Here is a 57191-nt window from a genome sequence, read left to right as displayed (position 1 = left end):
GATTCGGTCTTCACCGTAACCGTTGAACCACCGTTCGTATCGATGTCAGTCACTTTCTCTTCAATGAACTTCGCGCCGAATTTCTCCGCTTGCTCCCGGCCGACCTTCAGCAAATCGGGTCCGGAAATGTCCTTCGCACCGTAATGATTCTCGATCCATGCCCGTTTGGTCATACTGGAGTTGCTGTCCAGAACGAGCGTTTCTTTACCTGCCTTCGCCAAGAAAAGTGCTGCACTAGCTCCTGCAGGTCCTGCTCCAATAACAATTACATCAGCCACACGTACACCTACTTTCTATGATATTCCATGCCGCCCGCTCGCCGGTAACGGCATGTTCGTTGTTTATTTAATCCACTCTTCCGCCCAGGACTGCACTTGTTCCATAACGGGACGAAGCGCCCGGCCTTTCTCCGTTAGTTCATATTCAATCCGGACCGGCGTCTCAGGATAGACATGGCGAACCAGGATTCCTTCACATTCCAGATCCTTCATCCGCTCGGATAACATTTTATCGCTCATGGAAGGAATCTGATTCGAAATATCCTTAAATCGCTTGGGACCGTCCATCAGCGTTTTGATGATCAGACCGTTCCAACGTTTGCCTAAAAACGAAAATGCCGATTCAAATCGCGGACACATTGCCTGGGAATGCTCATCCATAAAATTCACCTCGTTATCATCGCCGACCTAAGGGCTGAAAGCTTACAATTTGTTAGTATATTTCATAATAGCATATTTATTAGAGGAAAGTAAGGGGGATGCCCGGTCATTTAAAAAAACGACCGCCTAGGCGGCGGCCGCTAGTATAGTATATTACGCTGGTTGTAACTTATACCCACCACATTTCGCCGGCAGAATCTTCCACCAACACCTGCTGGAGATTGCGTACCGCCTTCGTGAACCCTTCGTCGATCGACATCAGGCCGTCTTCATGCTCGATGCTGACAACATAATCGTAGCCATACAAGCGAAGGGCACTGATAATGTCCGCCCAGGTTTTCAAATCATGGCCATATCCTACTGTACGGAACTGCCAGGCCCGATCCTGCATCATCGTATAAGGCTGCATATCCGTAAGCCCGTAACGGTTCACGTTCACCGGATCAATCGTCGTGTCCTTGGCGTGGAAATGGTGAATCGCCCCAGCCCGGCCAAGGATCGAGATCGCCTGCACCGGATCAATTCCCTGCCACCACATATGGCTGGGGTCCAAATTGGCGCCGATGGCTTCCCCAGCCGCTTCGCGTAGGCGAAGCAGCGTGGCCGGCGTATGCACGGAGAACCCGCCGTGCAGCTCCAGACCGATCTTCACATGATGCTCTGCGGCATAACGGCCCATTTCCGACCAATACGGAATCACCTTCTGGTTCCACTGCCAATCGAGGATCTCCTGGTAATCGTTCGGCCACGGTGCAACCGGCCAGTTCGGATATTTCGCGTCCTCGTGATCGCCGGGACAGCCGGAGAACGTATTTACCACCGGCACCTCCAGTAATTCAGCCAATTGAACGGTCTTGACGAAAGCGTCATGGAACTCTTGCGCCACCGCCTTTTGCGGGTGCAGAGGATTGCCGTGGCAGCTGAGCGCACTGATCGTTAACCCCCGCGATTCCACCGCCCGTTTGAACTCCTCCCGCGCTTGTTTATTTTCCAACAATACATCGGGATTACAATGCGCGTTGCCAGGATAACCTCCAGTCCCGATCTCTACAGCTTTTAGCCCCTGTGCCGCTGCCTTATCCAGCGCCTGCTCCAAGGGGAGCCCTCCGAACAATACGAGAAATACGCCTAATTTCATCTCCGGTCCCTCCCGTGATTAATCAAAATAAACCGTTTTACCCGTTCTCGCCGACTCGTAAATCGCTTCCAAAATTTCCGTGACAACCAACGCTTGCTCCGGTTTCACCAGCGGTTCCTTATCCTCGAGAATCGCTTGTACCCAAGCTCTTGCTTCACGAGTAGCTTCGGTCTCCTGTTTCCCCTCGAAGAAGGCAACACCGCCCGAGCCCAAATCAATCTTCGTTTCATACAGGCGACTCAATTTCTCCCCATTGATCCGTAGTCCGTTGGTCATGTCCGCGCCGCCTTCCGTTCCGCACAGCAGTGTTTTGGCTTCGCCGATATCCACGATGTTCAGCGCCCAGCTTGATTCCAGAATGATTGTCGCGCCATTCTTCATCGTAATGAAGCCAAATGCGGAGTCCTCCACTTTGAACTCCTCCGGATTCCATGGCCCGAATGCATTCGCTGCATTCTCGCGGCTGCCAAGCTTGTGGAAGACAGAACCGGTGACGCTCTTCGGCTCATAGTTGTCCATCAGCCACAAGGTCAGATCCAGAGCGTGCGTACCGATATCAATCAATGGACCGCCGCCTTGCTTCTCCTCATCGAGGAAGACGCCCCAAGTTGGCACGGCCCGGCGGCGAAGCGCCAGCGCCTTCCCCAGATAAATGTCGCCGAGCTCACCTTTTTCGCAAATCTCCTTCAAATACAAGCTGTCGCTGCGGAACCGGTTTTGGTAGGCGATTGTCAGCTTCTTGCCCGTACGCTTCGCTGCATCCAGCATTTGACGAGCCTGCTCTGCCGTCTTAGCCATCGGCTTCTCACACATGACATGGCGACCGGATTCCAACGAATCAATCGTAATTTCGGCGTGGGAATCGTTTGGCGTGCACACATGCACAACTTCAGCATCGCTTTCCTCTAACAGCTGGCGATAATCGGTATACACCTTGGCGTTCTCCCCGCCGTATTGCGCTGCGGCTTTGGCTGCGCGCTCCTCGATAATATCGCAAAATGCGACCATCTCCACCTCAGGCTGCTGGGCCAGGCTTGGCAAATGTTTTCCGTTCGCAATCCCGCCGCAGCCGATAATGGCTACTTTCAACGTTTTAGACATGAAGTTTACCTCCTTTTTGCGCATAGTCACGTACCCATTCCATGCTTGTCTGAATGCTCGTGAGCGAATCTCCGGCGCAATGATCCTGCTCGACGATTAACCATTCCACCCCCGCAGCAATCGCAGCATCGCCGATTTCCGTGATGGCAATCTCCCCGCGGCCAAGCTCAACCGTATCCGGCGAACCGTCCGCCTTCTTGACCACGTCCTTCCAGTGCACCAGCGGAAGCCGCCCCGTATATGTAGCGATATAATCCAGCGGATTCGCTCCAGCAAAGGCGACCCAGCAGGAATCAAGCTCAACCTGCAACAGGTGTTCAGGCACTTGCTCGTAGATGGCGTCAAGCACCGGCTTGCCGTCGTGCTGTAACGTCAGCTCAAAATCATGATTATGATAGCAAAGCACCAAATCTTCCTCTTTGCACTTTTCACCGAATTTTTTCAAATCTTCGATGATTTCCGACCAACGGTTGCGGTCTTCCTCTGCCAAATAAGGAACGATGATATAGCGGCTGCCAATCGCTTTATTAAACGCCAATTCCTCGTCGATCGCTTCCTTCAACCGGGTATATGGGGTATGCGCACCAATCGCCGTTAATCCCGTCTCCCGCAAAATCTCCTGTACTTGCTCTGCCGTGCGCCCGTAAAATCCGGCAAACTCGACCCCTTGATAGCCAAGCTCTGCCACTTTGCGCAAAGTTCCTTCAAAATCCCGTTCCAAATGATCTCTTACCGTATACAACTGCAAACCAAGCTTCGTCATGATTTCATTCTCCTCTTCATCATAGTAAGTCCGATTAGAGCTCTACAGGGCTCAACAGGATATGCCGACCTTCCTTCGAGGACCGGGCAACCGCATGCATCGCCTCCAGGACATGATAAGCCAGTTTGCCGCTGGCTCGATGCTCCCGGCCTTCCTGTATCGCTTGCACCATTTCCTCAATACCGCGTCCCCGCTCGTTATCTCCGCTGGCAAACACCGGCGGCAGCGTCTCCCAAGTCTCTTCCCCGGCCCGACGCAGCTTCACCTCACCGGTAAACCAGTTCGGATCAGGGACTTCCAGCGTACCTTCGGTGCCGTAAATCTCAATCCGCGGCAGCATGCTGCCGCCCCGCACGTCAAAGCTGGTCACCAGCGTACCGATCGCCCCTCCCACAAAATCCAGCGTTGCGCTGTAATGGGTTGGCGTATGAACGGGAATCGGGGTGCCCGCTTTGGGACCGGACCCGATCGTCCGCTCCGGAATCTGGCTTCCCGCCGAACCGCTGATCCGGCGAATCGGTCCAAGTAATTGGACCAGCGCCGTCAGATAGTACGGCCCCATGTCGAACATCGGCCCGCCGCCTTCTGCATAGAAGAACTCCGGATTCGGATGCCAGCTCTCCGGCCCGCCGCTTACCATAAACGCGCTGGCTGCCACCGGACGGCCGATCAGCCCGTCTTGAATCGCCTTGCGGGCCGTTTCCAGTCCGGCGCCAAGGAAGGTATCGGGGGCACAGCCGACGCGAAGATGGCGTGCAGCGGCCAGCTCCAGCATTCGACTGGCATCCTCCAAGTGGATGGCCAGCGGCTTCTCCACGTAGACATGCTTGCCGTGCTCCAGAGCCGCAATGTTAATCGCCGCATGGGACGAAGGCACCGTGAGATTCAGAATCAGGTCGATCTTAGGATGCCGCAACATTTCTTCAACTGTGAATACGTTTTCAATTCCGAATTCCTCGGCCCGCTCGCGCGCCTTCTCCGGAAACTGGTCGGCCAGCGCCACAACCTTCAGCCTGTCGCTCTTCGCCAAATGACGGAGGTAAGCCGGACTGATGTTGCCGCAGCCGATAATGCCAATCTGGATGTCTGTCATTTTGGTCACTCCTGCCAAGCAGATGTTTGTCAATTTGATGCGCTACCCATGTACCATGGTATTTCAAATTGCTCCAATGTAAAATGAATAATATGATTGAAACATGAACAATCTGGTCATTTTTTTCGAGAACCCTGTGGAGGACACCGATGAACAAAGAGGTAAACCTGCAAATTTTACATGCCGGCTATTCGTTGCACCGCAAGCCGTTCCACACGACCCAGCCGAACGGGCACGAAAATTATCTGATCCGCCTGCAGACGTTAGGCAAATGCCGTACGCGGTTAAACGGGCGGCTGGAGTTGCTTGAGCCTGGGGATTTGCTGCTGTTTGCCCCCGGGGACCCTTACGAGCTGAAAATCGAAGCCGAAACGAACGGAACAGGCGAACCGGTGGTTTCCAGCGGAGATTACCATATTTTTTTGTCCGGGGAATGGATCGAGTCCTGGTGGAACCGCCGGCCGCTTCCGCACCGCTTGAAGGTTCCCCTGTCCGAAGGGATGGTTGGGGCCTTCCGGCAGATTATGCTGGAGCAGCGCCGCATCTCCAACCCGATGCCGGAAATCTCCGAGTACTACTTGAAGATTCTGTGCCTGGAGATCGAACGGAATTTGCTCGAGCAGCCGCAGCCCACCTATCCTACCTATCTTGCCCACCGTCTGAAAAATTATATCGAAGAAAACGCCTCCTCCCCATTTAAGCTGGAGGACGCTGCAGCCCACGTCGGCATCAGCGTGTCGCGGGCGGTGCATCTGTTCAAGCAGGCCTTTGGCACCAGCATGATTCAATACACGCTGGAGGTGCGGCTGAACATGGCGCGCGAGCGGATTATTTTCAGCCCTCTGTCGCTGGAGCACGTTGCGGAAAGCTCCGGTTTCCCCAGCTACAACTACTTTCATAAAGTGTTCCGCAAGCGGTTTGGCATGTCGCCTAAGCAGTTTCGTTTATCTGCCCGGGAGAACAACACTTAACTCCGGAGCCAAAAAATCGCAAAAAAACAACGCCGCGACGGGCCAAATGATCAGCCACCTGCGGCGTTGTTTGCATGCGTTTTTCCTTTAACTTCCGTTTGTCTGCGGCATCGCTTTCGCTTGGTGAAGCCGCGCTTTGCGCTTCTTCATGAATTTGCCCAGCAGCACGACAGCGGCGATGATGAGCAGCTCGAAGCCGTATTTAATCCAAGGGCTGACGAACCAGTCATGAATCAGCGGTTCTTCGACGATCATCTTGGATGCTGTCCAAGCCAGCACGGCTGCCCCAATCGTAATGACGATCGGAAAGCGTTCAGTCAGCTTCAAAATCATCGTGCTGCCCCAAACCATAATCGGTACGGATACGGCCAGACCGATAATGACCAGCATGGTGTCCCCGTGCGCCGCGCCAGCTACCGCAAGCACGTTGTCGAGGCCCATCATGGCATCGGCGATGATGATCGTGCGGATGGCCGCCCACATTTGGTTCCCGGCCTTGATCTCATGACTTTTCTCCTCAATCAGCAGTTTATAAGCAATCCAGACTAATGCAAGCCCCCCGGCAAGTCGTAAACCCGGGATGTTGAGCAGCTGCACGACGAGCAGTGTCATGATCACCCGGATCAGAATCGCCCCCAGGGTCCCCCATACGATAACTTTCTTCTGATCCTGTTGCGGCACATTGCGGGCGGCAAGCCCAATGACGATCGCGTTATCCCCGGCTAAGACGAGGTCGATCAGGACGATGGATAATAAGGCCATCCAAAATTCCGGTGACAGTAAGTCCATGTTCTCTCCCCTTTCTAAATGTTCCATGCAACGGATCTATTTTTTCTGGATAACGGCCTCGCCATTCACGTCAATTGCCGCAGGCCTGCAAAGGCTGCGAGACGGTACAATCGGACGTTCGATATGGCTGGGACTACGGGAAGATCCCACCGTTCCAAAAAAATACGCCGTGTCCGTATTGGGCACGACGCATTTACGCATCAAAAAAGACCTTTACCCAATACTCGCTACGGGCAAAGGTCTCGCTAACAACTCTTCGTTGCCAATAAAGCCGGGGTATGTATAACTCCCGTAATGACGACTTTATTGTAACAGCTACTCCCCTTTGGGAACCATGCATGTTTTATTGAGTTATATTATAGCACGCACTTTACGAGAGAACCAGCCTTTTATGCTATCATTTTGGCTTTGTGCCAAAACAAGTTATAATAGTGATGAAATGGAGGGATCCCAAATGAGTCCATCATCAAATTCCAATCTCAAATTAGCCACGTTTGCCGGAGGCTGCTTCTGGTGCATGGTATCACCATTCGAGGAACTGCCCGGCGTTCACGGCATTATTTCTGGATATACCGGCGGTCATACGGTGAACCCTACGTACGAGGAGGTTTGCGCCGGGAATACCGGGCATTACGAAGCCGTGCAAATTACGTACGACCCGGACATCTTTCCTTACCGCAAGCTGCTGGAGTTGTATTGGCAGCAAATTGATCCAACGGACGAAGGCGGCCAATTCCATGACCGCGGCGATTCGTACCGGACCGCGATATTTTATCATGATGAGCAGCAGCGTCTGGAAGCGGAAGCTTCCAAGCAAGAGCTTGCGCAAAGCGGCCGCTTCGATAAACCGATTGTCACCCCGATTCTGCCGGCAGCCCCATTCTATCCTGCCGAGGAGTATCATCAGCAATACCATAAGAAGAATCCGGGACACTACCGGCTGTATCGCAAAGGCTCCGGCCGCGAGGATTTCCTGGAGCGCCACTGGTCCGGCCCTGCCGATCGGGAAGAGCTGAAGCGCAAGCTGACGCCGATCCAATATGAGGTCACGCAAAATAATGCGACCGAGCGTCCATTTACCGGAGAGTATTGGGACCATGAGGAAGAAGGCATTTACGTCGATGTCGTTTCCGGCGAGCCGTTGTTCAGCTCCCGTGACAAATACGATGCCGGCTGCGGTTGGCCGAGCTTTACCCGCCCGATCCGGAGCTACCACATCAAGGAGAGAACCGATACCAGCCATTTTATGATTCGCACTGAAGTGCGCAGCCGGCTGGGTGATTCCCATCTGGGCCACGTCTTCGAGGACGGCCCAGAACCAACGGGACTCCGCTATTGCATCAATTCCGCAGCGCTCCGCTTCGTGCCGAAGGCCGATCTGGAGAAGGAAGGGTACGGCGAATATCTGTATCTGTTTGAAGACGCGCCAAAATCGCAAAAGTAAATACCCCAACAAGAAACAGGCAGCCCCTCTCGGCCGCCTGTTTCTTGTTATTTATAGAAGAATCGCTATTGCTCGCTTTGATCGATTCCAGTCTTCTTCCGGGCGCGAAACCGCCGTACCTTCATCAGGTTGCCGCACGTCTTGTCTTCGCAGTATTTCTTCGTCCGGTTGCGCGTGTCATCGTAAAAAAACCAGCGGCAATCCGGGTTATCACACAGGCGAATTCTTGACGTTTCCCCGTGAAGCAGCGTTTCACCGAAGCTGGCGGCAATCTCTGCCCGCACATGGCGCCAGTCCTCCGTCACTGGAACATATTGCAGCCGGATGTCTCCCGGTTCTCCGGACAACCTGCGGGTAACCAGATCCTGCGCCAAATGTTTATTGAGCACCTGCCAATCCGCCTCCTCCATCTTACCGCCTCCCGCCAGTTTGACCGTTAAGGCATGCAGGCGTTCCCGAAAATGACGCATGGCCAAGACCTCTTCCGCCGGCATCGGCACAGGAGCAGTCAATTGCCATTGATTAAGGAACCACTGCTGCCAGTTCAGCTTTTCCAGCCGATCTTCGCTGCGTCCGCTTCCCCGCCAGTCATGCCACTCGCTGTTCAAAAAATCACTCCATAATGTTTCCACTTCGAAGCCCCCAAATCCGTAACGACCTAATCAATAAATAAATGGTTACATTTCTCATTTCTTCTGCTACAATATCATTGTAACCCTTGAAATCGTAATTAGCCAGTTACAATGATAAGGAGGAAATGGAATGAGCATTACCCCCGTCGATTTACTCGTTGTGCAAAAGGACAATACTTGGGATGTCGAGGAATGGATCGTGCCGTTGTCGACGGCATTGGAAGGTTTGACCGCCGAGCAAGCCGCTTGGGCTCCGCCGGGAGGCGGCAATACGATCTGGCAAACCGTCAATCACATCAATTATTATAACGGGCGGATCCTCAGCCGCTTAAGAGGAATCAATCCGGGCCCGGCCTTAGAAAAAAACGAAGACACCTTCGCCGGAACCGGCGGGACCTCGGATGAAGCGGCATGGGCCGACGTTCTGGCCGAAACGAAACGAATCCAACAGGAATTGCGCGAGGCGATCGCTTCTTTAACCGATGAAGCCCTAGGGGCACCATACGCCAATACGGGCGAATCGTTCGGACGCGAGCTCTCCCGCTGGTTGCTGCATGATGCCTACCACGCCGGACAAATCGTATTGATCCGCCGGCAGCAGGGATCTTGGAGATCCTGATCCATCAAAGAGAAAACGGCCCGAGCCTTAAGCTCGAGCCGTTTTCTCTTTGATTGGATGGTAAGGCAGCCGCATCGGCGTAAGCTGTCCCTGACCGTAATGGACGGTCCAGGTAATCACTTTGCCGGCGATCAGCACTGCCAATATGGTAAACATCGTTTCTTTGAATGGTAAATATAACAATGAGACCGTCAGCACGACCGCATCCATGATAATAAACATCGTACCGATCTTGATGCCGGACCACTGGCTTAGAAGCATGGACAAGATATCGTCCCCGCCGCTCGCTCCGCCGGCCCGCAGCACAAGTCCCGCACCGAAACCGGTGAGAAGACCCGACAGTAATGCGGCCAACGGCAGGTTGCCGTGCAGGTTCATCGACAGCGGCGAAAATTGCTCGCACAACTCGTAAACCAGCGAAAACGTCAATGATGCCACCACCGTATTCAGCACGAACCGATGGCCCTTCAACCACCAGGCAAGCACCACGATCGGCAAATCGAGTGCGATCATGGTCAAGGCCGGAGGCAGGTTAAACAAATATTTGCCAAGCAACGCCAGGCCAACAAATCCGCCTTCCGACAATCCGTTCTGAAAATTGATGTGGTAATACGTAAACGCCAATAAACTAGATCCTGCTAACATCATTAATAACCGAGTACCGTACGTCTGCCATCTTGCTATTGTCCTCATTTGGAATCCCTCTTATCGTAGTTTGGTTGACCATTCGGCAACACCCTACGGAGTGAGTCCATGAGGAATTCATCCTTCGCATGATTTCACGCTTCCTTCGTAGGTTTGTCGCCGAAATACCGACTAGCTACGAAAGGAGCTAAGTGTAAGAGAGATCACAACGTTTCCAAATCGTCCTTTGGGATTTCGTCCTTCGGGGACTCATGGTATCCTGATCCTTTCTGTTAGAATTTCTTCTATTCATATTATACCACAAAACAAATCATGACTCCACGGGACAGGCGACAAGCCAATTTATTTCCTTGGATTGTGTGATAGATGTCATTGCATTTTAGTAACAGTTCACACATTGGCAATTTTCGATGTGACGAAAGTCACCTTTTGACCATTCAAGCCTTCCTATACTGAGGTGGAACGAAAAATCAAGGAAAGAGGGTTCCACCGATGCTTGATTCAAAGACGATCGAAATCATTAAATCTACCGTACCTGTTCTCGAAGTTCATGGACAAACGATTACGAAAACCTTCTATCAGACCATGTTCAAAAATCATCCCGAGCTGCTCAACGTGTTTAACCATGCCAACCAACGCCAAGGCAAACAGCCTACCGCGCTGGCGAATGCGGTGTATGCCGCTGCGGCGCACATTGACCGTCTGGAAGAGATTCTTCCGGTCGTTCGCGGCATTGCCCAGAAGCACCGGGCGTTAGGAATCCAGCCGGAGCAATACCCGATTGTTGGCGAGAACCTGCTCGCCGCCATCAAGACGGTGCTGGGTGACGCCGCCACCGAGGAAATCCTTGATGCTTGGGCTAAGGCATATGGTGTCATTGCGGACGTATTTATCAGCGTAGAAGCGGAGATGTACCGCGAAGCCGAGCAAAAAGAAGGCGGTTGGCGCGGATTCCGCCGCTTCATCGTTGACCGGAAGATTAAGGAGAGCGACGTGATCACCTCCTTTTATCTGAAGCCGGAGGACGGCCAAGCGATTGCCGCCTATGAGCCGGGGCAATACATTACTGTCCGTGTGAAACCGGAAGGCCAGGAGTTTACCCATCTGCGCCATTACAGCCTGTCCACGGCACCGGGCAAGCCGTATTACCGGATTTCGGTGAAACGGGAGGATGCTGCGGAGGACTGCCCGGCGGGCATTGTCTCGACCTATCTGCATACCCAGATCGAAGAAGGCGATGTGCTCGAACTTAGCGCGCCGGCCGGCGATTTCACATTGAATCCATCGTCGAACCTGCCGCTTGTGTTGCTCAGCGGCGGCGTTGGTCTTACGCCGATGGTCAGCATGTTGGAAGCAGCGCTGCAAGGCGAAATCAAACGCGATATCGTCTATGTCCACGCCGCTCGCAACGCGAAGCACCATGCGATGAAGGAGCATATTGCCGAGCTCGCACGGACCAACGACAATCTGCGTACCTACACCGTATATGAAACGTCCGAAGCCGGCGAAGGCTGCGACAAAACCGGCTATATCGATCTGCCTTGGCTGAAGACGATTACGACAGCTGACAGCGACTTTTACTTCTGCGGCCCGGTTCCGTTCATGAAGGCGGTTCGCCGCGCCTTGAAGGAATGGGGCGTACCGGACGAGCGGATTCACTTCGAATTTTTTGGCCCGGCAGACAGCCTGGAAGATACGCTCAACTAACAGAAAATCAGCCTTGAGACATACAAAAAGCGCGGACAGCAGGAGGAACCTCCCGTTATCCGCGCTTTTGTTCGTGAAGACGGTTTACGACCGGTCGTGACCATGGCCGCGCAGCAGCCGGTTCACCGTCTCCCGCCGCACGCCGATCAGCTGGCCGATCTCTTCCTGGGTTAAGTAATCGGTCAAAGGCAGGCCATGGGCATGCTGTCCCAGCCATTTGGTCAGCAGCTCCAGCCGTTCGGCCGGCGTTCCCACCGTCAAATGGTCGAGCCGCTCTTGCATAAATCGAACCTTCTCCTGCAATAACTGCGCGACCTCCAGCGGTTTCTTCGGATCCTCCTGAAGCTCGCGGTACCATACCTGCGCAGGGATCGCTTCAACCTCGCTGCGCATGAGAGCGATCGCCGTCCCGTGCACCTCTTTCGGGGTAATCAAGGAATGATGCGGTACCGTTTCCCCCGGGTACAAAATATTAAACAAAACCATGTTCCCGTTCGGGTGCAGACGCGTTACCTTAAACAGCCCGCTCTTAATATGGTATAGAAAAGAACCATCGTCCCCTTGACGGAACAAGATTTCGCCTTTATGTAGGATCATGCCAATCTCTCCATTTCCACAACTGCCAATTAGTTTTATTATAGCAAAAACAGAGAAGACTGTCCTAACCAAGATCAAAACAAAGGCTGTCCCCGTCTATTTCTATGGGGCAGCCTTCTGTTATTACGGCCCATTGAGTTTACGATGCCAAGCTTCATAGCTGTGAACGGCAATGCCGGCAAACGATCCGTGCCTTTTCCCCAGCTCCTCTAACCTTTCCATTTCCCGGTCCAGCGAAGCAAGCGGCAGATCATGGAAGGAGACGCCGGGCCCTTCCCGGCTCTCGCCCAGCTCGACGCCCACCCAGACCCGTTTCTTTTGCCGATCCGCTTCATTTAGCGTCCGCTGTGAAATTTCATAGATGCGGCCTGCAGCATCCCGATAGGCCATAATCGCCAAGTAATCGAACTGATCAACCATCCAGTCGCCCAGCGGCAGCTGCAAGGCCCCGCTCGGGTGGTCGATCCGATCCAGCCAGAACGGAACGGCCGCACCGATCGCAAGATCGTTATATCTCGCCTCTTCGGTCCAGACGCGGACGCCCTCCATCCACTGCTCTACCACGGCTTCTTGATCCTTCTGCCATCGGTCCAGCAGGTAGGGCTCAACGTCCAGTTGGACGCCGGCAAACCGCTCCTCCGGCTTCCCTTCCCGGTTGAAGTCGATCACCCATTTCAGAAACGCCTCGGCTTCATCCCGGTGCTCCCGCAGCGCCCACTCCGGATGACCGCTTAAGGCATGCACCTGGATGCCTGCTTGGGCGGCAGCACGGATGAAGCTGCGGTAACTGTCCTGCTCCACCCCGCTGCCAATTTGCAAGAAGATCGTGTCCACACCCTGCCCGCGGACAAAGTTCAGCAGCTCACCCGGTTGCTGTTCGATAACCTTCGTCTCCCAAATCCAGGTCGCCTTCGCATGTGAACCCGATGGCCGGATAAAGGCCAATAACATAAGCAAAGCCATCAACAGCATCCCGCCAAGCGCAAGCAGGGCCGGCCGCTTGCTTCCCGACAACGCCCGAAGGCGGACGAAGATCGGTTTTTTGAGCATCAATCCTCGTATCCTTAACCTACGATCAGCGCTGGGGACTCTTCCTTGATATGCGCAACGGAGTGGCCGATCTTATACACATGCGGCAGCGGATAATCGCGGAACGCATTGCGCGTATCCACGATCGGCACGCCGAGGTGAGCGATTCCTTCATAATCGAAGTTGCTGTGATTCGTCACCAAGACGATGCAGTCGTAGGCTTTGAATTTATCGAGATCGTATTCGACGCTGTGCACCACGCCGCCGGATTTTTCACGGAAGCTTGTCGCATACGGGTCGTAATAGTCCACCTTGGCGCCGCTGTCCTTAAACAGCTCGTACACGGACAATCCCGGCGATTCGCGCAGGTCGGCGATGTCTGGCTTGTACGCCATGCCAAGGATCAGGATGCGGGATTTTTTAATCGATTTGGCGTATTCATTCATGATTTTGGACGTTTTATTCACGACATAATAAGGCATGTTGTCGTTGGTCGACTGCGCCAGCTCGATGAATTGGCTGTAGAACCGGAAGCCCTTCGCTTTCCAGCTCAAATACATCGGATCCAGCGGGATGCAGTGACCGCCGATGCCTGGTCCCGGATAGAACGGCATAAAGCCAAACGGCTTGGTCTTCGCCGCGTCAATGACTTCCCAAATATCGATGCCCATGCGGTCGCACATCATAGCCATTTCATTCACAAAAGCGATATTCACGCTGCGGAACGTGTTCTCCAGCAGTTTGGACATTTCCGCCACTTTCGGCGAGGACACAGGAACAACCGTTTGGACATATTGGGAATACAGTGCCGTCCCCAAATCCAAGCAAGCCTTGGTAGTTCCTCCGATGACTTTCGGGGTGTTGTAAGTATTAAATTTCGGATTGGACGGATCGACCCGCTCCGGCGAGAAGCAGAGGAAGAAGTCCTCACCTACTGTATAGCCCAGCTTCTCCAGCTCGCGTTGAATCAGCTCTTCCGTCGTCCCCGGATAAGTTGTGCTTTCCAGCGTAATCAGCATGCCTTTTTTCATATACCGCTTCAACTGATCCACCACGGTGACGATATAGGAGGTATCGGGATCCTGATTTTCGCTCAGCGGCGTCGGCACGCAGATGCTGACCGCGTTAATTTCGGACAGTACCGCGTAATCCGTGGTTGCCTGGAATCGCCCTGTGGCCATCACTTCGGCCAGCGTTTCGGACGGGATATCGTGAATATACGATTCTCCGCGGTGGATTTTCTCGATTTTTGATGTATCCAGATCGATGCCCACCACTCGGAATCCTTGCTTCACCATTTCCACGGCCAGCGGCAAGCCGACATAACCTAAACCCACTACGCCCAGTACGGCGGTTTTCGATTCAATCGCATTCATCAGCTTCTGGTAATGATTGTTCACAGGTTTCTACCTCCATTATGTTCTCTGTATTGGAATCAGATATTATTGGATGCAACGGCGAATTCGCGCGTCGAGTTCAACCGGGGAGAACGGCTTGGTGATATAATCGTCTACCCCGTTTTGGAAGCATAAGCTGATCGTTTTCTCGACCCGCTGCTCCGTTAACACAACGATTTTAGGCATCTGCTCGTTGCCGACCTTCTGAATTTGATGGATATACGGCAGTCCATCGATCCCGTAAAGGTTCAGCTCCGTCAGCACCAGATCCGGCTTCCAATCGGCAATCAAGTCCAGGGCGGTCAAGCCGTTATCGGCTGTCATCGTTTCATAGCCCTGCATATTCAGCCGGATTTGAAGGAATTCGCGTACCGCCGGATCCCCTTCCACGATTAGGACTCGGCTTTTGACAACCAGCATGTCAGCCTTGGTAAAAATATAAATATCATCGGAGTAATTCTGTTTGGCTTTTTCCTCGATTTGACTCAGCACCTGCGGGGTAATCGCTGCCTGCGAAGTGAAGCTGGCCAGCGCCATCCGCGGACGGTAATCGGCAATGCGCTCCTGCAGCTGCTGCTTCAGGCGCAAGCCTTGATAGTGAACGGCATCCAGTGTCAGGCCTGGCAGCAGTACCGCCACGCTTCCTGGCTCATCCCCGCTCCATACATCAAACTGAAGTCCAGGTTCAGACTCCAAAATTCCCCGCACCTGGGATGCCACGTAAGAGGGGCCGCCTGCGGAATAAATGAATACCACCCCGTTTACCTCGCTGGCTGTTTCCCTCACGCGTTGCCCCATGCCGGCGTATAAGCCGGATTGTTCCGTTTGGTTATGCAGTGCTGTCAGGTTTGACATCATTCATTCCCGCCTTTCTTCTTCCGTAAGTTTATCCTTAAGTTTGGTTACTTCTTGGATCCAAGCCTTCCTTTGCCCTATCATCTCCTTTCCGGCAACCGCCGCAAAGCGGGGGAGGGAGCTCCCCGATCCCTAGGCTGACTTGGCCGGCTTGGCTGTTTTGGCAGCCGAATCTCCTTTGTCCTGCCAGCTTTGACGGGTCATCGTCCCCCAGGAGTTGTTATTGCGCATGAACTGGATATGTCCCTGAATGCGCCACAATCCCCCGAGCTGCGCGTAACCGAAAAACTTTAGCGCCGAGAACAACAACAGCTTGCACAAATCCGACAGCTTGTCGAAGCGTTTGAACGCCAGTTCCTCCAGTAAGAGCGCCCCGATACTGAGCACGTAACCGCTGAGGAAGTTGATCAGCCAGAAGATCGCAAGAATCCGCCAGTGCGTCATGTCCATCAGCGTGTACCCAATCAGGGCGAGCAACCCCGTGATTTTAAAATAAGGGTTCAGTGCTTCAAAAATAATGTTGTACGGCATCGTCAGAAGCCCCATCACCTTGTATCTCGGATTAAAGGCCATGTCGTAGTTCTCGATCATGTTCTTCAGGTTCCCGCGGCCCCAGCGCTTGCGCTGGTTCGACAGAATCCGGTACGTGTCCGGCGCTTGTGTCCAGCACACCGCTTCCGGACAGAAGGCGATACGGTACTTCAGCTTGTTCTCCAGCATGTACCGATGAAGTTTAATGATGATGTTCATATCCTCGCCGGGATACCCGCCGCGATAACCGCCGACGGCAATAACGTAATCCTTGCGGAACAGGCCAAACGCTCCCGAGACGATGATCAGCCCATTGATGGAGCTCCAGCCGATCCGGCCGCCGAGGAACGCCTTCAAGTATTCCGTGGCCTGGAACATCGGCCAGATTTTGCGAGGCAGCGAAACCTCTTTCACTGCCCCGTTCTCAATCACGCAGCCGTTGGCAATCCGCACGTCGCCGCCGATGGCCACCGTTTCCTCCGGATTTTCCATATACATCCGGGCCATCCGGATCAACGCGTCCTTCTCCAGCAACGAGTCGGCATCAATCGAAGAAATGAGCGGATAATGCGCCAGGTTGATGCCGGCATTCAGCGAATCGGCTTTACCGCCGTTCGGTTTGTCGATGACGTACAGATGCGGGTACTTCGGATTGTGGTACACCGCCGTAATCGGCTGACAGTCGATCGTGTGACGAACGTCTGGATTCTCTAGCGGCATCAGCTCAAATTCTTCCCGCAGCACGCCCAGCGTGTTGTCCTTCGATCCGTCGTTAATAACGATAACTTCATAAGTCGGATAGTTCAGGGTCATCAAGCATTTCACGTTCTCAATAACCGTGAGTTCCTCATTAAAGGCAGGCACCAGCAGCGAGACCGGCGGTACCAGTTCAGAACCGGACAGCGTGTTGTATTTCGAATAGGCCGCCCGGCGGAAGATCGTCAAAATTTGGCGGAACGAGAACGTCATAATCGAAAAATAAATCAAGTTAACCGACATGACGTAATACGTCGCAAACAGACCATAAATCAGCAAAATATCTCTAAGCAGTGGTCTCCCTCCTCTCAAGCGCAAACGCATAACGCCCCAGCGCCGGGACTTGCCCCGGCATTTCTTGGCCGCGCATCGCAGCCATCGCCACCTTCACCAGATCCGGATTGTCTTCCTTCATCAACTGAAGCAGAAGCCGGCTGGTGTCAAGCCGCGTCTCCATCAGAATGTCAGCGGCGAGATGGTGAATCGGTTTGCCATGACGCAACAGATAGACCAGCATATCTCTGAGCTGCTGCTCATGCTCCGCGCTCTTGGCAATTGAGCGGGCAATGACGATGCTCAGCGGGCTGTATTTCTGATCCTTCAGCATCGTGAGCAGCCGCGGCACCGCCTCCACCGCCCGCATCCCGCCAAGCCGGTAGGCGGCGGCGATCCGCCGGCCGTAGAACAAGCTGTCGAGCAGCTTCAGGTCCTGCTGGACAAAGCCAGCGTTGTAACATAATGCGATCAGCTTCTGCTGCAGATCGCCCTTAAATTGTTCGATCCATTCGGTTACCCGCTGTTGGATCACCCGCCGTTCCAGCTCAGTCAGCTTGCCCGGCGGCAGCGGAAGCTCCTCAGCATCGCCCAAATGAGCCTGAAGGAACATGAAATAGTCTTGGTGCTTCTGCAAGTATTCCTTCGTTTTACGCTGAATGCGCAAATGCCGGATTTTTAAGTAAAACAAGAGCAGTATGCCTATGCCGATCAGCCCCAAGCATACATAAATAAAGGCAATTGCCAGGCCAAGATGCTGACCCGCCATCTTCATTTCCTCCTCTCGGCGCCTGGTTATTCTCCCGTGGTCCTGCGATCTGGCAAGGTGCGGTAGAACGCCTGCAAGGCGTAATAACCGGACTTAAGCCGTTCGGTGTACTGCACGGTTTCCCAAGGCTGCCATACGTATTTGGGGAACGTGTCCAAAGCAACGTTCTCCCCGCTGTCACCGTGATCTGTGCCCGATTCACTTCGCTCCTCAATCCAAGGCACGAAGGTGATGCCGTCGGTCTCGGTCGTCGAGAAAGCGAGGTCCTCCTTCAAAGGCCGGTAGTCGATGACCTGGCGCGAGCTGGGATCCGCGAAGCCCAGCAGCATCCAAGGGATGCGCAGTTCTACCTCATTGCCGCTGTACTGCCAAGAAGCAAGTGAGTTGAAATCACCGCTCCCCGGGTCGGTTGTGCCGCGAATCAGCTGACCGACGGTCATGTCCTGAAACGGATGGGCCGATCGGGTATCAGGAGGCGTCATGGTCAAGCTGACCGCCAGCTTCCAGGGTTGAAACTGCACGGTTTGCTCCTCGGTGGGATCGTCCAGCATCCAATACCCGTACCGCCCATAAAGCCGGCGGTGGAAATCGTAGCTTGGCGCCACCCGCACTTCGGTCTCCTCATCGCTCCCGATATTTACGATCGCCTCGAGGCCGTCGTTTAACCGCAGCCCCGGCATCTCCGACACCGGCTGGTTGCCGCCAGGTTGCGTATTCGCACCCAGCCGGATCAACCGCTTAGCAGGGGCGAACGGCTCGCTGAGCCGCAGCCCGACATAAACGTAAGCTTCATCGTGCGTTACCTGCAGCCGGTCGATTCCAGCCGCTGGTTGATCCCAGGCTTGGACCTCTCCCTCCGGCAGCGCGTCCCAATCGTCCAGCTTGCCATCGATGATGAGGTCGTCTTCTTTCCCGGGGCCCATGGCCAACAGGCCAAATTGTTTTTCGTTGGTGAGCACATTCAGCCAAAAGGCGCGCCGATCCTCTGGGATCTCAAAGCGCATCGTATTCCACGTCTTCTTAAACCATTCGTCCTGCCACATGAACAAGATCGCGCCGGCATACCCGGTATCGTAAATATCCTTCGTCAGGGAGACGTTGATTTCGCCTTGCTCTTGTTCGTTGTGGCCCCCCTGGTTCCGCCCCCCTCGGCCGAGGTGGGAGACGCCCAGCGAAGACGGGACGCCATATTCGGTAATCATAACCGGAATGTCCTTATAGTAAGCTTTGAGCTCCTGTAAGTAAGCTTTATAGGTGTTGTAATCCCCATTTCCGTCCGGAATCGTCTCGAGCGTCTTATCCAGATGGAAAAAGTCGGGATAGTACGGATACGCGTGATAAGCAGCGAAGTATCCTGCTTCCCATTTCACCGGCCGAATATGGGTGGCATCCACACTGGCCAGATCCTCCTCGAACAACGGTTCACCAGGATGCTCCAGCACATCCGTGGTCACCCAATTCGTAAACGTGATCGGATGCTCCCAACCGTAAGCCCGCTCCTTCTGAGCCGTGTCGTCCACCAGCTCCGCGAGCCAGCTCTCAAACGGGGTTGCTTCCTCGGTCGCCGCAAAATACTGTCCTTGATACGGCGTAACATCCGCGTGCTTGCGGTTCGTATTATCCACCATTTCCGGGTCCCATTCGGTGCCGATATGCCAAGCCATGAGATAAGGAGCGGCGTTGGCGGTATATTTGCCGCCCGATGTTCCCGGCTGCTTGGGCACCTTCAAATCGCCGTATACAGCTTTGACCGCTTTTTCAATTTCCTTGTGAAAGGCTTCCTTGATCCCCGGAATATAAGCGTCCTGCTGCTCAATGAGCTGCTCTTCCGGCGACCAGATCCCTTGAATGAAATAGAGGGGATCCTTCCCTTTGTCCCGGTTGTATTTGACGAGCGCCTTGTAGAACACCGGGTTATGCACCGTATAAATACGAATGACGTTTGCGCCCATATCGTCAATTTGTTGGAACCAGCGTAAGTAGTCGTCTTCCGTGATCGGAAATTCCCCAGGAAAATGTCCCGGCACCGTCGCCCCCAGGTTGACGCCTTTGACGAACAGTTCCTCCCAGCGGCTCTCGCCGTCATAGGCGAGAAATTTGTCCCCTTCGGTGCGGAACTTCAGCTCGGTTCCGTCCTCTGCCGCATAGCTGTAATGGGGCGGCGGCCAGTTTAATACGACCAGCACCACGCAGCCTGCGATCAAGAGGCCTGCCAGAACGAGCCCGATCGCTAATCGTTTCTTCGCTAATGTCGTCATCGGATTTACCTCTTAGTTCACCTCGCTGTTCTTCTTCTCGTGCACGTTCCGTTTAAGATCGGTGCCCCTGCTGTGTCTGGCCTCCAATGAGCAATAAGGGCAGCAACCTTACGTACGGCCGCTTTTCTATGCAGCTATGCAGGTGATGATGCAGTATGGCCGATTCGCACCTCCGCTTCTCAAAATCACTTTTAATCATGAACCAACCGGACCTGTCGTGTAACTAGGCTGTTGGGAGTGTTTTACAGTTGGGCCTGTTTTCCGGGGGGATACGGATTTTCGGCACCCTTGTCCGGTTGGTTCATTTCGTGATAATAGACGTGCGAAATTCATCTAGGTTTCGCTCAATTTTTACACCCTTTTCCATAATGGTTACAAAATTGATACCAAAGTCTTGTCCGAAAATCGCGTCATTCTGCGGTTTTTCGCGATTTGCTTCCGTTACAGCCCCTCACAAAAAAAGCTTCCCAGGTCCCAGCTTGGGACTATCGTTTTTTCAGCATCTCGGAAGACGTTTTTGCGTCATGCCATCCTGACTTGATCGGCGACTTCCTTCCTAAAAAATGACGTTTTCCCGCCCACTCCCTTCCGATCCCAGCCCATCCATTTTTCACCTTCCGTTAACAAAAAAAGCTGCTGATCCGCCAGCGGCAGATCAGCAGCTTCATTGGTTTTACTTTAGCTTTGCACAAATTTACTCGTCGTTAATCCGGCGAATCGATGTCGGCTCCAATAATATCCGCAAACGCAATCCCTTCTGGTCCAGACTCGGTCTGAAGGCGCGCCCGTCGTGCCCCGGGATCGACTCTCGGCACAGTTCCTAGGACCTCTCGTCCTTGCCATTCCCCATAGAGACGTTAGGGGAACCGACCTTCCGGTTCACAGCGAGTGCCCGAGAATGCGCGGCCGGAATCGATGAACCTAGGGTCTGACTGCTTTGATGACGGCAGAAACAATGTAGTCTTCTACCTTCGAACCAGGGACCCAATCTTTAATAAACGCTCTAGATTCCTCTTTCGGCTCGACTACGATATCCTTAAATCCGCTTTGCTTAAGCATCGCTTTGAGTTCCTCAACCGATGAAGCCCCAGATACGCACCCCGAATACAAAACATCCAAGTCGTTTTTGATTTCCGCCGGAAGCTCTGCCGTTGTGACAACATCGGAAATGGCCAGACGCCCGCCGGATCGCAGGACACGGAATGCTTCGTCAAAGACTTGCTGTTTATCCGGCGAAAGATTGATGACGCAGTTGGAAATGATCACATCCACCGTTTGATCCGGGACCGGTAAATGCTCGATCTCCCCTAGCCGAAAATCCGTGTTCGTGAATCCTCCTTTGACGGCGTTGCTGCGAGCGCGACTCACCATTTCCGGCGTCATATCGACCCCGATCACATAGCCGGTGTCCCCAACCTGTCGAGACGCCAGAAAACAATCGAAACCGCCGCCGCTGCCAAGATCCAATACGACTTCTCCCGGTTTCAGCTCCGCGATGGCTTGCGGATTGCCGCAACCTAAGCCAAGGTTCGCGCCGGCCGGAACCGCCGTTAATTCTTCAGTAGAATAGCCCAGCTGCGAAGATACGCCATTAGCCGATCCGCAGCAGCTTGAAGCTGGTGAACAGCACGAGCCTGACTCCACTTCTTGCAAGGCGATTTCCTTATACCGGCTGCGTACATTTTGGCGAATTTGATCATTCTTTAATTGATTCATGAATCCTCTCTCCTTCATTTTAAATATTTGCAAATTGCAAGTATTATAGAAAAAAGACACCCTCAAAAAGGGGCTGAACAGCATTGGCTGGATTTCGCCATCGCTTCGTTTAATAGTTTGATCGAGCGTATGACCGTATCTTTTTCAAAATCGTTCATGTGTGAAAAGATTTCGTTGAAATAGTCATTCATTTGCTGGTCAATCGCCCCCGCAACATATTTGCCTTCCGTCGTTAAGGAAAGAAGATGCACCCTCCGGTCGTTTGGATCGGGCGTTTTCTTGACTAAATTCATCTTGATTAACGATTGGACCTGTCTGCTAAATGTCGTGATATCTGTCCCTAATGTCTCTGCTACTTGCTGAATAGAAGGCTTATGCTGACGATCAATTTCGTAAAGGATATGGCTTTGAATGACGGAGATGTCACAGCCGCCGGCAGAACAGCAGTTTTTATTCAGAAAGCCAAAGCGACGAGTCATGATTTGAAATAATTCACGTACATTTTCCACATTTTCCACGGTGCCTCACCTCTCATGAAACAGTTATACCGCATTTATTTGCAATTTGCAAGTATTAACTTTACCTTTATCTCAGGAAATGGGTTATGAGGAGGGCGTAAATTTCGGTATTGACTTTTTTTAATACAAATAACAATATGGTTATATGGTTTTAATATGGGGTGATAATCATGACAATGGAATTTGAAAAGATAGCGGATATTCTGAAAGCTCTAGCCGATCCGACAAGGTTGAAAATCCTCTCTTTGCTCCGTATTCGCGATTGCTGCGTGTGTGAACTGGTTCCCATCTTTAACATTTCCCAGCCAGCCATTTCTAAACATGTAAGCCGTCTAAAAACGGCTGAATTGGTCCGCGAAACGCGAAAGGGGCAATGGGTGTTCTATTCGATCAACGAGAAGCGGTTAGAGGAAATTGGTTATGCTCTGTCCCATTTGCCTGATCTGTCCGAGGAGCTGCGGAAATTGGAGCAACGAGGAATGACAGTTACATGCGAGTAAAGGGAGTGTACAGTAATTGAGTAAACAAAAGAAAAAGCGACTCTCATTTCTGGATCGCTATTTGACGTTATGGATTTTTATTGCGATGGCGATAGGAATTGGCTTGGGTTACGTATTTCCTAACTTTGTCGCCGGTTTGAATGAATTTCAAGTTGGAACCACGTCGATACCGATTGCACTTGGCCTTATTTTAATGATGTATCCGCCGCTGGCGAAAGTACGATACGAAGAAATCGGCCGTGTCTTTCGAAATGGCAAAGTGTTAACCATTTCATTGATTCAAAACTGGCTTATCGGTCCGATCTTAATGTTTTTCTTGGCTATTATTTTTCTCCAAGGCTATCCGGAATATATGGTCGGCCTGATTATGATCGGTTTAGCCCGTTGTATTGCAATGGTTATCGTTTGGAACGATTTGTGCAGAGGGGATGCCGAGTACGCGGCGGGACTCGTTGCTTTCAACTCGATCTTTCAAGTTTTGTTTTACTCTGTCTACACCTATATCTTTGTTACGATTTTGCCGGGATGGTTCGGGTTGGAGGGCGTCGTTGTTGATATTACGATGGCCGAAGTCGCCAAGAGCGTGTTTATTTATTTAGGGATACCGTTTTTGGCCGGGATGATTTCGCGCTATTCGCTTGTGAAGGCAAAAGGGCGATCCTGGTACGAAACGGTCTTTATTCCGAAAATCAGTCCCATTACACTTATCGCATTGCTGTTTACGATTATCGTCATGTTCTCGCTGAAAGGCGAGATGATCATCCAATTGCCTTTGGATGTCGTGAGGATCGCGATTCCGCTATTGATTTACTTTGTCGTTATGTTCCTGATTTCGTTCTTCATGGGCAAAAAAGCCGGAGCTGATTATCCGGTGACTTCTACACTGGCATTTACCGCCTCGGGGAATAACTTTGAGCTGGCAATCGCTGTTGCCGTTGGGGTCTTTGGAATTCATTCCGGCGCTGCATTTGCGGCCGTGATCGGACCTCTTGTAGAAGTCCCTGTGATGATTGCCTTGGTCAACGTCGCGCTCCGATTTCAGCGAAAGTACTTTTCGAAGGAAGCAGCTTAACATAAACAGGAGGAATCATCATGTCAGATAACAAAAAACTCGTTTATTTTCTTTGTACGGGAAACTCTTGCCGCAGCCAAATGGCGGATGGTTGGTTGAAGGCGCTCGGTAATGATAGGTACGAAGTAAAAAGCGCCGGGTTGGAGGCACATGGGCTGAATCCGCGTGCCGTCCAGGTGATGAAGGAAGCTGGCGTCGATATTAGCGGTCATACATCGGATGTTATCGATCCGGAGATTTTGAATCGGGCTGACTATGTGATTACGTTATGTGGCCATGCAGACGAACATTGTCCGGTGATTTCGAATAAAAACGTCGTGAAATGGCATTGGGGCTTCGATGATCCAGCCAAGGCAACCGGCACCGAGGAAGAAATCATGAGCCAATTTCGAGCGGTTCGGGACGCGATTAAGTCGCGTGTCGAAAAGTTTCTTGCCGAAGGTTGCTAAAATTACAGAAAAGGCGTGCAGCGTTATGGCACGCTTTTTTGTTTGGCGATCATCAGCCTTCGGAACGACGAAGCCAAGGCGGAGTCCTCGAAGAGCAGAAAATGATTCCCTTTATATATATCTACTTTGCGGGTAGTATCAACTTCGCTGGTACTACCCCAACCCCTGGGCGGTACTGGTAACTCTATACTTTTTGTAATATAATTTTTCGATACATTCCGTTAAACAATGCTGATGCATCTTCCTCCACTCGAATATGTTTCTCATACGGCATGATGATTTGTTCGAAATGTCGTCCGATGTCCGTACCCATCGTTGCTACGATGGGACGAAGGATTTTTTTATTACCGGCAAATCCTGCGAGGGAGGGGCAAATTTATCGAAAATGATTATTCGCCCCCCAGCTCGCGTAACCCGAATCATTTCTTGAAAACATCGATTCGGCTCGGGGACAACGGATAAGATCAGATTTGCAATAACCATATCGAACGATTCCGGTGAAAAGGTCAATTCTTGCGCATCCATTTCTATGAACTTAAAATTGGGGGAGTCATATTTATTCCTAGCTCGATCAAGCATTTCGGATGATAAGTCAATTGCAGATACAGAAATATTTTTGTCCATAATGAACTGCAAATCTGCTCCTGTCCCGACGCCTACAAACAAAAAGAACTTTTGCTTTTAGGCTTAATGTCGAGGTTCTCAAAGATCTTTTTCCGTGCCTTTAAAAAAGGACCGGAATTGAAAAGAGAATCATAAAAGGGTGCCCATAACCGATAAATCACTTTATTCCAACGGTTATTCATATCCGATTATTACCTCTGACTTTTAACAGACGAAGGCTATTCAATGTAACAATAAGCGTGGCCCCCATATCTGCGAAAATGGCCAACCATAACGTCAACCATCCAGGGACAATTAGAGCCAAAGCTAAGAGCTTAATACCAAGTGAAAACGTAATGTTCTGCTTGATGATTGCAAGGGTTTTTCGGCTTAGTCGAATCGTATAGGGTAATTTGCTTAAATCGTCAGCCATCAAAGCAATATCTGCGGTTTCGAGGGCAGTATCCGTACCCGCGCCGCCCATAGCGATACCAACCGTTGAAGCCGCGAGCGCAGGCGCGTCGTTAACGCCGTCGCCAATCATCGCAACATTACCATAGTCTTTACGAAGCTGCTTGATGTAATCTAATTTATCTTGGGGCATTAGATCAGCTTTAACGTCTGTAACATTCAAACGCCGCCCGATTGCTTCGGCGGTTGCTTGATTATCACCCGTAAGCATAATCGTTTTCTTGATTCCAATTTCGTGTAATTGCTTAATTACGACTGTACTGGAATCACGCACTTCATCAGCGACTGCTATTAAGGCAAGAATCTGTTGTTCTGTGCCTAATACCATAACCGTTTTCCCTTGTTTTTGTAATTCTTCAATGCGCTGATTCGTTTCAACGCTGATGTCGGAATGAAGTTCAGCAAAGAGTTTCGGACTACCGACGTAATACAATTCCCCGTTTACATTGGCTTTAACACCTTTCCCGGTGATCGATTGGAAATCCTCAACGACTAGGGTTAGGTCTTCTCCGAGGTTTTCCGCTTTACGAACAATCGCGGATGCGAGCGGATGTTGCGAACCTTTTTCGATAACTGCCGCGATTGAAAGCAATTCATTTTCGTTTTTCGTTCCGAAAGTAACGACATCTGTTACTTCTGGAACCCCCTTCGTCAGAGTACCTGTTTTATCAAACGCAATTGCGGATAGTCTGCCGGCTTCCTCAAGGTGAATGCCGCCTTTGATAAGAACGCCATTTTTCGCCGCGTTGCCGATGGCTGTAACAATCGAAACAGGTGTCGAAATGACCAATGCGCAAGGACAGCCGACGACGAGCAACGCTAATCCTCGATATACCCAATCGCCCCAATCTGCACCGACGAACAGAGGTGGAACAACCGCAATACCTAATGCCAAAATCATAATCGCAGGTGTATAGTATTTCGCGAATCGGTCAACAAACGCTTGAGATGGCGCTCTTTCAGCTTGAGCTTCTTCAACAAGGTGAATAATTTTAGAAATCGTTGTATCCTCGACGCGCTTCGTTACTTTGACTTCAAGCAAACCTTCTTCGTTCAATGTACCAGCGAACACTTCATCGTCAATTGTTTTCGTCACGGGAACCGATTCGCCAGTAATCGCGGCTTGGTTAATGGTTGATGTTCCTTTAATAACAACACCATCCATTGCAAGTTTTTGACCTGGCTTTACAATCATGACATCGCCAACCTGTATATCATCGACGTTTACCGTAATTTCTTCGGAACCGCGGCGGATCAGAGCTTCCTTCGGTGCAATATCCATCAGGGAACGAATGGATTGACGCGCTTTTTCCATGGAGTAACGTTCCAAAACTTCACTGATCGCAAACAAGATAACGACAGTCGCGCCTTCGCCCCATTCTCCGATCGCCGCGGCACCGATGATGGCGACCGTCATTAGGGTGTTCATATCGAACTGAAGCCGGAAAAGATTTTTGATTCCTTTTTTAAATAATTCATAACCGCCGATAATAATAGAAGCCGCGTAAGAAATAGCGGATAAGATGCTTTCCTCACCGTACTGCTCACCTAATAAGTACCCTGCGACAAGCAAGATAGCCGAAAGCAGTACGTTCCAATGTTCTTTCCAGAAAGGCTTTTTCTTTTCAATAGATCGTTGCTTTTCAGGTGTAACTTTCAGGTTTTCAAACGCGCCGGCCTTTTCCAATTCCTCAACTGTAGTCCTTCCATAAACGGTGATTTTAGATGCTCCAAAATTGACTTGCGCGTCTTTTACGCCCGGCAAATTTTTTACATTTTTCTCGAAAATGCCTGCGCAATTCGTACAGGTAAAGCCTTGAACCCTGTAGACGTTTTTATCTTCGGTGTTTTCAATTTTATTTTCCATTGATGATCAACTCCCTCGAATGAGTAGAAGCTAGCTGCACCAGTTGACGAACATGGTCATCTTCCAGCGAATAAAAAACTAATTTACCATCCTTGCGGTATTTGGCTAGGCCAAGCTGTTTTAAGGTGCGAAGGTGGTGTGAGGCTGTGGCCATTGAAGAGCCGATGATGTTAGCCACATCACAAACACATAATTCATCCTCTTCGCACAGGGCAAAGGCGATTTTCATTCTTGTTTCGTCAGCTAAAACCTTGAACATCTTAATCATGCCTTGAATATTTTGTCTTTCGAGCGCATTTTGTACCTTTCGGACTTTAGGTTCGTCGTAACAGTAAATTTCACATGAATCCTTTTCTTTCCTGTTCATATCCTCACCTCAACAATCAAATCAATATTTGATTATCATCATACAATAAATCCATCGATTATTCAAATACTCATTTGATTATTTCGCAAGGGCATCTAAAATATTCAGGTTCGAGATCCACTAATTGTTCCTCTGTATCTATTGGCTCCTTTCAGACCTTTGCATATTTCAGTAAAAAAGAGCTATACCGGAAGCCATCTGCGATGACTTTTAAGGATAGCTCTTCAAGTTTTCCTTATTACAAATCATTTCCACATACCGTCAATAATGTCCGATACCTTTATCCAGCGAAAATCATTGCCATGGGTGAATTTGATGTTTTTTTGTTGTAGATCAATTTTTGTCACGACTCCTGTTATTTCCGTTACATTAAATTCACCGAATAATACTAAAATTACCTCTTTCCTGAGCTGCATTGATTCAGCAATGAGCATGGATATCCGTTCCATTTCTTGATCATCTAATTGTGGCGGCGGACTCTTTCGCAAGTTCTGCTGGTGCAGGATGTAAGCCTCCTTGTGTTCCGGAAGCATCATTCTGGACGATTCGAATAGACCGTTTCCTTGCAGTTTTTTACTCATTTATAATGTCCTCCAATTTTTTGCGCTCGATCCCGCGCTTGGCCCGAAGCTTTTAAAGAAGAGGCCCTCATGATCGCGGTACTTCCGTATTTCTCTTTAATTCGGTCAGTGGTTCTTTCCAACGCTAACTTTGCCTCGCGGTCATTGAATAAAGTAAGTTGGTATTCCTGATCGCTTACCAATTGACTTAGAGTGACCCCGATTTTTCGAATGGGCAACCCATCCCAATGTCGTTTAAATAGTTTTTTCGCTGCATGGAACACCTCATCCGTGAGGTTCGTCGGGTCGGGTAATTTCATTTGTCTGTAGAAGCCGGAAGGGTGATCAAAATCCGCTCCTTGACACCCTACCGAAACCACCCAGCCCATATAGCCTTTCATTCGAGCTCGTTGACATACTAACTCTGAGAGCTCTAATAGGGGAACCATGATATCGTCAAACTCCCAATAATCGTAGGGAAGGGTCATTTGATGGCCGATGGCTTTTTGCAAATCGTGTGTACTTGGCGTTACCGGGGAATGATCCTTGCCGTTGGCAATGAGCCACAGAACTTCCCCGTTCACTCCCCATTTGGCTCTTAATTTGGTCAGGGGAGTCTGGGCCAGCTGGCCAATGGTATATATCCCCATTTTCATTAAATGCCGGCGCATCCGGGAGCCCACCATAAACATCTGATGAATCGGCAACGGCCAAAGCACTTCTTGCAGATCTTTCACAGGCAAGTGAAAAATCCCCGAAGCATTACGTTTGGCGAAATTATCGCAGGCCATTTTGGAGAGCACCTTATTTTCACTAATTCCAATGCGTACACGAACGCCCGTCTCCTTCATGACTTTATCCTGAATGCTCCTCGCAATCTTATCAGGACCGCCAAAAAGCTGTAAGCTTCCCGTGACATCCAAATACTGTTCATCTATGCTGTACGGCTCTACCAAGTCCGTGTAGGATTGATAAATTTCTGTAATTTGCAAGGATACTCTGATGTATTCCTCCATACGGGGACGAATGACCACAAGATCCGGGCATTTGGCAAGTGCCTCTCCCAGCCTCTCTGCCGTAGTGATCCCATATTGCTTGGCAAGGGGACACGCGGCGAGGATAATCCCGGAACGACGCGCGGGGTCTCCTGCAACCACAACAGGTTTGTCTGCATACTCGGGGTGGGCCGCTTTCTCAACACTTGCGTAAAAGGATTGACAATCCGCCAGCATGATGACTCGACTTTTGTTATCGCTTTTCATAGGCCGTCGCTCCTTAAGTCGACGTTAAGATACTTACTCAAATATTGATTAAGCTCCGCTTTCACCAAGCTCCAAAGCATGGAAAATCTATGTTGATAGCCCCTGCACAAATAACGGGCTTCAATGCCCAATTCAGTACGTTGTTGCTCGAACACTTTTATTCCTCTGTCGCGCATTTTTTTCCGAAGCAACGTCAAGTCTGCAGTGATCAAATCTTGGGCAGTTCGTAAAGCTCTTACGTATACAACGTCCATCTTTAGCTTTACTGTCCCCAATGCTTTCATATCCCTTTCCAACACATTCAAAAGAACAGGGAGTAAAATGTATTCTTTGACCAACTGGAGATCTTCTTCTGTCTCCAAGGGTGCTGGGGGCATACCTTTCATGAGAACATCCCCTCTTTCCTCACATCGATCCCCAGATAGGCGCAAAGCCGGCGGATCAGTTCCGCCTTGACCAATCCCCACAGCATGGAGAACTCGTACGTATACCCCCGGCATAAATAGCGGGCTTCAATCCCAAGCTTCGTCCGCCGCTCTTCGAACACCTTCAGTCCATGCTCACGCATGCCTTGGCGCACCCGGGCCAGGTCGGCGACCGCAGCGTTCTGCAGCAAGCGGATCAGCCCCTTATATACCTGCGGCAGCTTCAACGAAGCGGATGCCAGCGCGCGCTGGTCTCGTTCCAGCACATCAAGCAGCAGAGGAAGCAGCACGTATTGCTTGATCATCTCCGCTTCCTCCTGCGTTTGCCAGGGAATAGGGCTCATGCGGCTCCCTTCTTCATGCTGTCTGTCATATGCTCACCCTCTAACCAGAACGTCTGTTCCTATTATATTCATAATACGAACAAACATTCCCTTTCGCAACAGGTTTATGTTGGATAATTTGGCAGAGCGAAAGCATGCCAAAAAAGGCGGATCCCTTGTCCCTTCGGACTTTGGGCATCCGCCTTCCTTTCCTGCTTGCTGCTTATTGAGCTGTTAAAATCAGCGGTCCGTCCGCCGTCAGCGCGATCGTATGCTCGAATTGGGCCGACAATTTGCCGTCCGCCGTACGCGCCGTCCAGCCGTCATCGTCAATCATGATGCGGAACGTGCCTTCATTGATCATCGGCTCAATCGTAAACACCATGCCTTCCTTAAGCCGAATGCCCTTACCCGCTACGCCGACATGCTCGAAGTTGGGCTCCTCATGCAGGCTACGTCCGATCCCATGACCCAGCAGATCGCGCACAACGGAATACCCGTTCGCTTCCGCATGCTTCTGAATTGCTGAAGTCACATCGCCCAGCCGGTTGCCTGGAATCGCTTGGGCGATCCCCAGCTCCAGACATTCCTTCGTCACCCGCATCAGCTTTTCCGCCTCAGGACTCACCTGACCTACCGCATAACACCAGCACGAATCGCCAAACCAGCCATCCGCCTCCGCCACGATGTCCAGCTTAAGCAGATCGCCGTTCTGCAGCGGCCGATCGGAAGGGAAACCATGGGCTACCACATCGTTTACTGAAGCGCAGGTTTCGGCCGGAAACCCGTTGTATCCTTTCGTAAACTGCTTGCCGCCCAGCTTCGTAATATGCCGGACTACAAAATCATTAATTTCCTTTGTCGTGACCCCGGGTTGAATCATTTTGGCGACCTCCCGGTGACAATCCGCAACAATCTGATTCGCCCGTTTCATCTCTTCAATTTCCCGCGGCGATTTCAATATAATCATTCAGCTCTCACTCCTTCGAGGGTCCATCGGGTTCGCTCCGACAGCCGATACAATAGCAGACGCGCAATGTCTGCCGCTTCGTGGTCCAGCGTGCCTTGGCGCAGCGGAGAGCCGGCGCAGCCGGCCAGCGCAGCCAGCAACAATTCCGCCTGACGGACGCCCTCTCCCCCAGCGCCTTGTCCCGCCGCTAAGCTCGCAGTCGCAGCGGTCTCTCCGGAACCCGGCGGCAAACCGCGCTCCAGCACCGCGGCGAACGGCAGCAACACCTCGCGGCGGAACGTCTCCGCAAGCGGCAGTGCCCGGGCTTCCGGCAGCTGGAAGCCATCCGCCGCCAGCTTATACAACAGATAAACGCCGTGATCCTTGGCCCACAGCTTCAGCAGCCGGGTACCTGCCGCAACAAGGGAATCGGCGGCCGCTTCCTGCTCCTCCGTCCTCAGGTCGATCCATTCCCCGGCCCGGTCCATCGCCGTCCACAGCACGTCATGCAGCAGATCCCCTTTATTACTGTAATAGTGGTAGACCGTGCCGTAACCAAGCCCGGCCTTGGTCGCCACGTCCCGAATCTCTAACGTCAGGCCTTTCTCAAGAAACACATCGGCGGCCGCGACACGAATTTGAGCAAGCCGGCGCAGCCTGATCTCTTCATTTTGTTCCTTCGTACGCGGGGTCATCCGCCACAACCTCCTTTTATTTTTGACCTACTCTCATGTCAATATAAAACAAAACATGGAGATTGGCAAGCAGAAATGACTCCCGGCGCTTTGTGCCCCGCTCATGTATCGTTTAGCTTATCTCGCCTGGCCCCGGATCATCCCTCCGAGAAAATAGCAAAAGGCCGCCGGGGTACCGGTCCCCAGGGCCTTATCACCCGTCCCGCCGCATCTCTGCGCGCTTGCTCTAGCGGAACATTCCCCATAAGCGCAGCAAGTGAAGCGTATTCCGCGGGTCGATTCGCTGATCGATGACGAATTGGACGATTTGCTCTTCCTGAACGCCGCTCAATCTTTCGCCAAGCACAGAAGCGGCCGTTCTAACGAGCCTGCGCACCTTAACGCGATCCTGCAAATCCGCGCGGGTGAGGCCGTCGACGACCTGTTTCATCCGCTCTTTGATCGCCGGATTTTTCATTTTCAACTTCACCCGTTCGACCAGCTGCGGACTGATTCCATACTGATAATAGCTGGGCATCGTGACTAGCACCTCCTGTCCCGTCATTTCCGGACTTCAACCCTAATATATGACGGTAAGGCTGTCCATAGTGCCTGAAAATCCAAAAGCACGCGGGAAAGCCGCTAGTTCTGTTTGAGGAACGCCGTTGCCTCATGGGTTTGACTCAACCTGAGGATCGTCTCTTCGTATTGCGTCGAGGCGTACGCGAAGAACAAAATATCGATCATGACCAATTGTGCCAACCGCGAGCTGGACGCCCCGCTACGCAGGGTCGCTTCCGGCGCCTGCGGCGTGTACAGCATCAAATCGGCCAGCTCGGCTACTTTATGATTGCCGAAACGGGACAAGCCGATGGTGCGCACGCCGTACTTTTGGGCAACCCGGAACAATTGCAGCACTTCCTTGGTGTTCCCGCTGTAAGAGATGCCCATAAACAAGGCCCCCGGCGGAGCGCTGGCCAGCGCGGCCGCAATTAGATGCTCGTCCTGCAGAGCGAACGCTTGCTTCCCCAGGCGCAGCCACTTTTGTGCGGCATCCGCTGCGACGATCGCCGAAGCGCCTACCCCGTACATATGGATGACGGAAGCCTCTCGGAAGCTGTCCACCACCTGCTCGATCAGTTCGGGCTGCAGGTGAAGCATCATATCTTGAATGGCTTGGAGACTGTTGGAGACCGTCTTTTGAATGACGTTTTGAATCGTCTCCCCGCGTTCGATGTCATAATAGCCTGGTCTTTGCGGTTTGGCATTATCGACCGACAAACGCATTTTCAAATCAGGAAATCCGCTCAGCCCCAGCGAACGGCATAGCCGGGTAATCGCCGCCGCACTGGTCCCCGCTTTATCGGCGACCGCATGGATACTTAAGCCGGAGACTTCCGCCGAAGCCGTCAAAATATATTGGGCCGCCTTTCTTTCCGATTCAGGCAGTTGTTCCAGCATGGCCTCCATTTGCGTAAGTACGCTTCCCGTCGTCACGGTCATCCCCTCCGTATTCCCAATCCGTCTGATGCTATTTCCATTCCCATAAAACGCAAAAGAAACGCGGCGGCCTGGTTAAAGGCAGCCAAACGTTTCTCTGCTGGCTTGTATTATCTATTATGCTCTATAAGCATCTGCTTTGTAAAACCAAAGAAATACGTGAGCAAGAATCCGGCGACATAGGAGACGATCAACCCGGCCAAGTAACCGAGAATCGTCATGCCGATTCCCATTGGGCCTTGAATCAGCGGGATCAGGACGAGGCCGGAAGGTCCAATCGCCACCGAGCCGATGAAGTTCCCCGTCATCGCGAACAAACCAAGCACAGCCCCGCCAAACCCACCGCCAAGACAAGCGGTTACAAACGGCCGGCCCAGAGGCAAGCTGACCCCGTAAATGAGCGGTTCGCCGATGCCAAGAAATCCGACGGGCAACGCCCCTTTGATCATGTTGCGCATTCTCGCGTTATGCTTCAGCTTGATATAAATGGCGATCGCCGAGCCGACTTGCCCCGCCCCCGCCATGGCCAGGATCGGCAGCAACGCCGTGTATCCGACCTGCGAAATCAATTCGGCATGAATCGGAATGAGCGCCTGGTGCAAGCCGAACATGACCAGCGGCAGGAACAGCGCAGCGAGAACGAAGCCGGACAGCGGTCCGCCATGGGCCAACAGCCAAGTTGTTACCTGTCCGATGCCTTGAGAGATAATACCGCTGACCGGCATCAGGAAGAACACGGTAACCAAGCCTGCAAGCAACAGCGCAATGGTAGGAGTTACGATGATATCAATCGCTGCCGGCATCCGTTTACGAATCCATTTTTCCAACACAGAGATCAGCCCTGCGGCCAAAATCGCCCCGATGATTCCGCCCTGCCCCGCATTCAGCTTAATTTCACCAAACAGGGGATAGGTATAAGAGATATTCGCCACCGCCGGTGCAACGATGATCGCGGCCACGGCACCGCCAAGCGCGGGCGTTCCCCCGAACTCTTTCGCGGCATTCCCCCCGGCAAAGATCGTCAAATACCCGAAGAAGGCCGAGCCAATGACACTAATAATCGGTTGGAGCGTAAGCAGCCAGTCCGCCCCGTTGCCGGAAGTAATCAGGTTATTGATCAAGCCGGCGATACCGTTGATAATCCCGGCCCCTACCAACGCGGGAATCAGTGGAATAAAGATGTTGCCGATTTTTCGCAAGAAATTTTTGAAAGGCGTGTTGTTCTTCTTTTTGAGCTCTGCCTTGATCTCCGAGCCCTCGCGGAGCGTCGCCGTTTGGCCGCCAGCTGCTGCTCCTTGGCCGCCATGCCCCTCTTCTTTCAGAAGTTTGCCAAATTCTTCCGCCACACTATTCACAACACCCGGTCCGAGGATTACTTGATACGTCTCATCATCAACCGCACCAAGTACGCCCTCGATCTGTTTGAGCCCGATTTCGTCAATTTGGCTACGGTCCCGGACCGACACCCGCAACCGGGTCATGCAGTTCGTAAATTGCTCCACATTGTCAGAACCGCCGATGGATTCCAAGATCCGTTTCGCCATAGTTTCATATTTGCTCATTGGGAAGCCTCCTGCTCTCTATAGGATGGTCTTACTTGTTTCTTCAACGTATTGCAGACGCAGACTTCGCAGCCTTACCGATAAACCCTTGGTTCTCCTCCAATTTCTCCAAGGCTACCTCATACGAACATCCTGTCAAAATCATCAGGATCGCTGGTTTCGCTTTCCCTTCGGCAAGGCGCAAGGTGTTCTCAGCGGTTGATGCATCGCAGCCAGTTGCCTCCATCACAATCCGCTTCGCCCGATCGGCCAGCTTCTCATTGGTGGGCTGAACATCAACCATCAAATTGCCGTAAACCTTACCTAAGCCGATCATCGACGCGGTAGACAGCATATTGCAGACCAGCTTTTGCGAGGTTCCCGCTTTAAGCCGCGTCGACCCAGTCAGCACCTCGGGACCGTTCTCGATCTCAATCGCGATGTCAGAAATGGTGCTGATCACCGCATTCTTGTTGCAGCTGATACTAATCGTCTTTGCACCAACTTGCTTGGCGTATTCCAATCCGCCGATGACATAAGGCGTACGACCGCTCGCGGCGATTCCGACGACCGCATCCTTGGCGGTAAGCCCGAGGTTTTGCAGATCCGTCCGACCGAGCTCGGCCCGATCCTCCGCTCCCTCAACGGCCTTGATAAAAGCGTTGCTGCCGCCTGCGATCAGCCCAACCACCTGGTCCGGGGAAGTACCAAATGTCGGCGGACACTCCACCGCATCCAGCAAACCGATCCGTCCGCTTGTGCCAGCCCCCATATAAATCAGCCGGCCCCCTTTTTTGAGCGACTCCGTAATGGCAGTCACGGCCTGGGCGATTTTGGGAATTTCCTTTTTAACCGCTCCGGCTACTTTCGCGTCCTCTTCGTTCATCACCGTAAGCAGCTCGGTCACTTCCATTTCATCCAAGCGCATCGTTCGCTCGTTTCTCGCCTCGGTTGTCAGATTTTCCAGCATATAAGATACACTCCTTTGTTTGCGTCAATCCTAGTTGTAAGTGCTTTCGACATGATTATAATCTATTTGATATTTTATTTCAATATATTACTTTTTTATTGAAATAATATATCAAATCGTGTTACTTCCTGTTTTTTTAAGTTATCAGAAAGTATAAACTTCGGGGCATTGGCATCCTGATATCGCAAGAAAAACTTCCGCTTAAACGCGGTCTGTCAACTTTGAATGTACATCGATAGACGTTTTTCTTATGATGTATTTTGTGCAAAAAAATAACCGTCCGCGGATCCCGCGAACGGTTTGATGCTTGCTTGCCGTATCAATTTAATCGATCAGCTCACCTTGAAAAACCTGCTCCCGCCGCAGATATTCCCGCAGCGGTCCGTACTCGGGCGAAGTCCAGAACGCTTCGCCCGCAACCAGCCGGGCGGCATCGTCCCGCGCCGCCTCCAGCACCGCGTAGTCGCTGACCATGTCCGCGACGCGAAAATCCGGCACGCCGCTTTGCTTCGTGCCGAAGAAATCCCCGGGACCCCTAAGCTCCAGGTCCCGCCGGGCCACCTCGAAGCCGTCGTCCGTATCGGTCATGACCTTCATCCGCTCCTGACCTACCTCCGACTTCGGATCGGCGATGAGCACGCAATACGACGCGTGCTCCCCCCGGCCTACACGCCCGCGCAGCTGGTGGAGCTGGGACAAGCCGAACCGGTCGGCGTCCATTACGATCATCAGCGTGGCGTTGGGCACGTCGACGCCGACCTCAACGACGGTCGTCGAGACGAGCAGCTGCACCTCGTTCTCGTAGAACGCGCGCATCACTTCGTCCTTCTCCGCCGCCGTCATCCGCCCGTGCAGCAGCCCGACCTTCATGTTCGGGAACGCCTGCTGCATCGACACGTACAAGTCGATCGCGTTCTGCACGTCCAGCTTGTCCGACTCCTCGATCAGCGGGCAGATGACGTAGGCTTGCCGGCCTTGCGACACCTCCCGCTCAATAAAGCCAAGCACGCGGTCCATCATGCTGTGCTTCACCCAATAGGTCGTGATCGGCTTGCGCCCCTTCGGACGCTCCGACAAGGTGGATACGTCCATATCGCCAAAGGCGGTAATCGCCAGCGTGCGCGGAATCGGCGTCGCCGTCATCGTCAGCACATCCGGGTTAAAGCCTTTGCGCCGCAAAATGCTGCGCTGATTCACGCCAAACCGGTGCTGCTCATCGGTAATCACCAGGCTCAGCGACCGAAAAAACACGTCCTCCTGGATCAACGCATGCGTACCAACCACGATGTCGGTGAGCCCCATTTGCAGCGAGCCAAGCAAATCCTTGCGTTTGCGCCCCGTCACACTGCCGGTCAACAGACCGACCGTGATGCCAAACGGCTCAAACAGCCGGGACAGTGAGCGCATATGCTGCTCGGCCAAAATTTCCGTCGGCACCATAAAGGCGCCCTGGTGCCCGGACTTCACCGCCGCGTACAAGGCGATGGCGGCGATTACCGTCTTGCCGGAACCGACGTCGCCTTGCAGCAGCCGGTTCATGCAATAGGGTGATCGCATATCCTTTAGAATTTCCAGCTCCACCTTCTTCTGGGCATCGGTCAGCTCAAACGGCAGGCTACGCACAAATTCCCGAATCGTGGCGTTATCAACCACATGCGCTACCCCGTCCATCCGCTCGTGGTTCATCGCTCGATACGCCTGCAGCTTGAGTTGGAACAAGAACAGCTCCTCGTACACCATGCGGCGCCGCGCCTGCTGTCCCTCCTCGCTGTCCTGCGGCTGGTGCAGCCGCAAAATCGCCGTCTTGCGGGGCATCAGCCCATATTTGCGAAGCAGTTCGGGCGGCAGGATCTCCGGGATCATCTCCCCGTATTGCTGCAACGCTTGTCCAATCGTCTTACGCATCCATTGCTGCGTAATTTTGCCGCCTACGGAATAGACCGGCTGCAAACTGCCGCTGCGGAGCGTCCCGCGGTCGGGGAACTCCGACTCCGACACCGTCAGCTGGCTGCGGCGCATGTCCCATTTGCCGGTCAGGATAATCTCCCGTCCCGTCGTCAGCTGATCCTTGAGGAAATGACGGTTGAACCATGTCGCCGTAAACATCCAGTCATCGGCGATCATTTTGCAGGTCAGGCGGGATTTCCGCCCGTACCGTTGCAGTACCGGAAGACCCATGATTTGGGCCTGCACCGTCACCTTATCCCCATCCTTCACTTCCGTCAAGGAGCGCAGCCGGTAATCCTCGTACCGGAACGGATAATATTCAATCAAATCATTCACCGTAAAGATGCCAAAGGCGTGAAGCTCTTCTTGTTTAAGAGCGCTCACGCCGCTGACTTGCTTTACGGGGATGTGATGTAAATCCAACTTCATCCCCTCACTTTATAGAGGTAGTTCAAAAACGCATCTTCGGATCACGTAGTTCAGACGCAACCCGGACAGCAGCCTAACGGAACTGAGAGACGTTATTTATCCTTTTTGCAGCGATTACTGTGGCTAACGGAACGGAAAGACCTTATTTGGAGCTTTAGCAGCTTATGATCAGCCTTTCGAGCCAAATAAGGTCTCTGAGTTCCGTTACACCGGGAAATCGCCGGGAAATGGTCAAATAAGGGCCCTCAGTTCCGTTAAAATCGTCCAGAGCCACGGCCACGGACCACAGCCACAACCACAGCCACAACCGCACCCACACCGCAACTTCCAAACATCACTTCGCCGGCCAAATAAACGTCGCCACGGTCCCCGGACCTACGTGCGTGCCAACCACGGCACCGATGCTGTTGCGGACAACCTCATGCAACGTAAAGTGCTGCCGCAGCAGAGCCAGGATCTCCTCGGAGCCTTCCGGATTCACGCAATCGCAAACGGCCACGTTAATGTCCTTCACCCCGGCAAAATCATTCACAAACAACTCGATGACGCGGGCCATAGCCTTCTTGCGGCCTCGAACTTTATCGACAGCGTAAATCACGCCCTCCTGGTCCACCGACAAGATCGGCTTAATGTTCAGCAGGTTGCCCAGGATTGCCGCGGCTTTACCGATCCGTCCGCCTTTTTGCAAGTATTCCAGCGTATCAACGAGAAAATACAACCGACGCGCCTTCCCGAGCCGCTCAACCTCAGCTCGAATTTCCTCGACCGAAGCCCCTTGCTTCGCCAGCCGTGCGGCATGTACAACCAGCAGGCCGAAGCCATAGGACGCGCACAGCGAGTCAATGACCGTGACATCTACCGAATGACCCAGCTCTTCTTCCAGCATCTCCTTCGCCAGCACCGCGGATTGATAGGTTCCGCTCATCCCTGAGGAGATATGGATCGAAATGATCGGTGATCCGGGATAGGCAGCAAGCAAGTTGCGGTAAACCTCCACATACTGAGACGGCGAGGTCTGCGAAGTGGTAGGCAGTTCCTTCGATTTGCTCAATTTATCGTAGAACTCTTCCGCGGTGATGTCGATGCCTTCGAGATAAGATTGGTCCCCGAAGGCCAGCCGCATCGGTACGATATGAATGCCGTATTCCGAAACGGTCGCCTGCGGGATATCCGCCGTACTGTCGGCAATAATGATAGCCTGATTCATAAGCATCTTCATCCTCTCATGGGGATTAGGATTCTACCGAAAACAGATAATAATAAATCGGTTGCCCGCCGTTATGGACCTCTACCTCGACGTCGGGATACTCCTCATGAATCCAGGCCACCAGCGCATTCGTCATCTCTTCGTCAGCTTCTTCACCGGCCAGCACCGTCACGATTTCATCGCCGCCAGTGAGCATCTTGGCTAATAAGCCCTGACTCGTTTCCAGCAAGCCCTCTTCGGTGGCCACGATTTTAGAATCTGCAATACCGATATAATGGCCTGCCGTAATCTCCAAATCATCAAACATCGTGTCGCGGACCGCATACGTCACTTGGCCCGTCTTCACGTGTTGCACCGCGTTCTGCATATTATCCGCGTTGGCTTCCACGCTTTCTTCTTCTTGGAAAGCAAACGCTGCGGCAATCCCCTGAGGAATGCTTTTGCTTGGGATAACCGTCACGCTGCGCTCCCCTTCAAGCAAATCACGTGCCTGCTGCGCAGCCAGAATAATATTCGAGTTATTCGGCAGGACAAACACGTGCTGAGCCGAAATCGATTGGATCGCCTTCACGAAATCTTCAGTGCTTGGGTTCATCGTCTGCCCGCCGGACAGGACGACATCCACACCTAAGCTCTTGAAAATTTCCGAAATCCCGTCTCCAGAAGCAACGGCGATAAAGCCATAAGGCGCCAGCTCATCCGCAGGAATCCCTGCCGGATCCACCGGTTGGGCCGGTTCTGCCGGAATTTCGGCGAACAGCTCCGGCATCGGCGGCGCGGCATCCATCCCTGCAATCAACAGATCCCGGTGCTGCTCACGCATGTTCAAGATATGAATTTGTGTAATTTCACCGTAACGCAGCGCCAGATTCAGCACGTCGCCCGGCGTTTTGGAATGGACATGGACTTTGATGATCTCGTCGTCCGCGATCACGATAATCGAATCCCCATTGACCGAAAGCGCTTTCCGGAACTGATCCTCGTCAAAAACAGCATCCTTGATTTCACCGATTTTTCGATTAATGAAAAATTCCATGTCATAGAGGTATTCGATATCCTCTGTTTCGAGCTTGGCCTGTGCCGAAGCTGGAGCATGCACCGGTACGGCCGTTTGAGCACGCTGCTCTGGTTTGGCAACTGGTGCGGGGGCTTGTCCCAATGTCGCTGCGGCTTCACTGCTGGCGCCGCCTTGCAGCCATTGTAAAAATCCTTCATAAATATAAACAAGTCCTTGACCGCCCGAATCCACGACGCCAACCTGTTTCAACACCGGCAACAGCTCCGGCGTATTCGCGAGCGCTTCCTTCGCTTTGGCCAGCACCTCGCTCATCAATTCCGTGATATCCGTTGTTCTGCGCGAATAATAGACGGCATGCTTGGCGGCTTCCTTCGCCACCGTCAGGATCGTGCCTTCCACCGGTTTGACGACCGCTTTATAAGCGGTATCTACCCCGCTTTGTAGAGCGGCGGCAAATTGAGCTGCATTCATCTCTTCCAATGATGCAGCATAACGGCTAAAGCCGCGGAACAGCTGGGACAAGATCACGCCGGAATTCCCGCGTGCGCCCATCAACAGGCCTTTGGATAAAGTGGCTGCTCTGCTGCCCAAACCCCCGGTTCCGTGATCTTTCAATTCCGTTACGCCGGCGGTCATCGTCAAATTCATATTCGTTCCGGTGTCCCCATCGGGTACCGGGAATACGTTCAGGGAATTGACGTGCTCAGCATGCTCTGTCAGCCGCTTTGCGCCTGCCAATACCATAGCGGTGAAATCTGTTCCAGTTAAAGAACGCTTACTCAATGAAAATTCCCCTTCCTAGCTTGATACGCGTACACCTTGGACTACGATATTCACCTGATCCACTTCGAGTCCAACGATTTCACTTAGTACGTATTTCACTTTGAGCTGTATGTTGTGTGCGACCTCGGAAATTTTCGTGCCATAACTGACTATAATATAAAGATAAATAGCTAATCGATGATTATCCAGGTTCACTTCCACACCCCGGGCCAAATTCTCGCGCCCCAGCAATTCGGCAATGCCGTCCTTCAACTGCTTTCGGCTTGCCATTCCAACCAGTCCATAACACTCCATGGCGGCCGATCCGGCGATCACCTTAATGGCTTCCTCCGAAATATCGATTCGTCCATATTTGGTCGTAAGATTTACAGCCACGCCTATCTCACTCCTTCCATAGAAATTATTATGGACTAAACTATATTGTACTATAAGACCAGAGAGAAATAAATAAAAGAGTCGAACGTCAATAGCTGTTGACGGAGCTTTTTTTACTGTGATATTATATTTAAGTATTGTCAATAACCGTGATATTGTATTGTTAGTGTTATTTTCAAGACAGGTGTATCTGGAACAGGAGGTGTAATGAATGGCTCGCAAATGTTATGTGACTGGCAAGAAGCCAGGCAGCGGTAACCATGTATCTCACGCAAACAATCGCAATCGGCGCTCTTGGGGCGTAAACGTGCAGAAGGTCCGGATCTTGGTAGACGGCAAACCGAAACGCGTATACGTTAGCACTCGGGCTTTGAAATCCGGTAAAGTGACCCGCGTGTAACAGACGGGACGAATTATAGACAAAAAGCACCTTTTCCTATGGAGGTGCTTTTTTACTGCGCTTTTTCCCTTGAAGTCAGCGGCCCAAGCAATCCTTGATGGCGGGAACCGCCAGGCGCGCTCTTCCGCTGCTTGGGGCGGGTTCTCAGGCCCCGCCCGCTAGTTCTTGTGAAACGTGTTCAGTACCGCCTTAACGAATCCTCCCAAAAACTTAGGCAGCTTGAATGTGTAAAATTTCATCGTTCACCCTCCCCATCGTGCTCATGCCTTCACCCATATTCTATGTTTGATGTCATTTACTCGTGTATTCCCGCCACAAAAAAAAAGGCTACATGAGAACCTTCGCTCATGTAACCAATGTATGCGCATCTTGAAGCGCCTATGCCAATCCGGCCAGGCTCTCGCGGATTTCTGCCATCGCAGCACGCCGGTCAGCTTGGCCAAACACCGCATTGCCGGCAACCAGCACATCCGCTCCCGCTTCTACAACCAGCGGCGCCGTCGCAGCGGCGATCCCGCCGTCCACTTCAATCCGCAAATCGTTTAAGCCCAGCTCATCCTTCCAGGCCTTCAGCTGCCGAATTTTGCGCAGCGTTCCCGGAATAAACGCCTGTCCGCCAAAGCCGGGATTTACCGTCATCACAAGTACGAGATCGACGTCCTCCAGCACCTCGCGAACGGCCGAAGCCGGTGTGGCTGGATTAATCGCCACGCCCGCCTTAACCCCTTGCTCCTTAATCAGGTGCAGCACCCGGTGCAGATGCACGCAAGCTTCCGCATGTACGGTGATAAGATGCGCGCCCGCTTTGGCAAAGGCCGGGATATATTCCTCGGGCTTCTCGATCATCAGATGGACGTCCAGCGGCAGCTTGGTCTGCGGAGCAATCGCTTGCAGCACCAGCGGACCAAACGTCAGGTTCGGGACGAAATGGCCGTCCATCACGTCCACATGCAGCCAGTCAGCGCCTCCCCGCTCTACGTCAGCGACCTCCTCGCCCAGCTTGGCGAAATTCGCCGACAAAATCGACGGCGCGATATAGATGTTGTTGCTCATGACGTCAATACCTCCGCTTCTTGTCCTTCATCTCTTCATAGAACTGTACATAATGCTCATAACGGCTGGCGGCGATTTCTCCATTGTCCGCAGCCTCTCTGACCTTGCAGCCCGGCTCATGCAAATGGCTGCAGCCGCGGAATTTACAGCCCTCCGCGTAATCGGCAAATTCCCGGAAGCAGCTGGATAACTCCTCGATCCCTAACTCGAGAAAATCCAGCTGGCTAAAGCCCGGGGTGTCAGCCACGTAACCACCGTTCTCCAGCTCAATCAGCTCGACATGCCGCGTCGTATGACGTCCCCGGCCCAGCTTGAGGCTGATTTCACTTGTCTCCAGCGATAACCCGAGCATCGCGTTAAGCAACGAGGATTTTCCGACCCCCGACTGCCCCGAGAAGACGCTGATCTCCCCAGCCAAACGGGATTTTACCTCCTCGGTTCCCATCCCGGTCACGGAGCTGGTGACAATGACCTCATAGCCGATTGATTCATACATTGCTTTGACCTGGCGAATGATTTCGGGAGTTTCTTCCGCCCCGTCCTCCTCCAGCAAATCCTCCTTGGTGAGGCAGATCAATGCTTGCAGACCAGCGTGCTCGATATGCACCAGAAACTTGTCCAGCAGCTGCAAATTGAGATCCGGCTCCCGCAGGGAGAACAGCAGCACCGCCAGCTTGGCGTTGGCGATCGGCGGACGGATCAGCTCGGTTTCCCTTGGCAGGATTTCGTCCACGGTGCCTTCCCCGTTTTCGGTGGGGGAATAGACCACCCTGTCGCCTACCAAGGGAGTAATGCCTTTCTTCTTAAAAATCCCTCGTCCGCGGCACTGGATATAAGCATCCGCTGCCCCGTCCTGTGCCGTCGCCGGCTTCACGTAGTAATATCCGCTTAATGCCTTCACAATCAAGCCTTCAGGCATATCCGCCGGCCTCGCTTTCATATCGGTCTGACTTAATTGCCATTGCCATGTTTGTTTCGTTTACCCGCCTTTCCTTTACCTTGGGCTGCGCCTTGCTCATTCTGGAGCGAAGCCAGCTTACCGGATAAGATCATGCCGGTATCGGGTGGATTATCACCCGAGTTCATGTCCATTGTGTCCTCATCTTCCGTACCGCCTTGATCCGGGAATTGCGGCACAGGTACAGTTCCTTGCTTCGCATCGATGTACGAGATCGGGTAAGTATCCAGCAAGACGCCGTCGCGCGTTACTGTCACGTAACCGTTCTTGTTCGGCGCCAGAACCAGGTCAACCGACAGGTATTGCGGTTTGCCTACCTTTTGCGTGCCCCATTCGCGCCCTTCTCCACGAGCATCCCCATACACGATCGTATATTTGCTGATTTGGCCTTCCTGTGCAGGTGCAGCCGGTACTTGGAACGTATAGTTGATCGCTTCCTGCGGATAACCGGTGCTGATAAACAACGTCACTTTCGAGCCTGGCACCACCAGGTCGTCCGGGGCATAAGGCCACTGTTTCGTTACTCTGCCCGCCTCGACCTCAAAGCTCGATTCCTCTTTGATTCCGTCTTCAGCCAGCACCAGCCCTGCGTCTCGGATCAATTTTTCCGCTTCCGCTTGCGTCTTGTTCACGAGGTCCGGCATTTTCACCTCAGACGGTCCCTTGCTGACCTTCAGCACGATCGTATCCGTCTCGGGATCAAATTCCTCTCCGGCTTCCGGCGATTGGCTGATGATCATGCCTGGCTCAATCTCGCTGTTGTTTTCCTCCACTTTCCGCACGCGGGCCTCGTCTACGCCAAGCTCTTTCAGCTGCTGCAGCGCATCATCATAGTTTCCCGTTAATGCCGGCATTTTTGCCAGCGGCTTCTCCGTGCTCACCTTCAAGTCGATGACTGAGCCTTCCTTGACCATCGTCCCCTCCGGCTTGCTCTGCTCATAGACGATCCCCTCGTCCACGCCTTCTTTGTATTCCCGGGTGATCTCCCCAACGGCAATCCCTTTATCGGTCAGGGTCTGAATCGCCTGTTCCTCGTGCAGATTAAGCACGTTTGGCACCGCGACTTCTGGGACGGTCACCAATTTCGTCACGTACCAGGCAACGCCGGCCAAGGCAAGCAGGACGACCAGCGTCAGGCTGACCCAAAGCGCCGGCTTGCTCCAAGCCTTTTTCTTAGGAGCGCTCTCCCGTTCCTCCACCATCGCCGCTCCGCTGTCGCGGGACAGTTTGGACGGCCCTGCCGCCACACCTTGAGGTTGATGCTGCGGACGGATCGCCGGAATGATTCGCGTGCTGTCTTCGTCATGATCATCTATAAAGGCCAATTTCGATTCCATTCTTCGTTCCGGCAACAAGCAGGTTTCCAGGTCGCGCAGCATCTCTTTGGCAGACTGGTAGCGTTCGTTCGGATTTTTCCGCATCGATTTCAAGATGATGTTCTCCACACTTTGCGGAATCATCGGATTCACCATACGCGGCTCATCGAATTGCTCCTGCAAATGCTTTAATGCTACGCTGATTGGGCTTTCACCAAGGAACGGCAACCGACCGGTCAGCATCTGGTACAACACGATCCCCAGCGAGTACAGGTCGGATTTCTCCCCAGTGGCTACGCCTTTCGCATGCTCCGGCGAGAAATAATGCACCGAGCCCACCACTGAGCCGGTTTGCGTAATGGTCGCCGACGTGACGGCACGGGCAATCCCGAAATCGGTCACTTTGACGCGTCCGTTTCGTCCAATCAATATGTTATGAGGTTTGATATCCCGGTGAATAATTTGGTTATGATGGGCGTGGTCCAGCGCATCGGCGATTTGCGACGCAATGCGAACGGCTTCTTCAACCTGCAGCGGGGCCCGCTCCTTAATAATTTCGTTGAGATTCTGCCCTTCAACGTATTCCATCACGATGTAATGGATCTCATCATCTTGTCCAACGTCATACACGCTGACGATATTCGGGTGCGACAAGGATGCAGCAGACTGCGCCTCCCGGCGGAAACGCCGGATAAATTCCTCGTCGTTCACAAATTGTTGACGCAGCACTTTGATGGCCACGTAGCGGTTCAGCAGCAGGTCCTGCGCTTTGTAGACAAGCGCCATGCCCCCTCCGCCGATCCTCTCGATAATTTGATAACGACCGCCCAATTCGTGTCCGATCATGAATTCCACTCCTTTTTGCCCGACCCGGCATCCTCATGTTGTTCCAGCAGAGCAACGCTAATGTTATCGTCGCCTCCTGCGTTCAGCGCCAGCTGGAGCAATTGGTCGGCCCGGCCCTGTAACCCAAGATCTTCTGATCCTAGCGTCAGAGCCATTTGTTCCGGTGTTACGTAGTTGCTGAGACCGTCGCTGCAGAGCAGCAAAATATCCCCCGGCTCCAACGACACACGGTTCAAGTCGACCTCAACTTGCTCATCGGTTCCCAGCGCGCGGGTTACGACATTCCGATGCGGATGCACCGTCGCCTCCTCCGCGCTGATCTGGTTGTTCTTGAGCAGCTCATTGACCAGCGAGTGGTCATCCGTCAGTTGGACGAGCTGGCCCTGCCGGAAATGGTAGGCCCGGCTGTCACCGATATGGGCGATCACGCCGTCGCGACCTGCGAAGATCCCCGCAACAACTGTGGTGCCCATGCTATGGTACTCCACATGCTCTGACGCTTTGCGGAATACGGCTTCGTTCGCGTGAAGAATCGCCTTCTTCAATTCTTCCCCGCAAGCCTCCGCCGACAACCCTGCCGGCAGCGATACCAAATCCTCGGTAATGGTATCTACCGCCATGCGGCTGGCAATGTCTCCAGCCTGATGGCCGCCCATTCCGTCCGCAACAATCGCCAGCGTGTATCCGGATTCCAGCTGGTCCACCCAGGTACAATCTTCATTGACGGAACGGACTCGTCCCACATCACTTACAAACACACAATTCATCACATTCGCTCACCTCGCACCAGACTCCATGTGCTTCGCCCGCAGTTGTCCGCAGGCAGCGGCAATATCATGGCCTTGCTCCCGGCGGATCGTCACATTGATGCCTTTATCCGCCAGTATGCGCTGAAACTTAAAAATATCGTTACGCGACGTTCTCACGTATTTGCGCTCCGGCACATAGTTGACCGGAATCAAGTTGACGTGGCAAAGCATATCCTTGATCACGTCGGCCAGTTCCTCCGCATGCTCCGGCTGGTCATTCACCCCGCCGATCAGCGCGTACTCGAACGTAATGCGGCGGCCGGTTTTGGCGATGTAGTAGCGGAGCGCCTCCATCACGTCGTCAAACGGAAAGCGCCGGTTGACCGGCATCAACTTCGAGCGGAGCGCATCATTTGGCGCATGGATCGAGATCGCCAAGTTAATTTGCGTGTTCTCGTCCGCAAACCGGTAAATGTTCGGGACAATCCCGCTCGTTGATACAGTAATATGCCGTTGTCCGATGTTCAAGCCCTTTTCATGGATCATAATCCGTAAAAATTTCATCGTGGCATCATAGTTTTCAAATGGCTCGCCGGTCCCCATGATCACGATGCTGCTGACGCGTTCGCCTTTGGCGTCCAGAATCTTTTGCGCCTGCACGACCTGGGCGACGATTTCTCCCGGCGTCAGATTCCGCTTCAGCCCCCCTAATGTCGAGGCACAAAACGTACAGCCGACCTTGCAGCCGACCTGGGTGGTCACGCAGATGCTGTTGCCGTAGTTATGCTTCATAATGACCGTTTCAATAGCATGATCATCATGCAGCCCGAACAGGAACTTCACCGTTCCGTCCTTGGATTCCAGCTTCGTAATCTCCTGCAGCGTAACGAACGCAAATTCGTCAGCCAGCTTCTGCCGAAGCGCCTTGGACAGGTTGGTCATCTCATCGAAGGAGCTGACGCGTTTCACGTACAGCCAATCGAAGATCTGTCCGCCGCGAAACGCAGGTTCTCCCTGCGATACGGCCCATTCCTGTAATTCTTCCAACGTATAATCATATATAAAAGGTTTCATTTTCACACACCTGTCCATATCTATTTTGAAAAGTTGCCCACTCATTCTTCCCATTTTATCATAAATTGACTTCCGACTAAAGTCGACCTTCCCACCGCAGCGGCGCAAAAAGGCCAAGCCCGCCGTTTCGAGCGGCTGCTTGACCTTGTCATGTCAATCCTTCTCTATCAACTTCCTGCGGAGTCGAGCAATATAAAATCCGTCCGAATGGGCGTCCTGAGGCAAAATCTGCAGCCCAGCCTCGACCCGCCCAGCGGCAGCTGCCAAAGCACCGCGTTCCTTCCAGCTTATCGGCTCATCCGCCAGCTCGAATTCCGGATGGCGGCTCAGGAAGGAGGTGACCATCTCGGTATTTTCGCGCGGTTCAATCGTGCAAGTGCTGTAGACGAGCAAGCCGCCCGGCTTCAGCAGCCCGCTCACCGAGTCGAGCAAAGTCCGCTGGACGCCGGCGATCTCCGTCACGTCCTCCGGCTTCTTCGCCCACTTCAAATCCGGCTTGCGGCGGATCACGCCAAGTCCGGAACAAGGAACGTCCAGCAAAATCCGGTCGAAGGAAGCTGCCTTCAGCCGCTCCGCGAGTTGCAGGGCGTCGCCCGATAACGTATCCACGTTGTCCAGCCCTAGCCGCTTGGCATGGTCCTCGATCAGCTTCGCCTTGTGCGGATGGATGTCGTTCGCCAGCACCCGGCCGCGGCCCTCCATGATCTCAGCGATATGGCATGTCTTGCCGCCGGGCGCAGCGCAGCAGTCCAGTACATTCATCCCCGGCTGCGGATCCAACGCTTCGGCAACGAGCATAGAGCTTTCGTCCTGTACGGAAATCAAGCCTTCCCGGTACCAGGAGGTCAGCGCCATATTGCCGCCGCTGTGGACCACAATGCCGTCCGGCGAGATCGGCGAGGCCGAGGCTCGCAGCCCTTGCTCTTCCATGAGGCGCAGCACCTCGTCCCGGCTCGCTTTCGTGCGATTAACCCGAACGCTGACCGAAGGTGGCTCATTGTTGGCACGGCAAATCGCTTCTGCGGCAGATTCGCCGTATTGCTGGATCCAGAGCGCGACCATCCATTCCGGATGGGAATGCTCCAGGGCGATGCGCTGCACAGGGTCCAGCCCCTCCGGCAAACGCAGCTCCTCTTTGCGGCGCAGCACGTTGCGAAGCGCACCGTTCACCATGCCGGAAATCCCCTGATGTCCCTTGCGTTTCGCCAGGTTCACCGCTTCGTTCACGGCCGCATGCGGAGGGATCCGGTCCAGATATTGCAGCTGATAGAAGCTGAGCCGGAGCAGATTTCGCACCCAAGGCGCTAATTTCGCCAGCCCCTTCGTCACAAACTGCTCGAGAAAATAATCGATCGTGTTAAGCCGCTGAATGGTGCCGTAGACCAGCTCGGTTGCAAGACCTGCATCCGGTCCGGTTAATCCGGACCTTTGCAGCGCCCCGTTGAGCAGCAGATTGCTGTAGGCGCCCTCCTGCTCAACGGCGGTCAGCACCTGCAGCGCTACGCTGCGGGCCGACGCAGCCGCCTGATTTCGGCCGCCCCCGCAGGATGAAGGCGTGCCAGACGGCTGAACCGAACCCTGGCCGCGGCTGGCTTGTCCAGCTGCTTTCGCACCGGTTCCAGGTCCCTTGCCTCCGCCCGAGCCTAAACCCGGCCGCTTTCCTGCGCCGCTCATGACAAGACCGTCCCGACTTGCATCACGCCGCCGCGAATGAAATCGCTGGCCTCCATCGCCTTCTTGCCTGCGGGCTGAACCCGAGTCAGCCATACCGCGCCGTCCCCGGTTTTCACTTTGATGCCCTGTGACGAAAGCTCAAGCACCGTCCCCGGCGCTGGTTCAGACGTCGACGCGGCCCCGCCCGCAGAAGTTCCTGCCTCCGCAGGCTTGGCCACCGCCCAAACCTTAAATACCTCACCGTTCCAAGTCGTAAACCCGCCGGCAAAAGGCACCAGCCCCCGCACGCGATCATAAATTTGCCGCGAGGTCGCGCTCCAATCGATGCGCTCATCCTCCCGTGTCAGATTTGGTGCATAAGTCGCTTCCGCATCGTTCTGCGGAATCCGCTCCGCCTTACCCTCAAGGATCAGCGGAAGCTGCTCCAGCAGCAGCCGCGCCCCGGCTTCGCTCAGCTTCTCGAACAACGTCCCCGACGTATCCTCATCGTCGATCGGCACCACCGTCTTGGCGATCATATCGCCGGTGTCAAGCCCCTCGGCCATGTACATCAAGGTGATGCCCGTTTCTTTCTCGCCGCCCATAATCGCCCGTTGGATCGGTGCCCCGCCGCGGTATTTCGGCAGCAGCGAGCCGTGCACGTTCAGGCAGCCGTACTTCGGCAGGTCCAGCACGCCCTTCGGCAGAATTTGCCCGTACGCCGCAGTGACGATCAAATCGGGCTGCAAAGCGGCGACCACGGCCACCGCCTCCGGCGCACGCATCCGCGCCGGCTGCAGCACGGGAAGCCCATGACGCAAAGCGGCTTCCTTGACCGGCGTTGGCGTCAGCACTTTTTTGCGCCCCTGCGGCCGATCCGGCTGCGTGACCACGCCTACGACGTTGTACCCTTCGCGCAGCAGTCCTTCCAGCGAAGGCACCGCAAACGCTGGCGTCCCCATAAATACGATATTCATCGGGCGCTGTTCACTCCTTCTCTTCACCCTCAGGGGTAATCTCGTACACTCTTTCCGCAATGTCCGTATACAATACGCCGTTCAGATGGTCGATTTCATGCTGGAACGCGCGCGCCAGCAGCTCGGAGCCCGTATAAGTCACTTCGTTGCCATTGCGGTCCAGCCCTTTGACGGTGACGGTCATGGCACGGCGAACATCTCCGCGATACCCCGGAATGCTGAGGCAGCCTTCCGGTCCGAATTGCTCGCCTTCCTTGGACACGATCTCGGGATTGATCAGCTCAATCAGCCCGTGCTCATCGCCGACATCAACCACGATCACCCGCTTGAGGATGCCGATTTGCGGTGCAGCCAGACCTACGCCCTCCGCGTCGTACATCGTATCCGCCATATCCGTCAACAGTTTTTGAATATTAGGCGTAATCTTCTTCACTTCTTTAGCTACCTGATGTAGCACTTCATCCGGTTCCTTAACAATAATCCGAATCGCCATGATGGCACTCCCTTTCCCGTCTTCACTTTCATAGTTTCTTTTGCTCTTTCCCTATTTTATCCCAAATATATGCTAGCGGATGAAAAATGGATCATTTCTTCCGTGCTTACATCAGCATTTGCGGATCGACATCGATACTGATCTGAAGCAATGCATCGCGCCATTGGTCCAGCGTCGCCGCTGCTGTCTCCTGGACCAGGCTCACCGCATCAAGGTCGCCGCGGTATTTCACCATGCACTGGATCCGATAGCGGTTCTTGATACGCGGGATCGGCGAAGCTACCGGGCCAAGAATGTCCAGCGCCGCCGGCACGAACCGGTCCAGGCTGCCGAACCATCCCTGGCGCTGGGCTTTCGCCCGCAGGTCGCCGGCAAAATTCTCAGCCATCCGCAGCAGCAGCGGCAGCTTCTCATGCGACAACGTAACCAGGATCAGCCGGCTGTACGGCGGATAATGCATCGTCTTACGCGTCTTCAGCTCCTCGCGGACAAACGATAAATAATCGTGGCCGCTGGCGTGTACGATCGAATAATGCTCCGGCATGTAAGACTGGATAAATACCTCTCCGGGCAGCTGGTGCCGCCCTGCGCGGCCGGCAACCTGCGTGAGCAGCTGGAACGTTTTCTCCGCCGAACGGAAATCCGGGAAATTCAGCGCCGTATCCGCCGCGATTACGCCAACCAGCGTCACGTCAGGAAAATCCAGCCCCTTTGCTACCATCTGCGTGCCTAGCAGTACATCGCCTTTTTTCTCGCGGAACGCCTGCAACAGCTTCTCATGGGCGCCTTTTTCGCTAGTCGTGTCAACGTCCATGCGAATAACGCGGATGCCAGGAAACAGCTTGGCCAGCTCCCCTTCCACCCGCTGGGTTCCAGTACCGAAATAACGGATATGCTCGCTGCCGCATTCCGGGCAAACAGACGGTGCGGCTTCCGCATAACCGCAATAATGACAACGCAGGTTGTTTGACTTCTGATGATAGGTCAGCGAGATGTCGCAATTCGGACAACTCGCCACATATCCGCAGGTCCGGCACATCACAAACGTCGAATACCCACGCCGGTTCAGCAACAACACGGTTTGCTCGCCGCGCTCCAGGCGGGCGGCAATGCCTTGATGCAGCGCGCGGCTGAACATCGAGCGGTTGCCTTCCTTCAGCTCCTCGCGCATATCGACGATCTGAACGCCGGGCAGCCGGCTGCCAGCCGGACGCTGCTTCATCTCCAGCAGGATCGGGGCAAACTCCCCGAACTCGCCGCCTCCGGAACGCGCCGCGTGGTAGCTTTCCAGCGACGGCGTGGCCGAACCTAGAATCACGGCGGCCCCATGCTGGCGGGCCCGTCTCACCGCCACATCGCGGGCATGGTATTTTGGCGTTTCCTCCTGCTTGTAGGAGGTTTCATGCTCTTCGTCCATCACAATCAGACCAAGCCGGCTGAACGGGGCGAAGATGGCCGAGCGCGCGCCAATCGCCACTTCCACGCGGCCTTCGCGGATTTTGCGCCATTCGTCGTACCGTTCGCCGGTGGACAGGCGGCTGTGCAGTACCGCCACCTTCGCGCCAAAGCGCCCCTTAAACCGTTCAACCATTTGCGGGGTCAGCGAAATTTCCGGCACGAGCACGATCGCCTGACGACCCGAAGCGATGCAGCGTTCGATCGTCTGCAAGTACACCTCGGTTTTGCCGCTGCCCGTCACGCCGTGCAGCAAGAACACTTCATGCCGCTGGGCGTCCAGCGTTTCCGCGAGACGGCGGTACACCAGCTCCTGCTCAGGCGTGCGCGGCAGCGGCTCGCTGCGTTGGAAGCGCCGGCCTTGGTATGGATCGCGGAACACCTCGACATCCTCGATGACGGCAAAGCCCTTCTCCGCCAGCTTCTTCACGGTACCGGCGGTCACCTGCAGCGTCGACAGGACATCTTGAAGCGACTGCGGCAACCCAACCTCCAGCAAGTATTGCAGCACTTCCTTTTGCCGGCGCGCCTGCGGGCCAAACGACGCGAGCGCCTCCTGCGCCGCCTGACCGCTGACAGCGGCAGCAACGGTTTTGACCGTCTTCTTGCGCACCTTGTCCTTGATCGCCTGGCTTTCCGTCAGCACGCCCCGGGCCAGCATATCTTTGATGAGGCCGGCAGCCTCCGGATATTTAGCCCCAAGCTGATTCATCGTGACGGTATCGGAGGCCCGGACGAAACGTAAAATTTCCTCTTCCTCAGGCGTGAGCAAATGTGGGAACGTAAAGGCATGGTTTTCGCCTTCTGCCCGTCCATCCGCCCCGGTCAATGCCCCTTCTTCAGCTGCGTCATCCGCCACACGAATATACCGCTCGGCCTTGCCCTTCAGTGCCGCTGGAATCATCGCTTGCAGCGCTGCAATCAGACTGCAGGCATATTTGCGGCTCATCCACTCCGCCAATTCCACCAGGTCCGGCGGCAGCGGCGGCATCATGTCAAGCAATTCCTGAATCGGCTTCATCCGCGCCGGGTCCATCTCCGGCTGCTCATGTAAGGACACGACAAAGCCCTGAACCGTACGGCGCCCGAACGGAACACCTACCCGGCTGCCCACCTCGATCCAGCCGGCCATCGATTCAGGGATTAAATAGTCAAAAGGCCGGTCGGTTTCCCGGCTCGGCACATCAACAATCACTTTGGCCATACGGTAGGTCATCGGTCATTTCCCGCCAACCGTTCGGCAGCCAGCTCCATAATCTGCAACGCCACCTCATCCTTGGTCATCTGCGGCACAGATCGAACTAAGCCGGATGCGTCGTAGATGTTCACGATGTTGGTTTCGGAACCAAATCCCGCTCCCTGCACGGTCACATCGTTAGCAACCAGAAGATCGCAGTTTTTGCGCTTCAGCTTATCCATGGCGTGCTGCTCCACATTTTCCGTTTCGGCGGCAAAGCCGATCAGGAACTGCGTTGTTTTTTGCTTGCCTAGGGTCTCCAGGATATCGATGTTTTTTACGAGCTCCAGCACAAGCGAATCCCCGGTTTTTTTGATCTTCTGTACGGCCGCTTCCTTCGGCCGGTAATCCGCTACGGCGGCGGCCTTAACGAGGATGTCGGTATTCGCCCATGCCGCCTGCACCGCCTCAAACATGTCTTGAGCCGACTGTACGCGGGTAACCGGAATGCCGACCGGAGGCTCCACCTGCGTATGCCCGGCGATCAGCACGACCTCGGCACCAAGGCGCTGCGCCGCTTTGGCGATGGCGAAGCCCATTTTTCCCGAGGAATCGTTGGTGATATAGCGAACCGGGTCAATTCGTTCCACGGTCCCTCCCGCGGTGACGACGACTTTTTTGCCGGCCAAAGGCTTCTGCGCGATGCGAGCTTCCCGTGCAAAATAATCCTTCACCACCCGGACGATCGTCTCCGGCTCCTCCATCCGTCCTTTCCCGACATATCCGCACGCCAGGAGGCCTTCGCCGGGCTCGATCATCATGACGCCGCGGGCCGTCAGCTCCGCCATATTGCGGACAACCGCCGGGTGCTCGTACATGTGCACATTCATCGCCGGTGCCAGCATAATCGGCGCCTGGGTCGCCAGCAGCGTCGTCGAGAGCATCTCATCTGCGATCCCCGCCGCCATTTTGCCGATGATGTTTGCGGTGGCCGGAGCGACCAGCACCAGATCAGCCCAATCCGCTAAATTAATATGTGCGATGGATTCGGCGTGTTTTTCGTCAAAGGTATCGGTGTATACGAAATTTTTCGATAACGCCTGCATCGTCAGCTCTGTGATAAATTTGGTTGCAGATTGGGTCATAATGACGCGGACCTCCGCGCCTTCCTTCACCAGCTTGCTGCACAAGGATGCCGCTTTAAACGCGGCAATGCCGCCGGTCACGCCTAATAAAACCTTCTTGCCGGTTAACATCGCTACCCCTCGCTTTCCCCAAACGAAAAAAATAACAACCTCGCGGTTGTCGTAAAAAGAAGCCCGGAGGCCTTTCGTATATGCTTTGTTCTCTGAGTTAGTCTGGAATTAGTCTTTGTTGATCTCTTCCGACACTACGTCATCTTGTTTCAGCTTAATGTAGTCCCCGTAGATCTCTTCGAGGGCAATGCCCACTGGCTTGTGCGACTTCGGTTGCTTCAGTTCGCTCTTCTCGCCTTCGCGCAGCTGTCTCGCGCGCCGGGAAGCCGCAACAACCAAAGAGTATTTGCTGCCGACTTTTCCAAGCATCTTGTCAATCGATGGATACAGCATGTTCAAAAACACCTCTTCTTATTTGGACTCATCGCCATATGAAGCGTTAGCTAGCACGACTTTCGGATTCTGCAATGCTCAGCGATGATAATGGATTGTATTCTCTGGCAAGCTAAATCGATCTCGTCATTGACGACGGCGTAATCATAATTCTCCATCAGTCCGATCTCATGGGCCGCCACGCTCATGCGGTGATCGATCGTCGCCTGGTTCTCCGTTCCCCGACCTTGAATCCGGCCTTTCAGCTCATCAAGCGACGGGGGAAGCAGGAACACGAACACGCCCTCAGGGAATTTCTCCTTAACCTTGAGCGCCCCCTGAACTTCGATTTCCAAAATGATATCTTTCCCGCCAGCCAGCGTCTCCTCCACGAAATCGCGGGGAGTCCCGTAAAAATTGCCTACGTACTCCGCATACTCCAGAAGCTGATCGTTCTCGATCATTTCCTGGAATTGCTCACGGGTTTTGAAAAAATAATTGACGCCGTTCTCTTCCCCCGCCCGGGGTTGCCGTGTGGTGGCCGAGACGGAATAAACCAGCTCCGGCATCCGCTTGCGCAGCTCAGTGCATACTGTTCCTTTGCCAACGCCAGACGGTCCGGATAATACGATAAGTAACCCTTTAGACATAGCTCTCTCCATTTTATTCGTCGTTGTCTTCTTCCTTGGTGGACAAACGATGAGCGACGGTCTCTGGCTGTACCGCCGATAATATCACATGATCGCTGTCCGTGATGATCACCGCGCGCGTACGCCGCCCGTATGTAGCATCGATCAGCATGTGGCGATCTCTCGCCTCCTGAATGATCCGCTTGATCGGCGCAGACTCGGGGCTGACGATCGATATGATCCGGTTGGCCGATACGATATTACCGAAGCCGATGTTAATAAGTTTAATTGCCATATTCAGGTAGTTCCCCCTAATTTGCTTGACTCACCCGGCGCCGGGTAGATGGCTTACTCGAGATTCGCCGCCTGCTCGCGGATCTTCTCTAACTCGGCCTTCAACTCGACAACCAGGTTGACTAGAGCCAAATGATTGGCTTTAGATCCAATCGTATTGGTTTCCCGGTTCATTTCCTGTATGAGAAAATCCAGCTTGCGCCCTACCGGTTCATAAGCTTGAAGCAGACTGCGGCACTGTTCGAAGTGGCTCTTCAGCCGAATCAGCTCCTCATCGATGTTAGACCGGTCTGCAAACACGGCCACTTCCATCGCAAATCGCTGCTCGTCGTAGTTCCCCTCCAACAGTTCGGCTAGCCGATTTTTCAGACGGCTCCGGTACTCTTTCACGACTTCCGGAGCCAACCGAACCATTTCGCCGTGGATCGCTTCCAGCCGCTGCAGTCGCTCACCCAAATCGGCGGCCAAATGCTTCCCTTCCCGTTCCCGCATACCTAAAAGCCCAATCAGCGCTTCCTCCAAGCCTTCGGTCAGCACCTGTTCCCATCCGGGATCAGCACTGCCGGCCGGGGCTGCTTCCTCGGGCGTCGTCAAGGCATCCGGCAGGGATAGCAAATCTCTGGCGCTTAGCTTCGCGTCGACACCATAGTGCTTGGCGAGCTCACCCGCTGCCTTTAGGTACGCTTCGACGACCGGACGGTTTAATACGTAAGGAAGGGTGCCGGATTCATCGCGTTCTTTACTGATGTATACATCAATGCGTCCCCGTTTGATATGGCGCTGAACCAGGCGCCTTAGTCCGTCTTCGTAGCACGTCCATTCCCGCGGCATCCGCAGAACAACCTCAGCATACCGATGGTTGACGGACTTGATTTCAAATTGGACGACGTAACCGCCATACGATCTGACGGCCCCACCGTACCCAGTCATACTGTGCGACATAGGCATCACATCCGTTACCCTATTGTAATTGATTATGACAACCGAGACAAGTGGG

At 53.4% G+C, this 57191-nt stretch carries 58 protein-coding genes (1 of these 58 running past the window's edge); 8 read left to right on the top strand and 50 right to left on the bottom strand.

The genetic code is table 11. The annotated features are described in order from the left end of the window. From M3G15_RS10985 to M3G15_RS10960, 6 genes are all read right to left on the bottom strand, one after another. Window positions 1-278, bottom strand: the start of a protein-coding gene (locus M3G15_RS10985; RefSeq protein ID WP_009225302.1) for an FAD-dependent oxidoreductase. It extends 289 nt beyond the left edge of the window; only the first 278 of its 567 coding nucleotides appear in the window; its start codon is at window positions 276-278; its stop codon lies off the left edge, out of view. A gap of 63 nt (window positions 279-341) precedes the next feature. Beyond that, window positions 342-659: a winged helix-turn-helix transcriptional regulator gene (locus tag M3G15_RS10980; protein WP_009225301.1), complete on the bottom strand. Its 318-nt coding sequence runs from the start codon at window positions 657-659 to the stop codon at window positions 342-344. Between the two features lie 169 nt (window positions 660-828). Beyond that, the gene (locus tag M3G15_RS10975; protein ID WP_085170742.1) at window positions 829-1797 is read right to left on the bottom strand and encodes a sugar phosphate isomerase/epimerase family protein; all 969 of its coding nucleotides are present in this window, start codon (window positions 1795-1797) and stop codon (window positions 829-831) included. Window positions 1798-1815: 18 nt separating this feature from the next. Beyond that, on the bottom strand, window positions 1816-2898 hold the full coding sequence (locus M3G15_RS10970; RefSeq protein ID WP_260070918.1) for a Gfo/Idh/MocA family protein: 1083 nt from the start codon (window positions 2896-2898) through the stop codon (window positions 1816-1818). Further along, on the bottom strand, window positions 2891-3661 hold the full coding sequence (locus tag M3G15_RS10965) for a sugar phosphate isomerase/epimerase family protein (RefSeq protein ID WP_009225298.1): 771 nt from the start codon (window positions 3659-3661) through the stop codon (window positions 2891-2893). Before M3G15_RS10965 ends, M3G15_RS10970 begins: the two co-directional genes overlap by 8 nt. A gap of 34 nt (window positions 3662-3695) precedes the next feature. Further along, a complete protein-coding gene (locus M3G15_RS10960) occupies window positions 3696-4754 on the bottom strand; it encodes a Gfo/Idh/MocA family protein (RefSeq protein ID WP_260070917.1) in 1059 nt (352 codons plus the stop codon). A gap of 149 nt (window positions 4755-4903) precedes the next feature. On the opposite strand from M3G15_RS10960, the gene M3G15_RS10955 reads away from it, so the two are divergent. Continuing rightward, window positions 4904-5725, top strand: coding sequence for an AraC family transcriptional regulator (locus tag M3G15_RS10955; protein WP_009225296.1), 822 nt, complete (start codon window positions 4904-4906; stop codon window positions 5723-5725). An 87-nt stretch (window positions 5726-5812) separates the two neighbouring features. Here M3G15_RS10955 and M3G15_RS10950 read toward each other — a convergent pair whose 3' ends face one another. Continuing rightward, window positions 5813-6514, bottom strand: a complete 702-nt coding sequence (locus tag M3G15_RS10950) for a TerC family protein (protein ID WP_260070916.1) — start codon at window positions 6512-6514, stop codon at window positions 5813-5815. A gap of 454 nt (window positions 6515-6968) precedes the next feature. Here M3G15_RS10950 and msrB point away from each other — a divergent pair, with 454 nt between their 5' ends. Next, on the top strand, window positions 6969-7958 hold the full coding sequence (msrB, locus tag M3G15_RS10945; protein ID WP_260070915.1) for a peptide-methionine (R)-S-oxide reductase MsrB: 990 nt from the start codon (window positions 6969-6971) through the stop codon (window positions 7956-7958). Window positions 7959-8023: 65 nt separating this feature from the next. Here msrB and M3G15_RS10940 read toward each other — a convergent pair whose 3' ends face one another. Then, window positions 8024-8590 carry a CGNR zinc finger domain-containing protein gene (locus M3G15_RS10940; protein WP_260070914.1) on the bottom strand — a complete coding sequence of 189 codons (567 nt, stop codon included), beginning with the start codon at window positions 8588-8590 and terminating at the stop codon, window positions 8024-8026. Window positions 8591-8720: 130 nt separating this feature from the next. Between M3G15_RS10940 and M3G15_RS10935 the strand changes: the two genes are divergently transcribed. Then, the gene (locus M3G15_RS10935) at window positions 8721-9209 is read left to right on the top strand and encodes a DinB family protein (RefSeq protein ID WP_260070913.1); all 489 of its coding nucleotides are present in this window, start codon (window positions 8721-8723) and stop codon (window positions 9207-9209) included. Window positions 9210-9236: 27 nt separating this feature from the next. Here the strand turns inward: M3G15_RS10935 and M3G15_RS10930 are convergent, their stop codons facing one another. Continuing rightward, window positions 9237-9902, bottom strand: coding sequence for a YitT family protein (locus M3G15_RS10930; RefSeq protein WP_028538293.1), 666 nt, complete (start codon window positions 9900-9902; stop codon window positions 9237-9239). 444 nt (window positions 9903-10346) lie between these two features. Here M3G15_RS10930 and hmpA point away from each other — a divergent pair, with 444 nt between their 5' ends. Continuing rightward, window positions 10347-11561, top strand: a complete 1215-nt coding sequence (hmpA, locus tag M3G15_RS10925; RefSeq protein ID WP_260070912.1) for an NO-inducible flavohemoprotein — start codon at window positions 10347-10349, stop codon at window positions 11559-11561. 84 nt (window positions 11562-11645) lie between these two features. On the opposite strand, the gene M3G15_RS10920 is transcribed toward hmpA, so the two are convergent. From M3G15_RS10920 to M3G15_RS10880, 9 genes are all read right to left on the bottom strand, one after another. Further along, entirely contained in the window at window positions 11646-12158 is a 513-nt protein-coding gene (locus M3G15_RS10920) for a Crp/Fnr family transcriptional regulator (protein WP_260070911.1), read from the bottom strand. Window positions 12159-12281: 123 nt separating this feature from the next. Further along, window positions 12282-13208, bottom strand: coding sequence for a hypothetical protein (locus M3G15_RS10915; RefSeq protein ID WP_260070910.1), 927 nt, complete (start codon window positions 13206-13208; stop codon window positions 12282-12284). A 14-nt stretch (window positions 13209-13222) separates the two neighbouring features. After that, window positions 13223-14563 (bottom strand): nucleotide sugar dehydrogenase, encoded by a 1341-nt coding sequence (locus M3G15_RS10910; RefSeq protein ID WP_397376610.1) that lies wholly within the window; start codon window positions 14561-14563, stop codon window positions 13223-13225. Window positions 14564-14629: 66 nt separating this feature from the next. Beyond that, window positions 14630-15439, bottom strand: coding sequence for a response regulator transcription factor (locus tag M3G15_RS10905; protein WP_028538296.1), 810 nt, complete (start codon window positions 15437-15439; stop codon window positions 14630-14632). Window positions 15440-15571: 132 nt separating this feature from the next. After that, window positions 15572-16969, bottom strand: coding sequence for a glycosyltransferase family 2 protein (locus M3G15_RS10900; protein ID WP_036624697.1), 1398 nt, complete (start codon window positions 16967-16969; stop codon window positions 15572-15574). 43 nt (window positions 16970-17012) lie between these two features. After that, the gene (locus tag M3G15_RS10895; protein ID WP_127575100.1) at window positions 17013-17768 is read right to left on the bottom strand and encodes a hypothetical protein; all 756 of its coding nucleotides are present in this window, start codon (window positions 17766-17768) and stop codon (window positions 17013-17015) included. A gap of 26 nt (window positions 17769-17794) precedes the next feature. Next, complete coding sequence (locus tag M3G15_RS10890; RefSeq protein WP_260070908.1) at window positions 17795-20026, bottom strand: hypothetical protein; 2232 nt, start codon at window positions 20024-20026, stop codon at window positions 17795-17797. Between the two features lie 921 nt (window positions 20027-20947). Beyond that, window positions 20948-21742 (bottom strand): arsenite methyltransferase, encoded by a 795-nt coding sequence (locus tag M3G15_RS10885; protein ID WP_260070907.1) that lies wholly within the window; start codon window positions 21740-21742, stop codon window positions 20948-20950. 62 nt (window positions 21743-21804) lie between these two features. Further along, the gene (locus M3G15_RS10880; RefSeq protein WP_260070927.1) at window positions 21805-22251 is read right to left on the bottom strand and encodes a MarR family winged helix-turn-helix transcriptional regulator; all 447 of its coding nucleotides are present in this window, start codon (window positions 22249-22251) and stop codon (window positions 21805-21807) included. 185 nt (window positions 22252-22436) lie between these two features. Between M3G15_RS10880 and M3G15_RS10875 the strand changes: the two genes are divergently transcribed. The 3 genes from M3G15_RS10875 to arsC are packed head-to-tail and all read left to right on the top strand — an operon-like array spanning window position 22437 to window position 24281. Next, window positions 22437-22760 (top strand): ArsR/SmtB family transcription factor, encoded by a 324-nt coding sequence (locus tag M3G15_RS10875; RefSeq protein WP_016311641.1) that lies wholly within the window; start codon window positions 22437-22439, stop codon window positions 22758-22760. Window positions 22761-22776: 16 nt separating this feature from the next. Further along, on the top strand, window positions 22777-23832 hold the full coding sequence (arsB, locus tag M3G15_RS10870; RefSeq protein WP_260070906.1) for an ACR3 family arsenite efflux transporter: 1056 nt from the start codon (window positions 22777-22779) through the stop codon (window positions 23830-23832). Between the two features lie 20 nt (window positions 23833-23852). Continuing rightward, window positions 23853-24281 carry an arsenate reductase (thioredoxin) gene (gene arsC, locus M3G15_RS10865; RefSeq protein ID WP_009225278.1) on the top strand — a complete coding sequence of 143 codons (429 nt, stop codon included), beginning with the start codon at window positions 23853-23855 and terminating at the stop codon, window positions 24279-24281. A gap of 318 nt (window positions 24282-24599) precedes the next feature. Here arsC and M3G15_RS21510 read toward each other — a convergent pair whose 3' ends face one another. The 17 genes from M3G15_RS21510 to M3G15_RS10780 form a co-directional block, all read right to left on the bottom strand. After that, a complete protein-coding gene (locus tag M3G15_RS21510; RefSeq protein WP_311202271.1) occupies window positions 24600-24905 on the bottom strand; it encodes a class I SAM-dependent methyltransferase in 306 nt (101 codons plus the stop codon). 178 nt (window positions 24906-25083) lie between these two features. Further along, window positions 25084-27222, bottom strand: a complete 2139-nt coding sequence (locus M3G15_RS10855; protein WP_197186641.1) for a heavy metal translocating P-type ATPase — start codon at window positions 27220-27222, stop codon at window positions 25084-25086. Then, the gene (locus tag M3G15_RS10850) at window positions 27212-27589 is read right to left on the bottom strand and encodes an ArsR/SmtB family transcription factor (protein ID WP_009225274.1); all 378 of its coding nucleotides are present in this window, start codon (window positions 27587-27589) and stop codon (window positions 27212-27214) included. Before M3G15_RS10850 ends, M3G15_RS10855 begins: the two co-directional genes overlap by 11 nt. A gap of 245 nt (window positions 27590-27834) precedes the next feature. Next, complete coding sequence (locus tag M3G15_RS10845) at window positions 27835-28170, bottom strand: YolD-like family protein (RefSeq protein WP_009225273.1); 336 nt, start codon at window positions 28168-28170, stop codon at window positions 27835-27837. Next, complete coding sequence (locus M3G15_RS10840) at window positions 28167-29411, bottom strand: DNA polymerase IV (protein ID WP_009225272.1); 1245 nt, start codon at window positions 29409-29411, stop codon at window positions 28167-28169. Before M3G15_RS10840 ends, M3G15_RS10845 begins: the two co-directional genes overlap by 4 nt. After that, the gene (locus tag M3G15_RS10835; RefSeq protein WP_260070905.1) at window positions 29408-29797 is read right to left on the bottom strand and encodes a YhjD family protein; all 390 of its coding nucleotides are present in this window, start codon (window positions 29795-29797) and stop codon (window positions 29408-29410) included. The genes M3G15_RS10840 and M3G15_RS10835 overlap by 4 nt, the downstream gene beginning before the upstream one ends. Beyond that, window positions 29794-30180 (bottom strand): YhjD family protein, encoded by a 387-nt coding sequence (locus tag M3G15_RS10830; protein WP_260070904.1) that lies wholly within the window; start codon window positions 30178-30180, stop codon window positions 29794-29796. The genes M3G15_RS10835 and M3G15_RS10830 overlap by 4 nt, the downstream gene beginning before the upstream one ends. A 202-nt stretch (window positions 30181-30382) precedes the next feature. Beyond that, entirely contained in the window at window positions 30383-31129 is a 747-nt protein-coding gene (gene map / locus M3G15_RS10825) for a type I methionyl aminopeptidase (RefSeq protein ID WP_260070903.1), read from the bottom strand. Beyond that, a complete protein-coding gene (locus tag M3G15_RS10820; RefSeq protein WP_260070902.1) occupies window positions 31126-31803 on the bottom strand; it encodes a TetR/AcrR family transcriptional regulator in 678 nt (225 codons plus the stop codon). The genes map and M3G15_RS10820 overlap by 4 nt, the downstream gene beginning before the upstream one ends. A gap of 226 nt (window positions 31804-32029) precedes the next feature. Next, window positions 32030-32320, bottom strand: coding sequence for a stage VI sporulation protein F (locus tag M3G15_RS10815; RefSeq protein WP_009225267.1), 291 nt, complete (start codon window positions 32318-32320; stop codon window positions 32030-32032). Between the two features lie 104 nt (window positions 32321-32424). Then, on the bottom strand, window positions 32425-33285 hold the full coding sequence (locus tag M3G15_RS10810) for a MurR/RpiR family transcriptional regulator (protein WP_036645262.1): 861 nt from the start codon (window positions 33283-33285) through the stop codon (window positions 32425-32427). Window positions 33286-33392: 107 nt separating this feature from the next. Further along, on the bottom strand, window positions 33393-34844 hold the full coding sequence (locus tag M3G15_RS10805) for a PTS transporter subunit EIIC (RefSeq protein ID WP_260070901.1): 1452 nt from the start codon (window positions 34842-34844) through the stop codon (window positions 33393-33395). A 43-nt stretch (window positions 34845-34887) separates the two neighbouring features. Further along, on the bottom strand, window positions 34888-35793 hold the full coding sequence (gene murQ, locus M3G15_RS10800) for an N-acetylmuramic acid 6-phosphate etherase (protein ID WP_260070900.1): 906 nt from the start codon (window positions 35791-35793) through the stop codon (window positions 34888-34890). A 324-nt stretch (window positions 35794-36117) separates the two neighbouring features. After that, window positions 36118-38169, bottom strand: a complete 2052-nt coding sequence (gene recG, locus M3G15_RS10795; protein WP_260070899.1) for an ATP-dependent DNA helicase RecG — start codon at window positions 38167-38169, stop codon at window positions 36118-36120. 334 nt (window positions 38170-38503) lie between these two features. Continuing rightward, the gene (locus M3G15_RS10790; RefSeq protein WP_260070898.1) at window positions 38504-39376 is read right to left on the bottom strand and encodes a DegV family protein; all 873 of its coding nucleotides are present in this window, start codon (window positions 39374-39376) and stop codon (window positions 38504-38506) included. Window positions 39377-39401: 25 nt separating this feature from the next. Further along, window positions 39402-41177: a DAK2 domain-containing protein gene (locus M3G15_RS10785; protein WP_260070897.1), complete on the bottom strand. Its 1776-nt coding sequence runs from the start codon at window positions 41175-41177 to the stop codon at window positions 39402-39404. A gap of 15 nt (window positions 41178-41192) precedes the next feature. Continuing rightward, window positions 41193-41552 carry an Asp23/Gls24 family envelope stress response protein gene (locus M3G15_RS10780; RefSeq protein WP_009225260.1) on the bottom strand — a complete coding sequence of 120 codons (360 nt, stop codon included), beginning with the start codon at window positions 41550-41552 and terminating at the stop codon, window positions 41193-41195. Between the two features lie 211 nt (window positions 41553-41763). On the opposite strand from M3G15_RS10780, the gene rpmB reads away from it, so the two are divergent. After that, on the top strand, window positions 41764-41952 hold the full coding sequence (gene rpmB, locus M3G15_RS10775) for a 50S ribosomal protein L28 (RefSeq protein WP_009225259.1): 189 nt from the start codon (window positions 41764-41766) through the stop codon (window positions 41950-41952). Window positions 41953-42110: 158 nt separating this feature from the next. On the opposite strand, the gene spoVM is transcribed toward rpmB, so the two are convergent. From spoVM to M3G15_RS10700, 15 genes are all read right to left on the bottom strand, one after another. Further along, a complete protein-coding gene (gene spoVM, locus M3G15_RS10770) occupies window positions 42111-42191 on the bottom strand; it encodes a stage V sporulation protein SpoVM (RefSeq protein WP_036621610.1) in 81 nt (26 codons plus the stop codon). 139 nt (window positions 42192-42330) lie between these two features. Further along, window positions 42331-43005 (bottom strand): ribulose-phosphate 3-epimerase, encoded by a 675-nt coding sequence (rpe, locus tag M3G15_RS10765; protein ID WP_009225258.1) that lies wholly within the window; start codon window positions 43003-43005, stop codon window positions 42331-42333. A 4-nt stretch (window positions 43006-43009) separates the two neighbouring features. Then, entirely contained in the window at window positions 43010-43924 is a 915-nt protein-coding gene (rsgA, locus tag M3G15_RS10760) for a ribosome small subunit-dependent GTPase A (RefSeq protein WP_009225257.1), read from the bottom strand. 32 nt (window positions 43925-43956) lie between these two features. Then, window positions 43957-46125, bottom strand: coding sequence for a Stk1 family PASTA domain-containing Ser/Thr kinase (gene pknB, locus M3G15_RS10755; protein ID WP_260070896.1), 2169 nt, complete (start codon window positions 46123-46125; stop codon window positions 43957-43959). After that, window positions 46122-46895 (bottom strand): Stp1/IreP family PP2C-type Ser/Thr phosphatase, encoded by a 774-nt coding sequence (locus tag M3G15_RS10750; RefSeq protein ID WP_016311622.1) that lies wholly within the window; start codon window positions 46893-46895, stop codon window positions 46122-46124. Before M3G15_RS10750 ends, pknB begins: the two co-directional genes overlap by 4 nt. A 6-nt stretch (window positions 46896-46901) precedes the next feature. After that, on the bottom strand, window positions 46902-47948 hold the full coding sequence (gene rlmN, locus M3G15_RS10745) for a dual-specificity RNA methyltransferase RlmN (protein WP_009225254.1): 1047 nt from the start codon (window positions 47946-47948) through the stop codon (window positions 46902-46904). Window positions 47949-48101: 153 nt separating this feature from the next. Next, the gene (gene rsmB, locus M3G15_RS10740) at window positions 48102-49622 is read right to left on the bottom strand and encodes a 16S rRNA (cytosine(967)-C(5))-methyltransferase RsmB (protein WP_260070895.1); all 1521 of its coding nucleotides are present in this window, start codon (window positions 49620-49622) and stop codon (window positions 48102-48104) included. Further along, window positions 49619-50578: a methionyl-tRNA formyltransferase gene (gene fmt / locus M3G15_RS10735; RefSeq protein WP_260070894.1), complete on the bottom strand. Its 960-nt coding sequence runs from the start codon at window positions 50576-50578 to the stop codon at window positions 49619-49621. Before fmt ends, rsmB begins: the two co-directional genes overlap by 4 nt. Before the next feature lie 10 nt (window positions 50579-50588). Further along, window positions 50589-51071 (bottom strand): peptide deformylase, encoded by a 483-nt coding sequence (def, locus tag M3G15_RS10730; protein ID WP_009225251.1) that lies wholly within the window; start codon window positions 51069-51071, stop codon window positions 50589-50591. Window positions 51072-51177: 106 nt separating this feature from the next. Beyond that, complete coding sequence (gene priA, locus M3G15_RS10725) at window positions 51178-53742, bottom strand: primosomal protein N' (protein WP_009225250.1); 2565 nt, start codon at window positions 53740-53742, stop codon at window positions 51178-51180. Further along, window positions 53739-54959: a bifunctional phosphopantothenoylcysteine decarboxylase/phosphopantothenate--cysteine ligase CoaBC gene (coaBC, locus tag M3G15_RS10720; RefSeq protein WP_260070893.1), complete on the bottom strand. Its 1221-nt coding sequence runs from the start codon at window positions 54957-54959 to the stop codon at window positions 53739-53741. Before coaBC ends, priA begins: the two co-directional genes overlap by 4 nt. 108 nt (window positions 54960-55067) lie before the next feature. After that, complete coding sequence (gene rpoZ, locus M3G15_RS10715) at window positions 55068-55292, bottom strand: DNA-directed RNA polymerase subunit omega (protein ID WP_036645258.1); 225 nt, start codon at window positions 55290-55292, stop codon at window positions 55068-55070. Window positions 55293-55342: 50 nt separating this feature from the next. Continuing rightward, window positions 55343-55921 carry a guanylate kinase gene (gene gmk, locus M3G15_RS10710; protein ID WP_016311614.1) on the bottom strand — a complete coding sequence of 193 codons (579 nt, stop codon included), beginning with the start codon at window positions 55919-55921 and terminating at the stop codon, window positions 55343-55345. Window positions 55922-55934: 13 nt separating this feature from the next. Continuing rightward, on the bottom strand, window positions 55935-56195 hold the full coding sequence (gene remA, locus M3G15_RS10705) for an extracellular matrix/biofilm regulator RemA (protein ID WP_009225246.1): 261 nt from the start codon (window positions 56193-56195) through the stop codon (window positions 55935-55937). 53 nt (window positions 56196-56248) lie between these two features. Further along, a complete protein-coding gene (locus M3G15_RS10700; protein WP_009225245.1) occupies window positions 56249-57136 on the bottom strand; it encodes a YicC/YloC family endoribonuclease in 888 nt (295 codons plus the stop codon). Window positions 57137-57191 lie beyond the last annotated feature (55 nt).

Origin of the sequence: Paenibacillus sp. p3-SID1389 (assembly GCF_025151705.1) — a bacterium.
Taxonomy (GTDB): domain Bacteria; phylum Bacillota; class Bacilli; order Paenibacillales; family Paenibacillaceae; genus Fontibacillus; species Fontibacillus phoenicis.
The sequence above is the reverse complement of the archived record's forward strand: the minus strand, read 5'-3'. Positions and strand labels throughout refer to the sequence as shown.

Excerpts from the sequence above, each read along its gene's own strand:
- M3G15_RS10980 (WP_009225301.1), bottom strand. The coding sequence starts at position 659 with ATGGATGAGCATTCCCAGGCAATGTGTCCGCGATTTGAATCGGCATTT.
- M3G15_RS10975 (WP_085170742.1), bottom strand. The coding sequence starts at position 1,797 with ATGAAATTAGGCGTATTTCTCGTATTGTTCGGAGGGCTCCCCTTGGAG.
- M3G15_RS10970 (WP_260070918.1), bottom strand. The coding sequence starts at position 2,898 with ATGTCTAAAACGTTGAAAGTAGCCATTATCGGCTGCGGCGGGATTGCG.
- M3G15_RS10965 (WP_009225298.1), bottom strand. The coding sequence starts at position 3,661 with ATGACGAAGCTTGGTTTGCAGTTGTATACGGTAAGAGATCATTTGGAA.
- M3G15_RS10960 (WP_260070917.1), bottom strand. The coding sequence starts at position 4,754 with ATGACAGACATCCAGATTGGCATTATCGGCTGCGGCAACATCAGTCCG.
- M3G15_RS10955 (WP_009225296.1), top strand. The coding sequence starts at position 4,904 with ATGAACAAAGAGGTAAACCTGCAAATTTTACATGCCGGCTATTCGTTG.
- M3G15_RS10950 (WP_260070916.1), bottom strand. The coding sequence starts at position 6,514 with ATGGACTTACTGTCACCGGAATTTTGGATGGCCTTATTATCCATCGTC.
- msrB (WP_260070915.1), top strand. The coding sequence starts at position 6,969 with ATGAGTCCATCATCAAATTCCAATCTCAAATTAGCCACGTTTGCCGGA.
- M3G15_RS10935 (WP_260070913.1), top strand. The coding sequence starts at position 8,721 with ATGAGCATTACCCCCGTCGATTTACTCGTTGTGCAAAAGGACAATACT.
- M3G15_RS10930 (WP_028538293.1), bottom strand. The coding sequence starts at position 9,902 with ATGAGGACAATAGCAAGATGGCAGACGTACGGTACTCGGTTATTAATG.
- hmpA (WP_260070912.1), top strand. The coding sequence starts at position 10,347 with ATGCTTGATTCAAAGACGATCGAAATCATTAAATCTACCGTACCTGTT.
- M3G15_RS10920 (WP_260070911.1), bottom strand. The coding sequence starts at position 12,158 with ATGATCCTACATAAAGGCGAAATCTTGTTCCGTCAAGGGGACGATGGT.
- M3G15_RS10915 (WP_260070910.1), bottom strand. The coding sequence starts at position 13,208 with ATGCTCAAAAAACCGATCTTCGTCCGCCTTCGGGCGTTGTCGGGAAGC.
- M3G15_RS10910 (WP_397376610.1), bottom strand. The coding sequence starts at position 14,563 with ATGAATGCGATTGAATCGAAAACCGCCGTACTGGGCGTAGTGGGTTTA.
- M3G15_RS10905 (WP_028538296.1), bottom strand. The coding sequence starts at position 15,439 with ATGTCAAACCTGACAGCACTGCATAACCAAACGGAACAATCCGGCTTA.
- M3G15_RS10900 (WP_036624697.1), bottom strand. The coding sequence starts at position 16,969 with ATGTCGGTTAACTTGATTTATTTTTCGATTATGACGTTCTCGTTCCGC.
- M3G15_RS10895 (WP_127575100.1), bottom strand. The coding sequence starts at position 17,768 with ATGGCGGGTCAGCATCTTGGCCTGGCAATTGCCTTTATTTATGTATGC.
- M3G15_RS10890 (WP_260070908.1), bottom strand. The coding sequence starts at position 20,026 with ATGACGACATTAGCGAAGAAACGATTAGCGATCGGGCTCGTTCTGGCA.
- M3G15_RS10885 (WP_260070907.1), bottom strand. The coding sequence starts at position 21,742 with ATGAATCAATTAAAGAATGATCAAATTCGCCAAAATGTACGCAGCCGG.
- M3G15_RS10875 (WP_016311641.1), top strand. The coding sequence starts at position 22,437 with ATGGAATTTGAAAAGATAGCGGATATTCTGAAAGCTCTAGCCGATCCG.
- arsC (WP_009225278.1), top strand. The coding sequence starts at position 23,853 with ATGTCAGATAACAAAAAACTCGTTTATTTTCTTTGTACGGGAAACTCT.
- M3G15_RS21510 (WP_311202271.1), bottom strand. The coding sequence starts at position 24,905 with ATGGACAAAAATATTTCTGTATCTGCAATTGACTTATCATCCGAAATG.
- M3G15_RS10855 (WP_197186641.1), bottom strand. The coding sequence starts at position 27,222 with ATGGAAAATAAAATTGAAAACACCGAAGATAAAAACGTCTACAGGGTT.
- M3G15_RS10850 (WP_009225274.1), bottom strand. The coding sequence starts at position 27,589 with ATGAACAGGAAAGAAAAGGATTCATGTGAAATTTACTGTTACGACGAA.
- M3G15_RS10845 (WP_009225273.1), bottom strand. The coding sequence starts at position 28,170 with ATGAGTAAAAAACTGCAAGGAAACGGTCTATTCGAATCGTCCAGAATG.
- M3G15_RS10840 (WP_009225272.1), bottom strand. The coding sequence starts at position 29,411 with ATGAAAAGCGATAACAAAAGTCGAGTCATCATGCTGGCGGATTGTCAA.
- M3G15_RS10835 (WP_260070905.1), bottom strand. The coding sequence starts at position 29,797 with ATGAAAGGTATGCCCCCAGCACCCTTGGAGACAGAAGAAGATCTCCAG.
- M3G15_RS10830 (WP_260070904.1), bottom strand. The coding sequence starts at position 30,180 with ATGAGCCCTATTCCCTGGCAAACGCAGGAGGAAGCGGAGATGATCAAG.
- map (WP_260070903.1), bottom strand. The coding sequence starts at position 31,129 with ATGATTATATTGAAATCGCCGCGGGAAATTGAAGAGATGAAACGGGCG.
- M3G15_RS10820 (WP_260070902.1), bottom strand. The coding sequence starts at position 31,803 with ATGACCCCGCGTACGAAGGAACAAAATGAAGAGATCAGGCTGCGCCGG.
- M3G15_RS10815 (WP_009225267.1), bottom strand. The coding sequence starts at position 32,320 with ATGCCCAGCTATTATCAGTATGGAATCAGTCCGCAGCTGGTCGAACGG.
- M3G15_RS10810 (WP_036645262.1), bottom strand. The coding sequence starts at position 33,285 with ATGACCGTGACGACGGGAAGCGTACTTACGCAAATGGAGGCCATGCTG.
- M3G15_RS10805 (WP_260070901.1), bottom strand. The coding sequence starts at position 34,844 with ATGAGCAAATATGAAACTATGGCGAAACGGATCTTGGAATCCATCGGC.
- murQ (WP_260070900.1), bottom strand. The coding sequence starts at position 35,793 with ATGCTGGAAAATCTGACAACCGAGGCGAGAAACGAGCGAACGATGCGC.
- recG (WP_260070899.1), bottom strand. The coding sequence starts at position 38,169 with ATGAAGTTGGATTTACATCACATCCCCGTAAAGCAAGTCAGCGGCGTG.
- M3G15_RS10790 (WP_260070898.1), bottom strand. The coding sequence starts at position 39,376 with ATGAATCAGGCTATCATTATTGCCGACAGTACGGCGGATATCCCGCAG.
- rpmB (WP_009225259.1), top strand. The coding sequence starts at position 41,764 with ATGGCTCGCAAATGTTATGTGACTGGCAAGAAGCCAGGCAGCGGTAAC.
- spoVM (WP_036621610.1), bottom strand. The coding sequence starts at position 42,191 with ATGAAATTTTACACATTCAAGCTGCCTAAGTTTTTGGGAGGATTCGTT.
- rpe (WP_009225258.1), bottom strand. The coding sequence starts at position 43,005 with ATGAGCAACAACATCTATATCGCGCCGTCGATTTTGTCGGCGAATTTC.
- rsgA (WP_009225257.1), bottom strand. The coding sequence starts at position 43,924 with ATGCCTGAAGGCTTGATTGTGAAGGCATTAAGCGGATATTACTACGTG.
- pknB (WP_260070896.1), bottom strand. The coding sequence starts at position 46,125 with ATGATCGGACACGAATTGGGCGGTCGTTATCAAATTATCGAGAGGATC.
- rlmN (WP_009225254.1), bottom strand. The coding sequence starts at position 47,948 with ATGAAACCTTTTATATATGATTATACGTTGGAAGAATTACAGGAATGG.
- rsmB (WP_260070895.1), bottom strand. The coding sequence starts at position 49,622 with ATGAGCGGCGCAGGAAAGCGGCCGGGTTTAGGCTCGGGCGGAGGCAAG.
- fmt (WP_260070894.1), bottom strand. The coding sequence starts at position 50,578 with ATGAATATCGTATTTATGGGGACGCCAGCGTTTGCGGTGCCTTCGCTG.
- def (WP_009225251.1), bottom strand. The coding sequence starts at position 51,071 with ATGGCGATTCGGATTATTGTTAAGGAACCGGATGAAGTGCTACATCAG.
- priA (WP_009225250.1), bottom strand. The coding sequence starts at position 53,742 with ATGACCTACCGTATGGCCAAAGTGATTGTTGATGTGCCGAGCCGGGAA.
- coaBC (WP_260070893.1), bottom strand. The coding sequence starts at position 54,959 with ATGTTAACCGGCAAGAAGGTTTTATTAGGCGTGACCGGCGGCATTGCC.
- rpoZ (WP_036645258.1), bottom strand. The coding sequence starts at position 55,292 with ATGCTGTATCCATCGATTGACAAGATGCTTGGAAAAGTCGGCAGCAAA.
- gmk (WP_016311614.1), bottom strand. The coding sequence starts at position 55,921 with ATGTCTAAAGGGTTACTTATCGTATTATCCGGACCGTCTGGCGTTGGC.
- remA (WP_009225246.1), bottom strand. The coding sequence starts at position 56,195 with ATGGCAATTAAACTTATTAACATCGGCTTCGGTAATATCGTATCGGCC.
- M3G15_RS10700 (WP_009225245.1), bottom strand. The coding sequence starts at position 57,136 with ATGTCGCACAGTATGACTGGGTACGGTGGGGCCGTCAGATCGTATGGC.